Raw genomic sequence first — 57,671 nt, 5'->3', positions numbered from 1 at the left:
CGATCGCGAAAGCGGCGAACACGAAACGTTCCGCCGCTGGCGCGTCGTGCCGGACGAGGCGGGCTTGCAGGAGCCGGACCAGGAAATCCTGCTGTTCGAAGCGCGCGAGCAAGACCCGGAAGCGCAGATCGACGGCTTCGTCGAGCAGCCGGTAGCTTCGGTCGAGTTCGGCCGTATCGGCGCACAGGCCGCCAAGCAGGTCATCCTGCAGAAGGTGCGCGACGCCGAGCGCGAACAGATTCTGAACGACTTCCTCGAGCGCGGCGAAAGCATCATGACCGGTACGGTCAAGCGCATGGACAAGGGCAACTTCATCGTCGAATCCGGTCGTGTGGAAGCGCTGCTGCGCCGCGACCAGCTGATTCCGAAGGAAAACCTGCGCGTGGGCGACCGCGTGCGCGCCTGGATCGGCAAGGTCGACCGCACCGCGCGCGGCCCGCAGATCGAACTCTCGCGCACGGCGCCCGAGTTCCTGATGAAGCTGTTCGAAATGGAAGTGCCCGAAATCGAACAGGGCCTTCTCGAGATCAAGGCGGCGGCGCGCGATCCGGGTGTACGCGCCAAGATCGGCGTGGTGGCTTATGACAAGCGCATCGATCCGATCGGCACCTGCGTGGGCATCCGCGGTTCGCGCGTGCAGGCCGTGCGCAACGAGCTCGGTGGCGAAAACGTCGACATCGTGCTATGGTCGGAAGATCCCGCCCAGTTCGTGATCGGCGCGCTCGCGCCGGCTGCCGTGCAGTCGATCGTCGTCGACGAGGAAAAGCACTCGATGGACGTCGTGGTCGACGAGAGCGAACTCGCAGTCGCGATCGGCCGTAGCGGCCAGAACGTGCGTCTCGCCAGTGAACTGACCGGCTGGCAAATCAATATCATGACGCCGGACGAATCTGCGCAAAAGCAGAATCAGGAGCGCACGGTGCTGCGCGACCTGTTCATGGCGCGTCTCGACGTGGATGAGGAAGTCGCCGACATCCTGATCGACGAAGGCTTCACGAGCCTCGAAGAGATCGCCTACGTGCCGCTCAACGAAATGCTGGAAATCGAGGCGTTCGACGAGGACACCGTGCACGAGTTGCGCAACCGCGCTCGCGATGCGCTGCTCACGCAGGCGATCGCGAACGAGGAGAAGGTGGAAAGCGCCGCGCTGGACCTCAAGAGTCTGGACGGTATCGACCCGGACCTGCTCGCGAAACTGGCGCAGCATGAAGTTCACACCCGCGACGAGCTCGCCGAGCTGGCCGTGGACGAGCTGGTCGAAATGACGGGAATGGAAGAGGACGCCGCCAAGGCGTTGATCATGAAGGCACGTGAGCACTGGTTCCAGTAACCCGCCGACGGGAAACTGCATCAGGGCGCGACGAGCAGGAAGCGACCATGACCCACTGAACTGAACGCGGCGGAGCCTTGCAGAACGCGAGGCACCGAAGGCCGCATGACCCGATGTCAACCGCAAGGAATCGGTCCTTGCATTAAGAGGAATGAATGGCGAGTAACAACGTAGCCCAATTTGCCGCGGAACTGAAGATGCCTGCCGGCGTGCTGCTCGAGCAGCTGCAGGCGGCGGGCGTCACGAAAGCGAGCGAGAGCGATGCCTTGTCGGAAACCGACAAGGCGCGTCTGCTCGATCACTTGCGCAAGTCTCACGGCTCGACTGATGCAGACAAGCGCAAGATCACGCTGACGAAACGGCATACGTCGGAGATCAAGCAGTCCGATTCGACGGGTAAGGCACGCACCATTCAGGTCGAGGTGCGCAAGAAGCGCACGTTCGTCCGCCGCGACGAGTCCGCCGGTGAAGCGGATGCATCGAATCATGCAGCCGACGCAGCCGCTGCCGCCGAAGAGGCGGAGCTGCAGCGCCGCGAGGAAGAAGCGCGCCGCGAGGCAGAACTGCTCGAGCGTCAGGCCCTGGAGCTCAAGGAGCGCCAGGAACTGCTCGCGCGTGAAGAGTCGGAGCGCCGTTCGCGCGAAGAGGCCGCCGAGGCCGAGCGCCGCCGTGCCGAAGAAGAAGCTGCAAAGAAGAAGGCTTCGGCCGATGCCGCCGCTCGCGAGCTGGCCGCTCAGGCCGTGGCTGCGCAGCGCAATGCCGAAGCGGAAGCGAAAGAAGTGAAGCAAGCGCAGGATCAGCAAGAAGAACAGCGCGCCGCAGCCGAGCGCGCCGCGCAGCGCGAAGCGGCCCAGAAGGCCGAAGCCGCCGCACGCGAAGCCGCCGAAAAGGCGCAGAAGGAACAGGACGAGATCGCCCGCCGCCGTGCGGCTGCCGAAGCCGAAGCGCGCGCGATCCGCGAAATGATGAACACGCCGCGCAAGGCGCAGGTGAAGGCGCCCGAGCCGCCCAAGCCCGTCGAGCCGCCGGCCAAGCCCGCCGAAGCCAAGGGCACGCTGCACAAGCCGGCCCGTCCGGAAGGTGCTCCGGCCCGTCCGGCCGGTGCAGGCGCCGCGGCGAAGAAGCCGGCCACGACGGCCGCGCCTTCGACGAGCGCGCCGGGTGCCGGCGCGGGCGACCGCAACAAGAAGCCGGGCGCAGGCAAGGGCGGCTGGCAGGACGACGCGGCCAAGCGCCGTGGCATCAAGACGCGCGGCGACTCGTCGGGCGGCGTGGACCGCGGCTGGCGCGGCGGCCCGAAGGGCCGTGGCCGTCACCAGGACGCTTCGACGTTCCAGGCGCCGACCGAGCCGATCGTGCGTGAAGTGCACGTGCCGGAAACCATCACGGTGGCCGACCTCGCGCACAAGATGTCCGTGAAGGCATCGGAAGTCATCAAGGTGATGATGAAGATGGGCCAGATGGTCACCATCAACCAGATGCTCGACCAGGAAACGGCGATGATCATCGTCGAGGAACTCGGCCACCGTGCGGTTGCCGCGAAGCTCGACGATCCGGAAGCGCTGCTGGTCGAAGGTCAGGGCACGGCTACGGACGCCGAGCAGCTGCCGCGTCCGCCGGTCGTCACGGTCATGGGTCACGTCGACCACGGCAAGACGTCGCTGCTCGACTACATCCGCCGCGCCAAGGTTGCCGCGGGCGAAGCGGGCGGCATTACGCAGCACATCGGCGCTTACCACGTCGAAACGCCGCGTGGCGTCATCACGTTCCTCGACACGCCGGGTCACGAGGCCTTTACGGCCATGCGTGCTCGCGGTGCGAAGGCAACCGACATCGTTATTCTGGTGGTCGCAGCCGACGACGGCGTGATGCCGCAAACGAAGGAAGCGATCTCGCACGCCAAGGCTGCGGGTGTGCCGCTCGTCGTGGCGATCAACAAGATCGACAAGCCGGACGCGAACCTCGAGCGCGTGAAGCAGGAGCTCGTCGCAGAAGGCGTCGTGCCGGAAGAGTACGGCGGCGACTCGCCGTTCGTGCCGGTGTCGGCGAAAACCGGCGCGGGCATCGACGATCTGCTCGAAAACGTGCTGCTGCAGGCCGAAGTGCTGGAACTGACTGCACCGGTCACAGCGCCGGCCAAGGGTCTCGTGATCGAAGCGAAGCTCGACAAGGGTAAGGGTCCGGTTGCAACGATCCTCGTCCAGTCCGGCACCCTGAACCGTGGCGACGTCGTGCTCGCTGGCAGCGCCTACGGCCGCGTGCGCGCGATGCTCGACGAAACCGGCAAGCCCACGAAGGAAGCGGGCCCGTCGATTCCGGTCGAGATCCAGGGTCTGTCGGAAGTGCCGGGCGCGGGCGAAGAAGTCATCGTGCTGCCGGACGATCGCAAGGCGCGTGAAATCGCCATGTTCCGTCAAGGCAAGTTCCGCGACGTCAAGCTGGCGAAGCAGCAGGCCGCGAAGCTCGAAAACATGCTCGAGCAGATGGGCGAAGGCGAAGTGCAGAACCTGCCGCTCATCGTCAAGGCGGACGTGCAGGGTTCGCAGGAAGCGCTGGTGCAATCGCTGCTCAAACTGTCGACCAGCGAAGTGCGCGTGCAGATCGTGCACAGCGCGGTCGGTGCGATCAGCGAGTCGGACGTCAACCTGGCAACGGCTTCGAAGGCGGTCATCATCGGCTTCAATACGCGTGCAGATGCGCAGGCGCGTAAGGTTGCCGAGGCGAATGGCATCGACATCCGCTACTACAACATCATCTATGACGCAGTGGATGAGGTGAAGGCGGCGATGTCGGGCATGCTGGCGCCGGAGAAGCGCGAGACGGTCACGGGCATGGCCGAGGTGCGTCAGGTGATTCGCGTGCCGAAGGTCGGCCTGATTGCGGGTTGTATGGTCACGGACGGTTTCGTCAAGCGTTCGTCGTCGGTGCGCGTGATCCGCAACAACGTAGTCATCCATACCGGCGAACTCGACTCGCTCAAGCGCTTCAAGGACGACGTCAAGGAAGTCAAGCAAGGCTTCGAGTGCGGTATGTCGATCAAGAACTTCAGCGACATCGTCGAAGGCGACCAGTTCGAAGTGTTCGAGATCACCGAAGTCGCGCGTACGCTGTAATACAGCGGCGCCCGCGGGCAGACCTTCAGGGTCGCCCGCTTGGCCGCGGGTTTGCCGCGGGTTTGCCGATAACGGGCGGGGCAGGCGCTGGCCAGCCCCGCCCGTTTTGTTTTTTGCGCGGCCGTTTGCCCCTGCATGGACGCAACGCCGCCTGAATGCCTCGCAGATAAAGAGGTGGAACCATCATGCCGAAAAAACGTACTTCCCCGAATCGCAACGTGCAGATCGCGGATCAGATCCAGCGCGATCTGTCTGAGCTGATGCGCGAAGTGAAGGACCCGCGAATCGGGCTCGTGACGATCCAGAGCGTCGAACTCACACCCGACTACGCGCACGCCAAGGTCTACTTCACGACCCTCACGGGCGACCCGAAGACCACGCAGGAAGCGCTCAATCACGCCGCAGGCCATCTGCACAACCAGCTCTTCAAGCGCCTGCATATTCACACGGTGCCGACGCTGCATTTTCACTATGACCAGTCGGTCGAAAAGGGTGTCGAGATGTCGCGCCTGATCGACGAGGCGAACGCCACGCGCGCGAAGGACGACTGACGCGGGCAATGACTGCATCATCGAAACAGAATCAGGGCGGGGCGCGACCGAAAGTCCCGCGTCGCCTGCTCGACGGCGTGCTGCTGCTGGACAAGCCCGTTGGCCTGTCCAGCAACGACGCGTTGATTCGTGCGAAGCGTCTGTACCGCGTGAAGAAGGCCGGCCACACTGGCACGCTCGATCCGCTCGCGTCGGGCCTGCTGCCGCTGTGCTTTGGCGAGGCGACCAAGTTTTCGCAGGATCTGCTCGAAGCCGACAAGACCTATGAGGCGACCATGCGCCTCGGCATTCGCACGGCCACCGGCGACGCCGAAGGCGAGGCGATCGAAACGCGCGAGGTCAGCTGCGATGAAGCCGCCGTGCGTGAGGCGATGACGCGCTTCCTCGGCGACATCGTGCAGGTACCGCCGATGTATTCGGCGCTCAAGCGCGACGGCAAGCCGCTCTATGAATATGCGCGTGCGGGCCAGACGGTCGAGCGCGAGGGGCGCGAGGTGAAGATCCTTGCGCTGGAGATGATCGCCTGTGCGCTTCCCGAGGTTCCCGAGGTGACGTTTCGCGTGACCTGCAGCAAGGGCACGTACGTCCGCACGCTTGCCGAAGATATCGGCGAGGCGCTTGGCTGCGGCGCGCATCTCGTGATGCTGCGGCGTACGGGTGTGGGGGCGCTCACGCTCGAGCATGCGGTGACGCTCGACGCACTCACGGCCGCCGACGAGCCCGTGCGCGACACCTGGCTGCAACCCGTCGATGCGCTGCTCTCCACGTTCCCCGCCGTCACGCTCGACGCGGAAGCGGCGCGCCGCTTCACGCATGGCCAGCGCTTGCCGCTCAACGAGCTGCTGCTCGATCGCGCGATTTGCGAAGCGGCCGAGCGCGTGCGCGTGTACGCGGAAGATGGGCGCTTGCTCGGCGTCGCGAAGGCCGCGAACGGCGTGCTTGCGCCGGAGCGGCTAGTGGTCAGCGGCGCGGCCTGAGCGTACTCGCACCGCGCCAGGAGCGCAAAAACAAAAACGGCACGCCGGTGAACAACCGGACGTGCCGTTTTGCTATGGGCACCCGCAAGCGCTAACGCATCAACTTCAGTGCGCTGCCGAAGCCGCTGCACCCGCGTCCGCACCGCCGGCACGCTCGGGCCGCGTGATCCAGATGAGCGCGATCAGCACGATGAAGATCATCGAGGAAATCCAGAACAGGTCGTTCACACCGAGCTGCGCGGCCTGCTGCGAGAGCATCCGGTCGAAGAGCCCATGCGCCTGCGAAGGATCGAGACCCGCGCCCTGGAATTGCTGCATCGACTGGTTGAAGACCGGGTTGGTCGGCGTGGCCACTTCGTTCAGGCGCGCGTGGTGAAACGTCGTGCGGTGATCCCACGCCGTCTCGAAGATCGACGTGCCGATACCGCCGCACATGATCCGCACGAAGTTCGACAGGCCGGACGCCGCGGGGATACGGCTGCCCGGCAGCCCCGATAGTGTGATGGACACGAGTGGAATGAACAGACCCGCCATGCCGATGCCCTGAATGAGCGTAGGCAGCGTGAGCGCCCACGTGTCCACGCCGGTCGTGTATTGCGAGCGCATCCAGAAGCATAGTGCGAACACAATGAAGGCTGTCGTCGCGATATAGCGCGGGTCGGTGCGCGGCAAGATCTTGCCCGTGATGGGTGAGAGCAGGATGGCGAAGAAGCCCACCGGCGCCATCACGAGGCCCGCGTCCGTTGCGGTGTAGCCGAGCGTGGTTTGCAGCCACAGGGGCAGCAGCACGAGATTGCCGAAATACAGCCCGTAGCCCACCGAAAGCGCGATCGTGCCGCCCGTGAAATTGCGCCGCGCGAAGAGCGACAGGTCCACAACCGGATGAGCGGCAGTCAGCTCCCACACCACGAAGAACGCGAATGAGATCACTGCGGTGAGCGCGAGCACGACAACCGTGGTGGACGAAAACCAGTCGAGATCCTTGCCCTTGTCGAGCATCACCTGCAGCGAGCCCACCCAGATGATGAGGAGCGCAAGACCCACGCCGTCGATCGGCGCCTTCTTCACGACCGAATCACGATTGCGGAAGATCATCCACGTGGCGAGCGCCGCGATAATGCCAACGGGGATGTTCACGTAGAAAATCCACGGCCACGAAATGTTGTCCGAGATCCAGCCGCCAAGAATCGGGCCGGCTACCGGCGCGATCAGTGTGGTCATCGACCACATCGAGAGCGCCATGGGCGCCTTCGCGCGCGGATAGCTCGCGAGCAGCAGCGTTTGCGAAAGCGGGATCATCGGGCCGGCCACGGCGCCTTGCAGCACGCGCGAGGCGAGCAGAATGGGCAGCGTGGGCGCGAGGCCGCACATCCACGATGAGATCACGAACAGGATGATCGACGCCATGAAGAGGCGCACCTGGCCGATGCGGTCGGTGAGCCAGCCCGTGAGCGGCACCGAAATCGCGTTGGCCACCGCGAACGAGGTGATGACCCACGTGCCCTGGTCGGACGACACGCCGAGGTCGCCCGAGATCGACGGGATCGACACGTTCGCGATCGAGGTGTCGAGCACGTTCATGAACACCGCGAGCGACACCGCGATGGTGCCGATCACGAGTTGCGCGCCCTGTAGCGGCGGATGCGCGACGGGTTGTTGTGCTGCTGCCATTGCGTCCTTTCTTGTTGACCTGTTTGAGGCAACACGAAGCAAAGCGGCGCGGGCTGAGGATCAGCCCGCGCCGGCGCTTGCGAGTGCTTTTATCAGGGCTTCGATCAGCCTTACGCGCCCGGCTTCGCCGCGTGAGCGGACGACACCTGCGCCTTGGCGGCTGTGTTGCTGGTCGCGCTGCTGGCGTTGTTACTAGCAGCCTTGTGCGCATTCGGACCGGCGTTTTCGGCGATGATGCGCGCGATTTCCGCATCGGCTTCTGCGCCGTACTTGGCGAACACATCGGTCTCGTAGACGGTGTTCTGCGCATTGCCGAGCTGCGTGCCCGAATCGTTGCGGATGCTCACGTCCACTTGCATCGAGAGGCCGATACGCAGCGGGTGCTTCTGCAGGTCTTCGGGATCGAGCGAGATACGCACCGGCAGGCGCTGCACCACCTTGATCCAGTTACCCGTCGCGTTCTGCGCAGGCAGCAGCGAGAAGGCCGAGCCCGTGCCCGCCGAGAAGCCCACCACCTTGCCGTGGTAGACGACCGACGAGCCATACACGTCGGCTGTCATCTCGACCGGCTGGCCGATGCGCATGTGCTTGAGCTGCACTTCCTTGAAGTTGGCGTCGACCCACAGCGAGCTCAGCGGCACCACCGACATCAGCGGATTGCCCGGCGAGACGCGCTGGCCCACCTGCACCGAGCGCTTGGCCACGTAGCCGGTAACGGGCGCTGGCAGCGTGTTGCGCGCGTTCGCGAGATAGGCGTCGCGCACCTTGGCTGCGGCGGCCTCGACGTTCGGGTGATTGGCGATGGTCGTGTTCGCGGTCAACGCGCGGTTCGCGGCGAGCTGCTGCTGCGCGGCTTCGAGTGCGGCTTCGGCGCTGCGCACGGCGTCGCGGGCGTGCGAAATCTCTTCCTGCGAGACGGCGCCCGTCTGCGCGACCTGCATACGGCGACGCAGGTCGTCCTGCGCACGCGAGAGGTCGGACTGACGCTGCGCAACTTGCGCTTCGTACTGGCTGTCGTCGGCGAACAGGCCGCGCACTTGACGCACCGTCTGCGCGAGCTGCGCTTCGGTTTGCTCGAGCGTGACGCGCGCGTCGGCCGGATCGAGCAGCACGAGCGGGTCGCCGACGTTCACGGTTTGCGTGTCGTCCGCTTTCAGTGCGATCACGGTGCCGGTGACCTGCGGCGTGATCTGCACGACGTTGCCGTTCACGTAGGCGTCGTCCGTGCTTTCGGTAAAGCGCGCGACGAGGAAGTAGTACAGGCCGTAGGCAACGGCTGCAATCACGATCACGAGGACAAGCAGCGTCATCATGCGCTTGCGCTTGCCGCTGTTCGCGTTCGGCTGCGGATTGGCCGCCGGCTGCTGGGGGGTGCTCATGGAAGGATCTCCGGATGCTTGCGTGCTGTTCGTTCAGTTTTTGATGTTCGTGTGCTGCTCGGCGCTCAATTCGACGCAGGCGTAGCGTTGGCCGCGTTCGTCGCTGCCGCCGCGTTCTGCGGCGAGCGCGTACCGCGCCACGGGGCACCGTTCACGTCGCTCTGGCCCCGCGCTTCGCTGCCGACTTCGGCGGGCGGCGTGAGACCCGCGCCTTGCGCTTCAAAGCCGCCGCCAAGCGACTTGATGAGCGCCATCTGCTGGTCGCGGCGCTGCGCCTTCAGGTTCGACACCGTCTGCTCCGCGGCTAGGCGGTTCTGGTCGGCGTTGAGCACCTGAAGCTGCTCGGAGAGCCCCGCCTTGTAGCGGATCACCGCGAGCTGCCAGGCCTTGGTCGACGCGTCGAGCGCGCGATCGGCGTCCACGAGCTGCTTGTCCGCCGAGCGGATCGTCGATACGTTGGTCGCCACGTCCTGGAACGCGCCGATGAGCGTCTGGTTGTAGTTCGCCACGTCGAGCTCGAAGTCGGCGTAGCGGCCCTTCAACTGCGCACGCAACGCGCCCGCGTCGAAGAGCGGCAAATGCACGGCCGGCCCGATGTTCGCCTGGCGGCTCGTGAAGTTCAGGAATTTGCCCCAGCCGAACGCGTCGAAGCCGAAGCCGGCCGCGAGGTTCACGTCGGGATAGAACTCGGCCTTGGCTTCCTTTACGTCGTGCATCGCGGCTTCCACCTGCCAGCGCGCGGCGACGATGTCGGGGCGGCGCGCGAGCAGGTCGGCGGGCAGATTGTCAGGCAGGGCGACGTTGGCGACCGGGTTGAGCACCGGTTGCGCGATTTGCAGGCCACGGTCGGGGCCCTTGCCGAGCAGCGCGCCGAGCTGATAGCGCACGGATTCGATCTGGCCGTCGATCTGCGAGAGGTTCGCCTGGCTCGTCGCGATGTTGCCGTTCGCGGTCTGTTTCTCGACGTTGGTGTCGAGGCCCGCCACCACGCGGCCGTTCGTGATCGTGCCGATGGTCTTGCGGTTGTCGATCTCATGCACGGCGATGTCGCGCAGCTCGTAGAGCTGGGCGAGCTGGTTGTACGTGCGCGCAACCGAAGAGGCGAGCGCGACGCGCGCCTGCTGCATGTCCGCCTCGGCGGCACGTTGTGCGGAAACGGCTTGCGCGAGGCGCTGGCGGTTCTTGCCCCAGAGGTCCAGATCCCACGAGGCGCTGGCGAGCACGTTGTTCTCGCTATACCACGTGCCGCCGTACGGGGGCGGAAAAAGGGCGTTGGCCGAGTACAGCTCGCGGGTCCACGAATAGCTCAGGTTGGCCTTCGGGAAGAGCGCCGAGCGCGAGGTTTCGATGTACGACGACGCCTTGGCAATGCGCGCCTGCGCTTGAGCGATGGTCGGGCTGCCTTCGAGCGCCTCATCGATCAGCTTCGGCAACTGCGGGTCGCCGAACTGGTTCGCCCAGTCGAGCGTGGGCCACTGGCCGCCTTGCGCCGGAATGCTCTGCGAGCTTTCGAACTGTTGCGGCTGATCGATGGTCTTGTCGCTCTTGATGCCGATATAGTTCGCGCAACCCGCAAGGGCGAGCGCCGCGACCGCGGCGGCGGCCGCCGCCCGGCAGGACAGTGCCCGCACGGCCGGAACAGGCGCAAACTCGGTTTGGGATTTCATTGCTCGTCTCGATGCGTGAGAGTGTGTGGTGATACTGGACGATGCAGCTATTTTCTTGTTCGGCAATTTCAAATTTGCTTGCCCCGTCATCAATTCTCGGACGGATTCGGGTTCGAACTCTGGCTAGCTTCGCAGCTATTCGAAAGAATCCGCCGCAACATGCTCTTCAGGAAGCCGACTTCCTCAGGCGTGAATCCGGCGGAGAGATGCTCCGTGACGCTGCGGAAAATCGCCGGCATGCGCGCGGCGATGGCAAGGCCCTCGGGTGTGAGCGCGAGGCGTACCGCGCGGCGGTCTTCGGAGCTGCGCACGCGCTTCAGGAGCCCGCGCTTCTCCAGCCGGTCGACGAGGCGTGTGACGGCGCTCGCGTCGATGCCGTACTCGCGGGCGAGTTCGGCCGCGAGTGTGCATTTGCCGGTTGCCACCATGAAGAGGATGCTGGCCTGCTGGCTCGTGACGCCGAGTTCGGCAACGGCGCGCTGGGTGACCATGTTCGACATGGTCGATTTCACCCGCGAGATCAGGTAGCCGACGCTTTCGCCGAGGTCGTAGTCGCGGACTTCGGGCGGGGGCGTGGGAGTCAAATCCGTCATGATTCTGCTGCGACTGCAATGGTTGACCAGGCAGGGATTATAGGGGCGGTTAGTTGACGCGGCAAGGTTTATTCTGCCTTTGCCGAGAAACCTTTGTAGTAGGGGCTTAATCCGGCCCCATGGGCATGAGAAAATGCGGCGTGGGCGGCGCGCCGCGGCGCCCGTTACATCTTTGCCCGCGTTGCGCCGTTGCGACGCCGGCCACCCCGATCCAGGGTGCCCCCTTATATGCGCAAGATCAATTCATCTGCGCGTGCTACAATTTCAGGTTCCCAAAAGTGCGTCATCGCAGCGATGCTGAATTGACCCGCCGGCAGTAAACCGGGGCGGATCGAAGCGGCGGCCGCGCGCCCTCGCCGGGCCTGCCAGCAGGCATGCGCGGCGCACTCAACTGTACCCAGGTTCCTATGTCCCGCGCTCTTCGCAACATCGCCATCATTGCCCACGTCGACCACGGCAAGACCACGCTCGTCGACCAACTGCTGCGCCAGTCCGGCACCTTCCGCGACAACCAGCAGATCGCCGAACGCGTCATGGACTCGAACGACATCGAAAAAGAGCGCGGGATCACGATTCTCGCGAAGAACTGCGCGGTCGAGTACGAAGGCACCCACATCAACATCGTCGACACCCCGGGCCACGCCGACTTCGGCGGCGAAGTGGAGCGCGTGCTCTCGATGGTCGACTCGGTGCTGCTGCTCGTCGACGCCGTGGAAGGCCCGATGCCGCAAACGCGCTTCGTCACCAAGAAGGCGCTCGCGCTCGGCCTGAAGCCGATCGTCGTCGTCAACAAGATCGACCGTCCGGGCGCCCGTATCGACTGGGTGATCAACCAGACCTTCGACCTGTTCGACAAGCTCGGCGCGACCGAAGAACAGCTCGACTTCCCGGTGGTGTACGCTTCGGGCCTGAACGGCTACGCGTCGCTCTCCGACGACGCGCGCGAAGGCGACATGCGTCCGCTGTTCGAGGCGATCCTCGAACACGTGCCGGTGCGCGACGCCGATCCGGAAGGTCCGCTCCAGCTGCAGATCACGTCGCTCGACTATTCGACCTACGTCGGTCGTATCGGCGTGGGCCGTATCAAGCGCGGCCGCATCAAGCCGGGTCAGCCGGTGGCGCTGCGCTTCGGTCCGGACGGCGAGGTGATGAACCGCAAGATCAACCAGGTGCTGTCGTTCAGCGGCCTGGAGCGCGTGCAGGTCGAATCGGCTGAAGCCGGCGACATCGTGCTGATCAACGGCATCGAAGACATCGGCATCGGCGCGACGATCTGCGCGGTCGACACCCCCGAAGCCCTGCCGATGATCACGGTGGACGAGCCGACGCTCACGATGAACTTCCTCGTGAACTCGTCGCCGCTCGCCGGCCGCGAAGGCAAGTTCGTGACGAGCCGCCAGATCCGCGACCGTCTCACGAAGGAGCTGAACCACAACGTCGCGCTGCGCGTGAAGGACACCGGCGACGAAACCACGTTCGAAGTGTCGGGCCGTGGCGAACTGCACCTCACGATCCTGATCGAAAACATGCGCCGCGAAGGCTACGAGCTGGCCGTGTCGCGTCCGCGCGTGGTGTTGCACGAAGTCGACGGCGTGAAACAGGAGCCGTACGAAATGCTGACCGTGGACGTCGAAGACGCCCACCAGGGCGGCGTGATGGAAGAACTGGGCCGCCGCAAGGGCGAAATGCTCGACATGGCGTCGGACAGCCGCGGCCGCACGCGTCTCGAGTACCGTATTCCGGCTCGTGGCCTGATCGGCTTCCAGGGCGAGTTCATGACGCTCACGCGCGGCACGGGTCTCATGAGCCACGTGTTCGACGCCTACGGCCCGATCAAGGAAGGCACGCTCGGCGAGCGCCGCAACGGCGTGCTGATCTCGCAGGACGACGGCGCTGCTGTCGCCTACGCACTGTGGAAGCTGCAGGACCGCGGCCGCATGTTCGTGAAGCCGGGCGACGCGCTGTACGAAGGCATGATCATCGGCATTCACAGCCGCGACAACGACCTCGTCGTGAACCCGATCAAGGGCAAGCAGCTCACCAACGTGCGCGCCTCGGGCACCGACGAAGCCGTGCGCCTCGTGCCGCCGATCCAGATGTCGCTCGAATACGCCGTGGAATTCATCGACGACGACGAACTCGTGGAAGTCACGCCGCAGTCGATCCGTCTGCGCAAGCGTCACCTCAAAGAGCACGAGCGTCGCCGCGCGAGCCGCGAAGGCGCTGCCGAGTAATTTGCAGTCACCGCTTTTTTCCGCACTGCAATGCAAACAGAAATACAGGAAAGCCGCCGCTTTACGGGCGGCTTTTTTGCGTCTGGCGGGGATTGCATTGCGGTGCAGGAAGAGAGCATTGCGAACGCCGCAAAAGCCCATATAAAAAGGGTTTGCGCGTGATGTTCGGTCGCATTGCATCCTGTGGCGAGATGCGCATATGCGCTATACTCCGCGGATGCATGATTTAGGTCCTTCCAAGCAGACTTGATTCGCAATCCGCTAAACGGTCAGGCCGTGGCGCGGAAGGTTGAGTAACCCGCTATTTCTCGAGAAACTCGAAGAAAGGTGAGCGTAAATGTCGGAAACGATGAAGCAATTCCAGCTGAACTCCTATTTGTTCGGCGGCAATGCTCCGTATGTCGAAGAGCTATACGAAGCATATCTTGACAACCCTGCGTCCGTTCCGGACACCTGGCGTGAATACTTCGACGCACTGCAAAACGTGCCGTCGTCGAGTGGCACGGCCGACAACGACATCGCCCACGGGCCGATCGTCGAATCCTTCGCTCAACGCGCGAAGGCCAACGCATTTGTTGCGCGTGGCGGCGGCGAAGATCTCGCCACGGCACGCAAGCAAGTCTACGTTCAGTCCCTGATTGGCGCTTATCGATTCCTGGGCTCGCAATGGGCCAATCTCGATCCGCTCAAGCGCCGCGAACGTCCGAACATTCCCGAACTCGAGCCTGCGTTCTACGACTTCACCGAAGCCGACATGGACCAGACGTTCAGCGCCACGAACCTCTATTTCGGGTTCGAGCGCGCGACGCTGCGCGAGATCGTCAAGGCGCTGCGCGATACGTACTGCGGTACGCTCGGCGCCGAGTACATGTACATCAGCGATCCTGAACAGAAGCGCTGGTGGAAGGAGCGTCTCGAGTCGATCCGCTCGACGCCGAACTTCTCGAACGACAAGAAGAAACACATCCTGCAGCGCCTGACGGCCTCCGAAGGTCTCGAGCGCTTCCTGCACACCAAGTACGTCGGGCAGAAGCGCTTCTCGCTCGAAGGCGGCGAGTCCTTCATCGCCGCGATGGACGAAACCGTCCGTCACGCAGGCGCGAAGGGCGTGCAGGAAATCGTCATCGGCATGGCTCACCGTGGCCGTCTGAACGTGCTGGTCAACACGCTGGGCAAGATGCCGGCTGACCTCTTCGCCGAATTCGAAGGCAAGCACGTCGACGACCTGCCGGCAGGCGACGTGAAGTACCACAAGGGCTTCTCGTCGGACGTCTCGACCGAAGGCGGTCCGGTTCACCTGTCGCTCGCGTTCAACCCGTCGCACCTCGAAATCGTCAACCCGGTGGTTGAAGGTTCGGCCAAGGCCCGTATGGACCGACGCGGCGACGCGGACGGCCTGCAGGTGCTGCCGGTGCAGATCCACGGCGACGCGGCTTTCGCAGGCCAGGGCGTCGTGATGGAAACGCTGAACCTCGCGCAAACGCGCGGTTACGGCACGCACGGCACGCTGCACATCGTCATCAACAACCAGATCGGTTTCACGACGTCCGACCCGCGCGATGCGCGTTCGACGCTCTACTGTACCGACGTGGTCAAGATGATCGAAGCGCCGGTGCTGCACGTGAATGGCGACGATCCGGAAGCGGTCGTGCTGGCTATCCAGCTCGCGGTCGATTTCCGTATGCAGTTCCACAAGGATGTCGTCGTCGACATCATCTGCTTCCGCAAGCTCGGCCACAACGAGCAGGACACCCCGGCTGTCACGCAGCCGCTGATGTACAAGACGATCGCGAAGCACCCGGGCACCCGTGCGCTGTACGCCGAGAAGCTCGTGCAGCAGGGCGTCATCACGGCTGAAGACGCAGACAACTACGTCAAGGCCTACCGCGCCGCGATGGACGAAGGCCACCACACGGTCGACCCGGTGCTCTCGAACTACAAGAGCAAGTACGCGGTGGACTGGGTTCCGTTCCTGAACCGCAAGTGGACCGACGCCGCCGATACGGCTGTGCCGCTGGCAGAACTGAAGCGCCTCGCTGAGCGCATCACCACGATCCCGGAGAACTTCAAGGTTCACCCGCTGGTCGAGCGCGTCATCAACGACCGCCGCGCGATGGGCAAGGGCGAAGCGAAGCTCGACTGGGGCATGGGCGAGCATCTCGCGTTCGCGTCGCTGTGCGCGTCGGGCTACGCAGTTCGCCTGACGGGCCAGGACTCGGGCCGCGGTACGTTCACGCACCGCCACGCCGTTCTGCACGATCAGAACCGCGAGCGCTGGGACGACGGCACGTACGTGCCGCTGCAGAACATCGGCGAGAACCAGGCGCAGTTCACGGTGATCGACTCGGTGCTCTCGGAAGAGGCAGTGCTGGGCTTCGAATACGGCTACTCGACCGCCGAGCCGAACACGCTCGTCGCGTGGGAAGGCCAGTTCGGCGACTTCGTCAACGGTGCGCAGGTCGTGATCGACCAGTTCATCTCGTCGGGCGAAGTGAAGTGGGGCCGCGTTTCGGGTCTCACGATGCTGCTGCCGCACGGCTACGAAGGCCAGGGTCCGGAGCACTCGTCGGCGCGTATCGAACGTTTCCTGCAGCTGTGCGCCGAGCACAACATGCAGGTCGTTCAGCCGACCACGCCGGCCCAGATTTTCCACGTGCTGCGCCGCCAGATGATCCGCCTGTTCCGCAAGCCGCTCATCATCTTCACGCCGAAGTCGCTGCTGCGTCACAAGGAAGCCGTGTCGGATCTGTCCGAACTCGCGAAGGGCACGTTCCAGCCGGTCATCGGCGAAGTGGACGAAGCCATCGACGCGAAGAAGGTCAAGCGCGTGGTCGCCTGCTCGGGCCGTGTGTACTTCGACCTCGTCGCGCATCGCCGCGAAGCGAAGGCGAACGACGTCGCGATCATCCGTATCGAACAGCTCTATCCGTTTGCTCACAAGCAATTCGAAGCGGAGCTGAAGAAGTACGACAACGCGACCGAAGTGGTCTGGGTGCAGGACGAGCCGCAGAATCAAGGCCCGTGGTTCTACATCGAGCACCACCTGAAGGAAGGCATGAAGGAAGGCATGAAGCTCGCGTACAGCGGCCGTCCTGCTTCCGCCTCGCCGGCTGTTGGCTACTACGCGAAGCACTACGAGCAGCAGAAGGCGCTGATCGAAGGTGCATTCGGCCGCCTGAAGGGCGCGCAGGTCGCGAAGTAAGCACTAGAGCAACCGAACCGGGAAAGCGTCGCGCTTTCCCGCGCTCATGTGCGCGACCGGTTCGTCATACGGGGATGTCCCCGATAAAGTATTCAGGAAAATCACATGGCTATCGTAGAAGTGAAGGTCCCGCAGTTTTCGGAGTCGGTGTCGGAAGGCACGATGCTGCAGTGGAAGAAGAAGCCGGGCGAAGCGGTTGCCCAGGACGAAGTCGTCATCGAGATCGAAACCGATAAGGTCGTGCTCGAGGTGCCCGCGCCGGCAGCCGGCGTGCTGGCCGAGATCCTGGTGGGCGACGGCGCAACCGTCGAGAGCGAACAGTTGATCGCGAAGATCGACACGGAAGCCAAGGCTGGCGCCGCTGCGGCTCCCGCTGCCGCTGCCGCTCCGGCGGCTGCCGCAGCTCCCGCAGCTGCACCGGCTGCTGCTGCCGCAACGACGGCAAGCAGCACGGTTGCCTCGCCCGCAGCTTCGAAACTGATGGCAGAGAAGGGTCTCGCTGGCGGCGACGTCGCCGGCACGGGCCGTGACGGCCGCATCACGAAGCAGGACGTGCTCGGTGCTGGCGCACCGAAGGCCGCTCCGGCTGCCGCACCGGCTGGCAAGCCGGCTGCCGCCAAGCCGTCGCTGCCGCAAGTCAGCGCACCGGCGTCGGCGACGAACTGGCTCAACGACCGTCCGGAACAGCGCGTGCCGATGTCGCGTCTGCGTGCGCGTATCGCAGAGCGTCTGCTCGAGTCGCAGCAAACCAACGCCATCCTCACGACGTTCAACGAAGTGAACATGGCGCCGGTCATGGACCTGCGCAACAAGTACAAGGACAAGTTCGAGAAGGAACACGGCGTGAAGCTCGGCTTCATGTCGTTCTTCGTGAAGGCGGCAGTTCACGCCCTCAAGAAGTTCCCGCTCGTCAACGCGTCGATCGACGGCAACGACATCGTCTACCACGGCTACTTCGACATCGGTATCGCCGTCGGCTCGCCGCGCGGTCTGGTGGTGCCCATCCTGCGCAACGCAGACCAGATGAGCCTCGCCGACATCGAGAAGAAGATCGCCGAATTCGGCCAGAAGGCCAAGGACGGCAAGCTTTCGATCGAAGAAATGACGGGTGGCACGTTCTCGATCTCGAACGGTGGTGTGTTCGGCTCGATGCTCTCGACGCCGATCATCAACCCGCCGCAGTCGGCGATCCTCGGCGTGCATGCCACCAAGGAACGCGCCGTGGTGGAGAACGGCCAGATCGTGATCCGCCCGATGAACTACCTCGCGATGTCGTACGACCACCGCATCATCGACGGCCGCGAAGCCGTCCTGTCGCTGGTCGCGATGAAGGACGCGCTGGAAGATCCGGCTCGCCTGCTGCTCGACCTGTAATTGCATGACGCGCGACGGCAGCGTGCGGCTTGAAACCGGGCGCCGCCGTCGCGACGCGATGTCAACTTAGGCAGCAAGTCTCTCGCATTTCCGCAGTACTGAAGCCACGCGCGCCGCGAAACGCGGCCGCGCTGGCTCGCCATCAAAAGGATAGTCATGTCCAAAGAATTTGACGTCGTCGTGATCGGCGCCGGCCCCGGCGGCTATATCGCGGCAATCCGCGCCGCGCAGCTCGGCAAGTCGGTTGCGTGTATCGAAAAGTGGAAGAACCCGGCCGGCGCGCTGAAGCTTGGCGGCACCTGCCTGAACGTCGGCTGCATTCCGTCGAAGGCGTTGCTCGCCTCGTCGGAAGAGTTCGAAAACGCCGCGTATCATCTCGTTGACCACGGCATCAACGTGGGCGAGGTGAAGATCGACGTCGCGAAGATGATCGAGCGCAAGGAAGGCATCGTCGAGAAGATGACGAAGGGTATCGAGTTCCTGTTCCGCAAGAACAAGATCACGTGGCTCAAGGGCCACGGCAAGTTCACCGGCAAGAACGAAGCCGGTGTGCAGATCGAAGTGAGCGGCGAAGGCGAAACCGAAGTCGTCACCGCGAAGAACGTCATCATCGCGACGGGTTCGAAGGCGCGCCATCTGCCGGGCATTCCGGTCGACAACAAGATCGTCTCCGACAACGAAGGCGCGCTCACGTTCGACTCCGTGCCGAAGAAGCTGGCCGTGATCGGCGCAGGCGTGATCGGTCTGGAGCTGGGCTCGGTGTGGCGCCGTCTCGGTGCCGACGTGACGATCCTCGAAGCGCTGCCGGAATTCCTCGGCGCGACCGACCAGGCGCTCGCGAAGGAAGCCGCCAAGCTCTTCAAGAAGCAAGGCCTCGACATTCACGTTGGCGTGAAGGTCGGCGAAGTGACGACGACCGACAAGAGCGTCACGATCAACTACGCGGACAAGGACGGCAACGCGCAGGTGCTCGAAGCCGACCGCCTGATCGTGTCGGTTGGCCGCGTGCCGAACACCGACAACCTTGGTCTCGAAGCGATTGGCCTGAAGGCCAACGAGCGTGGTTTCATCGACGTGGACGACCACTGCGCAACGAGCGTGCCGAATGTGTACGCGATCGGCGACGTGGTGCGTGGCCCGATGCTCGCGCACAAGGCCGAAGACGAAGGCGTGCTGGTGGCCGAGATCATCGACGGCCAGAAGCCGCACATCGACTACAACTGCATTCCGTGGGTGATCTATACCGAGCCGGAAATCGCATGGGTCGGCAAGACGGAGCAGCAACTCAAGGCAGAAGGCCGCGACATCAAGACGGGCCAGTTCCCGTTCATGGCGAACGGTCGCGCACTGGGCATCAACAAGTCGGACGGCTTCGTGAAGATGATCGCCGACGCCAAGACCGACGAGCTGCTCGGCGTGCATATCATCTCGGCCAACGCATCGGACCTGATCGCGGAAGCCGTGGTGGCGATGGAATTCAAGGCTGCCGCCGAAGACATCGGCCGCATCTGCCATCCGCACCCGTCGCTGTCCGAAGTCATGCGCGAAGCTGCACTCGCCACTGACAAGCGCGCGCTCAACATGTAAGCGCCAAGGGCAGGGCGGCCGACTTTTTGGCCGCGCTGCCCCGCAGTACCCAGCATCACGTACGGAGGCGGGTGGGCTTTTGCTCTCCCGCCTTTCCTCATTTGCGGCCCAGAAAATGAACGTCACCGAATACTACGAAAACGAACTGCAGAAGCGGGGATACAAGCCCGATACGGCGCAACGCGCCGCGATCGACCGGCTGCAGCGGTGCTACGACGAGTGGGCGCAGTACAAGTCGCGGCGTTCGAACGCGTTCAAGAAGTTTCTCATTCACCCCGACCTGCCGCGCGGCGTGTACATGTGGGGCGGGGTTGGGCGCGGCAAGAGCTTCCTGATGGACAGCTTCTATGCCGTCGTGCCGCTGCAGCGCAAGACGCGTCTGCACTTTCACGAATTCATGCGCGAGGTGCACCGTGAGCTCGAAGAGCTCAAGGGCCAGGCCGATCCGCTCGACGAACTCGCGCGCCGCATTGCGAAGCGTTATCGCCTGATCTGCTTCGACGAATTCCACGTCTCGGACATCGCCGACGCGATGATCCTCTACCGTCTGCTCGACCGTCTCTTCGAGAACGGCGTGCAGTTCGTGATGACATCCAACTACGATCCCGATCTGCTGTATCCCGATGGCCTGCATCGCGACCGCATGCTGCCTGCGATCGAGTTGATCAAGAGCAAGCTCGATGTGCTCAATGTCGACGCGGGCGTCGACTATCGCCAGCGCACGCTCGCGCAGGTCGAGGTCTATCACACGCCGCTCGGCGCGGCCGCGGACAAGGCGTTGCGCCACTCGTTCGCGGAGCTTGCCGCCGTCCCCGACGAAAGCCCGCTGCTGCGCATCGAGAAGCGCGAACTGAAGGCGCTGCGCAAGGCCGACGGCGTGGTGTGGTTCGATTTCGCGACGCTGTGCGGCGGTCCGCGCTCGCAGAACGACTATCTGGAGCTGGCGAGCCGCTTTCACGCTGTGATCCTTTCCGACGTGCCGCAGATGACGCCTCGTATGCAGTCCGAAGCACGCCGCTTCACCTGGCTCATCGACGTGTTCTACGACCACAAGGTCAAGCTGCTGATGTCGGCCGCGGTGCCCCCCGAGGAACTCTACGTGGAAGGCCCGATGGCCAACGAGTTCACGCGCACGGTGTCGCGCATCGTCGAAATGCAGTCCAGGGAATATCTCGAAACGCCGCGCCGCATCGTCGATACGGCGCTGACCTGAGCGCGCGGCACCCGCACCGCAAGCGCGGGCCGTGGGCGCATCTGCGGCGACGCACCGGTCAAGCGTGGTGCCACGCAGGTGCCAGGCGAGTCTCAAAATAGCGCGGGGGCACCTTTTTCAAGATTCGGACTCGTCTGATTTGGGCGGCGGGGGCGAGTGGATATCGTTTGTCAGCACACCCTCTGACAAAGGACCCTCCATGACCCCGCATCGCGATATTACCGACGAAGAATGGCAGCGCGTGATGCTGCTCCTGCCCGAACTGCGCCCGCGCACCGAGTTGCGCGGCCGGCCGCTCGCCAATACGCGCTCGGTGCTCAACGGCGTGCTGTGGGTCATGTACAGCGGGGCGAACTGGTCGGCCATGCCGCGCCGCTACCCTTCGTATCAAACCTGCCATCGGCGCTTCAAGACCTGGCATTACAACGGCGCGCTCAAGTGCGTGATGGGCGAGTTGTTCGGCGAAGACGGCGTGAGGTTGTGCGACACCATCGAAACGCGTATGCGCAAACACGTGAGCCGCGCAGAAAAAGCCGCGCGCAAGCAGGAAGCGGCGCGCAACACGCCGCGCAATTTGCCGTTCGTGTCGGTGGCGAGCGCGTCCGCGCAATCGCAGCCTTTGAACTATCGCTCCGTGTATCGCCACACGGCGTAATACCGGCGCTTACGAAGTCCGGCCGAAGCGGCTCATGCGTGCGCTGCGGCCGGTTTCGTTTCTCAGGTCCCCTTGCCGGTTTGCGTACCGGTCCTCAGGTCGATCCACTCACTGCTGACGCACCCACGTCTGCGAGCGGCCAAGCAGCGAAATGCCCATATAGCCGCGCACGACGAGTTTCTGGCCGCCGTCTTCCGTATGCATCTTGCAGCGGTACACCTTGCCGTTCTCAGGGTCGAGAATGTGGCCGCCGTCGTACCCCTCACCGGTTTTCTTCATGCTGTCGATGATCGTCATGCCGAGGATCGGCTGATCCTTGCGTGAATCGGAGCAGGCCGTGCAGCGCCGGTCGGGCTGGTCATTCGCGGCGAGTCCCTTGATGACCTTGCCGCTCAGATCGCCGTTGGCGTCGGCGCTGATCTGCACGAGCGCTTTCGGCTGGCCGGTGTGGTCGTCGATGGTCTGCCAGACGCCGACTGGCGTATCGGTTTGAGCGTGCGCGACGAGGGCGCCGCACAGCAGTGCACTGGCAAGCGCGACATGGCGCGCCGCGCGTCCCATGACTCGGTTCATGTCTTCCTCCACTGATGTTGTTTGTCATGTCGATGCTGACCGTGCGTCGCGCCTGGCACGCCGCAAGGTCAGGGCAGGATACTGGAAAGCACTGCGCGCGTTTGAGAGAAGGAACTCTAGTTTGGTCGGCCCCTTCGCCGCGCTGGACCAAAACGGCTGGCGATGCAAGGACACGGCGCAATTCCCAGGAAATTCTTGCTGTGTGTTGTGGGAAAAGATACGTAATCGGCAAATTTTCTACGAGGGGCCCGAAACACGTGAAAGTGAGTAATAATTGTGCCGATTTGTAAAAATTAGAACTGTTCAAAGCAGGTACTACATGGACTACAAGTGGAGAGTTCGTCGCACCGCCCTGGCGGCGCTGGTATTAATCGGGGGAATCGGTACGGGCTGCGCACAGACGCCGCCTGACAATTCAGCAGCAGCGAATGCAGCAGCAGCGGCGCCCGTAGCACAGACCACCGCCGCACCCGCAGTGCAGGACGAGCAGGCCGCGACCCCTGCGCTGCCTTTGGCAGCGAGCCAGCCGAGCGTGCTCACGCCGGATGAAGCGAAGCAGAACGCCGCGGGCAACGTCGCCGAGCTGCAGCAGATGCTGCGAGGCTCGGAGCTCGCCGAGTTGCGCACGACCTACAACGGCTCGTATGGTGCGAGCTTGCTGTTTTACGGCAAGGAAATGACGTACTACGTCACGCTGTTCCAGAACAAGACGTTCTGGCGCGTGATCAAGACGAGCGACGAGACGCGCGCCGAAGCCATCTATCGCGACTTTGCGGTGAAGTCGGGACAGCTCGCCGAAGTGGAAATCCGCCGCACGCGCCTCGAAGCGCAGAAGGCGTTCACGGACCGCATGATCGCGCTCACGCAAGACCACGCGAACCGGCTCCAGGCGGATCTGGCTATCGCGCGCGAGCAACAGGCGCTCGTCGCGGACCAGCAGAAGCAGGGCCGCGATCAGGCGACCGCATTGCAGGCGCAGAAGACAGCCGCCCAGGCGCAACTGCGCACGGTTCAGCGTCAGGTGCGCGAACTGCAGCAACAAGTGGAAGGCGGTCTGCCGATCCGCTGATCGCCGGTACGCGGTGTGGCACGCGCCTCGCCGTGCGACAGGTTGTGCGACAGGTTGTGCGAAATACGCAGATGCGGCACGCAAAAGGCGGAGCGTCATGGGCGCTCCGCCTTTCTTCATTGGGCGATCGTTCAGGGCGCGCTCAGTGCTTGCCGTGGCGATGCGTGTCGCGGCCCTTGCGGCTTTCGTCTGCGGAACGGGGCTTCTGTTGAGACCCGGTGGGCGAGGGGGCCACGGCGATCGGATCGCTCGCGGGGAAGGTTTCGTCGAGCGCTTCGTCGAGCGGGTCTTCCTGCGAGGGTTGAGGGGCTTTCGGCTTGGATGCGCTCATGGCGGTCTCCGTGGCGATATGCGTCACGCCCAGAATAACGCAAAGCCAGAATCGTGACTGCGAGCCACGGCTTCCAGAGCGCTTCGGAAGACAGTGGAACGAAACTGAAGGCAACTGCACCGCAGTTGTACAAAACTACGCGCGCAAACAAGCGGGCGCGCCAAGGCGCGCCCGTACTGTACTGAAGATCGGCGTGACCGGCGTACCGTGCAGCGAGTGCGCCAGGCAGCAGCGGGTTAGCTGTTGCCCGAGCCTTCGCCGCCGTTGCCGCCGTTGCCGCCGTTGTTCACCGCGCCGTAAAGGCGGCGGCGGCGCGTGACGACGACCGGGCCGTCCTGGGCGCCACGGTCGTTGCCGGGGGCGCCCGATGCGCCCGATGGCGCGCCGGACGGCGCCGACCAGTTCTCGCGCGATTCACGCGGTTCTCGTTGTTCACGCGGGCCATGGCCGCCGTGACTGCCGTGCGGGCCGCGGCTCGTATGCTCGCCGTGCGAGCTGCGAGCGCCGCCCGGGCGCGGACCGGGACGGGTGCCGGTGTCGAGCTGGATGGTCGAAATGGCGCGCTTGTAGATGCCTTGCAGGCCGACGGGCGTGCGCAGCATCACCAGGTACTGATCGAACGACTCGATGCATCCGGTCAGGCGAATGCCGTTGACCAGATAGATTTCGACGCGCTTTCTTTCCTTACGCGCGGCGTTCATGAAGTCGTTTTGCGGGTGCGATTCTGCGGAAGGCATGGACTAGATTTGGCCAGGCGGCGCAATGCCGCAATCAGTTGGAAACGTTTGCTCGCCGCGATTCTACCTTGTGTCGGCGAAGCGCGCGTGCGGGAAAGTAAGCTTACTGCAGAACTATACCGGCTCGCGGCCGCGACCGCAGATTGACGAAAAATGCATCGCTGCGTCCCTTGTCGTCGGCTGCCGGGAAGCGGCGCGTCCGGATGACAGGTTGCGATGGGCAGCGACAGCGGTTTTCGGAAAGAGGCCTGCTGACGATACGACCGCGGATTGTCAGACCCGCGCGACCTTTCGACGCGCATGCACTCACTCACACAGCGTAGTCCATGACGACGGCCCATGCTCGACCGATTCGAGGCCGAATCACACCCTTACACGAGGTATTTCGATCCGCTTGCGACGATTCTCGCGGTGCCAGAGGGCTTCGTTCCGTGCGGCGGCACACGAAAGGCGAAATCGCCGCTTGTGCGGAATAAGCGCACCGGCTGCAACGTTTAACGCGATATCGGGGATAAACCTCAACGGAGGTGATCATGGCGCGGTTTCGGAAAGTTCTCGCGTGTCTCGTTTGTGCGGCGCTGGCCGGCGTCGCCGGGGCCGGCCTCACGGCCTGCAGCGACATGAATTCAGGCGGGGCGTCGTCGACCAGTTCGGGCGGCTCCTCGGGTGGCGGCTACTGAGCGGCGTGCGGCGTGTTGCGTCATCCGTCGCCGGAGTTCGAAGCGCAGGTCGTGGCACAGCTCGGGCCCATGCGCCGCTATGCGCGCGCCTTGACCGGCGACGCCGCGTGGGCTGACGACCTCGTGCAGGACGCCGCGGAGCGCGCGCTCTCGCGCTGGACTTCGTTTCGCCCGCAGAGCAATCTGCGCGCGTGGCTGCTCACGATCCTGCGCCACCTCTACATCGATCAGTTGCGCGGCCGGCGCGAGATCGCCGTCGACGACGAAGCCGCGCCGTGGCGCACGCTCGAAGCGCCGCACGGCGAGGTGGACGGTCTCGTGCTGCGCGATCTGCAGCGCGCGCTCTATGCGTTGCCGGCGGCGCAGCGCGAGGTGCTGTTGCTCGTGTGCGTGGAGGAGTTGAGCTACAGCGAAGCGTCGGCGGTGCTCGGGGTGCCGGCTGGCACGGTGATGTCGCGCCTGTCGCGCGCGCGCGAGCATCTGCGAACGCTGCTCGACACGGGGCCGGTGCAGGATCCGGGGCGCGATCCGGCGCAACGCACCGCGCCGCTCAGGGTGGTGGGGACGCTACGATGAACGACAACGATCTCGGGCCCGAACGCGATGGCGGAGGCGAAGGCGTGCCGCCTGCTTCGCCTGAAGAGGACCTCACGATGCTGGGTGCTTTCGTCGACGGCGAACTGCCCGCGGGCGAGAGCGAGGCGTTGCGGGCGCGCCTCGCCGACGATCCGCGCGCCGCGGCGCGCGTCGCGGCCTATCGCGCGCAGAAGGCCGCGCTGCAGGCGTTGTGCGAAGGCGCGCGCGTGTCGGGCGAGGACGCAGCGCCCGGCGCCGCCGAAGCGGCAGGCAGCGCGCCCGCCGTGCTCGTTCTGCGTCCGGGCGTGCCGTGGTGGTGGCGCGCCGGCATCGCGGCGGCATGGGTGGCGGTGGGTGCGGGGCTCGCGGTGGCGGCCACGGCGCTCGTGCCGCGACTCGCGCCGGGCCTGGCTCCGGAACTGGCAGCCGTCTCGGCGCCGGCGGCCGCGCGCAGCGAAACGCCCGAAGCGTTCGCGCGCCGCGCTGACATCGCCTACGCGGTGTATTCGCCGGAGCAGCGGCATCCCGTGGAGGTGGGCGCGGCCGACGAGGCGCATCTCGTCGCGTGGCTCTCCAAGCGGCTCGGCAAGCCGCTCTCGGTGCCGTCGCTGGCCGAGTACGGCTACACGCTCGTGGGCGGGCGTCTCTTGCCCGGCAACACCGGGCCGGCCGCGCAATTCATGTACGAGAACGATGCGGGCGAGCGCCTCACGCTCTACGTGGGCAGTTCGGCCAGGGAGCGGGACCCCGTGCGCCTCTTGCGCGACGGCAACCGCCGCACGTTCTACTGGAGCACCGAACGTACCGGCTATGCGCTCTCCGGTCCGCAGACAGAGCCGAAGCTGCGCGAGATCGCGCTGGACGTGTGCGGCGCGCTGGGCGGCAAGCCCGGGCAGTGGTGATGCGCGGCGCCTCTAGAGCGGACTCATGAGCGACGCCGCGCGCCATGCCGCGCCTACCTTGCCTCCCGGCATCGACGAGACCCGTTTCGCGCGTGCGCTCGCCGCGTTCGAAGGCATCGTGGGCGCGCCGAACGTCTGCCGGGGCGGCGCGTCGCTCGAACCGTATTTCGATCCGTTCGTGCCGCTTGCGGATGCGCATGCCTTCGCACCTTCTGCTGCGATCCTCCCCGCGAGTGTCGAAGAGATCCGCGCGATCCTGCGCGTCGCGAACGAAACGCGCGTGCCGCTGTGGACCGTTTCCACGGGGCGCAACTTCGCCTACGGCGGCGCCGCGCCGCGTCTGGCGGGCTCGGTCGTGCTCGACCTGCAGCGCCTGAACCGTATCCTCGAGGTGGACGAGCGCCTCGCCTGGGCGCGCGTCGAGCCAGGCGTGAGCTACTTCGATTTGCACGCGCATCTGCGCGAGCAGCATCTGCGTCTGTGGGTCGATCCGCCCGCGGCGGGCTGGGGCAGCGTCGTCGGCAACACGCTCGAGCGCGGCTTCGGTACGACCGCCTACGGCGACCACGCCGCGTCGCAGTGCGGCATGGAGATCGTGCTCGCCAACGGCGACGTGGTGCGCACCGGCATGGGCGCGATTGAAAACGGCACGGCGTGGCAACTCTACCGGGCGGGCTATGGGCCTTCGTTCGATGCGCTCTTTACGCAGTCGAACTACGGCGTCGTCACGAAGATGGGGCTCTGGCTCATGCCCGCGCCGCAGGCCTTCGTGATCGGCGAGATCCAGTTCGCGCGCGAGGACGACCTCGGCGTGCTCGTCGATACGCTGCGCGCGCTGCAACTCGGCGGCACGATACGCCAGCACGCAGCGATCGAAGGCGCGATCCGCCGCGCCGCGAGCCTCGCGCCGCGCGCGCGCTGGTACGAAGGCGAGGGCGCGATGCCCGAGGCCGCCGTCGCCGCGATGCAGCGCGATCTGGGCGTGGGCCGCTGGAATCTGCACTATGCGCTCTATGGCGCGCCCGAGGTGATCGACGTGGAGCGGCGCATCGTCGAGCGTGCGTTTGCCGGCGTGCCGGGTGTGCGCTTCTCGGCGCGGCGCTACGCCGAGGGCGACGAACCGCAGGGCGGCGCCGACCGCAATCTCGCCGGCATTCCGGCGATGAGCGCGTTTCGCATGCTCGACTGGCGCGGCGGCGAGGGGGCGCACGTGGACTTCTCGCCGCTGTGTCCCGCCGACGGCCGCGACGCGTTACGCCAGTACGCGCTCGTCAAGGCGCGCGCGGCCGAGTACGGTTTCGATTACTACGGCGGCTTTACCGCGGCGGGGCGCTATCTGCATCATGTATTCGCGGCGATCTTCGCGCGCGAGCGCCGTGACGATGCCGCGCGCGCAGGGGATTTGCTACGCGCGCTGATGAGCGACGCGGGTGCAGCCGGCTACGGCGTGTACCGCTCGCATCTGCTCTACATGGATTACGCAGCGGCGCAGTACGCCTTCAACGACGGCGCGCTGTTGCGTCTCGCGCAAACCGTGAAAGACGCACTCGATCCGCAGGGCGTGCTCTCGCCGGGCAAGCAGGGCATCTGGCCCGAGGCGTGGCGTGCGGAGCGCGGTTATACGTGATCGAGTTAATCAAGACTGCGTAGCGTTTGGCAGCAAGGATTGGCAGGAAGGATTTGCAGGAAGGCCGCACGGAGGACTCGATGGACAGGCGGGCTTTTCTCTACGATGCCGGTGCCGTGGTGCTAGGCGCGGCATGCCAGGCGCATCCGCTCAGCGTTGCGTTTGGCGAACGCGTGCCTCGTGCGGGCGCAGTGCTGGATGTGCCTGGCGCCGCGGTGTTCGACCCGGCGCTCGCCCAGGGCCGCGTGCTCGCGAACGTAGCGGCGCGCGCGGGATGCGTTGCGTGGGCCATCGGCGACGGCTGCGCCGATATGGCCAATAGCGACATCGGCACCCTGTGGCACGCGCACATCGCGCGGCGGCTCGAGCCAGGCGCGGCCTTGATCGGCGCGTTGCGTCCCTCGGACCGTTTCGTGCTCGCGCGCCTCGCAAGCGCGCGCGGGGTGATGCTGCGCGACTTCGCTTAGGTAACCTTAGCGAAAGTGCATCGACGTCTCACGTCTGCGGCTTCTTCGCCGCTTTCGCGATTTCCTCGTCGCGCAGCTGGCGCCGCAGGATCTTGCCGATGGTCGACTGCGGCAGGGACTCACGGAATTCCACGATGCGCGGCACCTTGTAGCCCGTGAGCTGCTGACGGCAGAACTGGATCAACGCGGCCTCCGTGAGCGCGGGATCGCGCTTCACGATGAATACCTTCACGCGCTCGCCCTGCACCGGATCGGGCACGCCGATCGCCGCTACCTCGCGCACGCCGGGGTGCATCGCCACCACGTCCTCGATCTCGTTCGGATACACATTGAATCCCGACACGAGAATCATGTCCTTCTTGCGATCGACGAGGCGGATATAGCCGCGCTCATCCATCACGCCGATGTCGCCGGTCGTGAGCCATCCATCGGCGAACACCTTTGCCGTTTCGTCCGGGCGATTCCAGTAGCCCTTCATCACTTGCGGGCCCTTGACACAGAGCTCGCCGGCTTCGCCGATGCCGGCCCAGGTGCCGTCGTCCCTGCGAAAGCGCACCTGTGTGGAAGGCGCGGGCAGCCCGATCGAGCCTTCCGGGTGCGCCTGGCCCGCGTTCCCACGCGCGAGATCGACGGGATTCATCGAAACGATCGGCGAGCATTCGGTGAGACCGTAGCCTTCCACGACCGGCTTGCCCGTGACCGCCCGGAACCGGTCGGCGACGGCCTTCTGCATGGCCATGCCGCCCGCCATCGCGAGCTTGAGGCCCGAGAAGTCGCGCTGGCGGAACGCCGCGTTATCGAGCAGCGCGCTATAGAGTGTGTTGACCGCGCTGATACAACTGAACGTTTCGTGCTGCAGCACCTTCATCACGCGCTTCATGTCGCGCGGATTGGCGATCAGGATGTTGCGTCCGCCAAGGGCGAGGAAGATCAGCGCATTGATGGTGAGCGAATAGATGTGATAGAGCGGCAACGGCGTGAGCACCGTCTCGGCCCGGGCGTCGAGCTGGTTGCCAACCCAGGCCTTGGCCTGCTGCACGTTCGCGAGCACGTTGCCGTGCGTGAGCATCGCGCCCTTCGCGACACCCGTGGTGCCGCCCGTGTACTGGAGGAACGCGAGATCGTCGGCGTGGGTCGCCACCGGCGCGTGTGGCGCGCGCGCGCCTTGCGCGAGTGCATCGAGCAGGCGCACTGCACGCGGCAGGTGGTAGGGCGGCACCATCTTCTTCACGTGGCGCAGCATGACGTTGACGAAGCGGCCCTTGAGGTTCAGCCCTTCGCCCAGCAAGTCGCCGAGCGCCGTCACGACGATGCGTTGCACCTGCGTGCCGGGCAGCGCCGCTTCGAGCGTGGCGGCGAAATTCTCGAACACGACGATGGTCTGCGCGCCGCTGTCCTGCAGCTGATGCGCAAGCTCGCGCACGGTGTAGAGCGGGTTGACGTTGACGACCACGGCGCCGGCCTTGAGCGCCCCGAAGAGGGCAACCGGATACTGCAGGGTGTTGGGCAGCATGATCGCAACGCGCTCGCCTGGCTGCACGCCCGCGCCTTGCAGCCAGGACGCGAACGCCGTGGCCCTGCGGGCGAGCGCGGCGTAGGTCATAGGCGAGCCGGCGCTCACGTAGGCGACGCGCTCGCTGAAGCGCGCGGTGCAGTCGTCGAAGAAATGGGTGAGCGAGGCGTACTGGCTTGCGGGGATTTCGCGCGGCACGCCGGGCGGGTACGAGGCATACCAGATGCCGTCGGTGTTGGGAGGGGCCGCCTGAGGTGCGGCCGGCTGAGGTGGGGCCGCCTGAGGTGGGGCCGCCTGAGGTGCGGATGCTGCCACAGGGCTCGCCGGATCGGGCTGGGGCGTTTCGCTCATAGTGGATCTCCGGACGGTAGGGCAACCGAGTGCCTTTCATCTTTCATCATGCAACGCCGCGCGCCGTGCGGCCAGGAGGTCTTACCCGGTGTGCGGGCGCGGGCGCTCGGCGATCGTCAAAACCAGCAAAAAGGCCGTGCGGGCGAACCCGGCACGGCCTTTCATCGTGTTGGTGCGGCGCGGCGTTACGGGGCCGCCGCGTGCGGCACGTCAGACGCCCGACACCTCTTTCGCGGTCTGCGTCATGTCGATGCCTCGACGTTCGCGGCTGAACGGGATCAGTACGGCGATCACCACAGCCACTGTGCCGGCGACGATCGCCATGGCCATCGAGTAGTTCTGGTTGTGCGTTTCGGCGAGCGACGCTTGCAGCGTGGCGTTCACCGAAGCGAACAGGTTACCGAGCTGATAGACGAGGCCCGGGAAGGTCGCACGCACTTCGTCAGGCGAAATTTCGTTGAGGTGAACCGGGATCACGCCCCAGGCGCCCTGCACCGAAATCTGCATGAGGAACGCGCCGAGCGCGAGGAGCACCGGGCCTTGCGAGAATGCCCAAAGCGGCAGCACGGGCAGCGCGATCAGCGCGGCGATGAAGATTGCCTTGCGGCGGCCGATTTTTTCGGACATCTGACCGAAGAAGAGGCCGCCCACGATGGCGCCGATATTGAGCACGATGGTGATGATCGACACGGTGTGCGGGTCGAAGTGATGCTGTTCGCGCAGGAAGGTCGGATACAGATCCTGCGTGCCGTGCGAGAAGAAGTTGAACGCGGTCATCAGCACGATGGCGTACAGGGACAGCTTCCAGTTGTGCTTGAGCGTGGTGAGCAGGGTCGGGCGCACACGCTTTTGCATCTCCTTGAAGGCTGGCGACTCGGGCACGTGCATGCGCACATAGACCACCAGCAGCGCGGGCAGCACGCCGACGAAGAACATGCCACGCCAGCCAATGTACTGATAGAGCACGCCGAACACGATCGAGGCGAGCAGAAAGCCGCTCGGATAACCCGCCTGCAGCAGGCCGGAAACGATGCCGCGCGACTTGGGCGGAATGGTTTCCATGGTGAGCGCAGAGCCCACGCCCCATTCGCCGCCCATCGCGACGCCGAAGAGGGCACGCAGGACGATGAAGGTCGCGAGGTTGGGCGAGAAACCCGTGAGCAGTTCGAGTATCGAATAGCACGCGATGTTGACCATCAGCGTGGGACGGCGGCCGTATTTGTCGGCGAGACGGCCGAATATCAGCGCGCCGAGCGGGCGCATGGCGAGTGTCAGCGTAATGGCAAAAGCCACTGCCGGGATTTTGGTGTTGAATTCGGTGGCGATGTCTTTCAGAACGAAAACCATCAGAAAGAAATCGAATGCATCGAGCGTCCATCCCAGGTACGCAGCGATCGTGACGTTCTTCTGTTCACGCGTCCAGCTCATGTTGATTGTTCTCCTGTGATACTGGGGGCAATGCCATGTCTCCTGTCGATCGCAATGGGCGCTTGTGCGCCCCGCGCGATCTCATGCACGTGTCGGCATTGCCTTGTGTGGCTTGGTTGTCTGCCTTGGTGCGGCCCCCCCGCAACGGGCCACGCGCGAGCAGTGTACGCCCGGCATTAAACATTTGCATGCATCTTGACTGGAACCCGTAGTAATCCCTGGGGAATTCAGCTAGAGGCGAAAGCTTTTTGTTTTAATAGTAATTTAAATGTAATTAAGTTGAAGGTAATTAAATGAACGAGTGGGTGAGTCGATACGCAGGAACAAATGCAAACGAGCGGGCATTTGCCCGCACGTTTGCATTGAAAGTGACGCGTTGACAATCGTGTGGTCTAGCCGCGAAACAACCAGCCGATGGCGCGCGAAATGACGTCGTCCCATTCGCCCATTCGCGTCTGGCGCAGGACCGTCGCCGCGCTCATCCACAGCGTGCGCGCGCCAGTCTGGCCCCAGCGCTATTCGCCAGTCGGGTTGACGAGCACGGCGGTTGGCTAGTCCACCATGGTGCTCAGGTTGGCGGCGACGGCGTCAACGCTCAGTACGGCGTCGAGTTGCTCCATGCATGCCGCCGTGTCGGCAAAGCTTGCGATGCCGGGCCCATAGTGGCTCACTGCGCCTCGGGGTGTGCCGTTCGCCAGCTCGGCAACGGGGTGGTGCAGGCTCACGAACTGGACTTCGCGCGTGAGCGCGGGGTGGGTAGTGAAGCGCTCGACTTGCGCGAGCGGCACGCTGCGCAAGCCGGCCCAGCAACGTTCCTTGCTGCCGATATCCGTGGCGTGTCGCTGCGCGCAGTCCCAGAAGAGGCCGACGAGCCGTTTGCCCGGTTCGCGCGCGCGCAGCGTTTGCGACCACGTGGACGCGCGTTCGCGCGCCGCCGCGGGCGCACGCAGACAAGCGTCGAAATACGGTTGGGGCCGCGGTGAATCATCGGCTGCGAGCAGCGGCAGATGGAGCAGCGTGGCCTGCAGGGTCGGCGCGAAGCTTTTGATCGTCTCCTGCGCTTCGGTCGGCAAGGGCGCGCTCACCGCGAGCGGGTGCGCAGCGGCAAGCACGGTGCACCCCGGCAAGGAAGCCTGAATGAGGCCATGAATCGCGTGGTCGCAGGTGAGCATGATGTCGGCGCCTGCGTCACGCCACTGGCGCACGGTGGCGAACAACAGGAACTGATCGCCAAAGCCTGTCTGGTGAGTCACGAGCACGCGCTCGCCGCGCAGGTCGCGTTGGCCGTTCCACATAGGCGCCTCGGCGTAGCGATAGTTGCCGCTGTCGCCATGATTGCGGTCTCGAGGTGTTCGATGGCGCGCTGTGTTTCGCCGCTCAGGTAGAGGTCGCGTCCGATCCGCGCTTCGCAGAACAGCGGGCTCCACGACGACGACGCGCGCGCGCGTGGGCCTCGAAGGCTTCGAGAAGTTGTTGCTGGACGGATTGGGACATGGCGCGGGCTGACGTTGAATGTTTCCGGGAGCCGGAAACATTCTATCGACGCCATCCCGCGGGGGAATCGGACAAATCTGAGATATCGCGTGGACTGGCGCTGTCGGCGCGTCGCAAAGAAAAACGGCGGCGCCGCGCTGGAAGCGCCGCGCCGCCGTTGTGCCGGCCATCAGACCCGGCGATGCAACCCGCTATCAGAAGATGTTGCGAAAGCCGACGGCGACGCCGGTCTGGTTGTTGCGACCCGGGAAGTCGGCCGTTGCCGAGCCGGTGCCGCGCATGAAGTCGACCGTGCCGTACACTTCGGTGCGCTTGGACAGCGAGTACTCGGCCAGCAGCACTGCCGAGTAGCGCACGCCGGTGCTGAGCGTCACGCCGTCTCCATTCAGGCCGTTCTTTGCGTGGTCGTAGTAGTACGCTGCAGTCAGCTGCAGCGGCGAGCTAACCTGCCACGTTGCGCCGGCGTAGAGACCGTTGTCGATACGGTTGGTTTTCGTCACCGGCGTCACGAAGTTGATCGCTGCAGGCGAGTTCGCGGCTGCCATGTACTGGTCAACCACGCCCGTATTGTCCTGGCCCCACAGCCAGCCGCCGTACAGGTGGACCGGACCGAGCGCATAGACTGCGCCGAGGTTGGCCACGCGGTACTTGTTGTTGTGTGCGTCGCTATTCTGCTGATAGCCCGCGAGCAGCGAGACCGGGCCGGCTGCGTAAGTGGCCGTGAAGCCATACATGTTGCTCGCGCCGACGCTGCCCGCCACGCCGCCGAAACTGTACATGCCTTCGACTTCGAGGCCGCCGAACTTGCCATCGTACTTGACCGAGTTGTTCTCACGCAGACCGTAGCCGAGTGCGCCCGGCAGCCAGCCGTCCTGGTCGAAGTTGCCAACGGTCAGCGGGTCGAAGGTGTTACCCAGTTGATCGAACAGGGGCGTGTTCTGACGGCCCATCGTGACCGTGCCGTACTTGTTGCTCGATATCCCCACGTACGCCATCCGGTTGAACAGCGTGTTCGAGCTCGCCAGTTGGCCGTTCCAGAGGTTGAACCCGTTCTCGAGGCGGAACACGGCTGAGAGGCCGCCGCCCAGATCCTCGGAGCCCTTCAGGCCCCAGCGGCTGCCGGTGATCGGGCCTTGCGTCATCTGCAGCTCGTTGTCGTTGTGCGCGTTGGCGTTCGTGAGGTAGCGGATGCTGGTGTCGACGATGCCGTACAGCGTGACCGAACTTTGCGCGAAGCTGTGCTGGCAAGCGAGTGCGAGGGCGAGGCCGCCGATGGCCGATGCGATCTGGGTGTGTCTCACGGTGGGATCCTTTTTCTGCTGCGTGTTGTTAGTGTCTCGGACCGCCGGGGTACCAGGGTCCGTATTTCTTGTATGCCGAGCCAGTGGGTGCTGGCTGGGAGGCGATCATAGACGCTACGGCGGTCGGGTGAAAACGCTGGCGTCGCGCGATTGCAACAGTTGCGCGCTCAAGGAACGCCTCGCGTGCTTTCATTTTTCAGCCTACCCAGCCCGCATACGCCCGGCCGCAAAAGCACAAATACCGTTTAATGAACGGTCGTGCTTTTCCCTGGTTGCCAAGCTGGCGGGCCTCGCTAGAATCGTTGGCATCTCATCGCGTTCCGCAATGCGGAGCGACGGCCGGTCGACAGACATCAAGGAGACGAAAGCATGCGGGTCAGGGAAATGTTCGAGCTGGGCGGTCAGGTCGCACTCATCACCGGCGGCTCGCGCGGGCTGGGTTTGCAGATGGCGCAGGCGCTCGGCGAGATGGGCTGCCACGTGGTGATCACGGCGCGCAAGGCCGACGAACTGGCCCAGGCTGCGAGCCATCTGCAGGCGCTCGGCATCAAGGCGACCACGATCGTGAGCGACCTGCAGCGCGCCGAGGCCGTGAAGCCGCTCGTGGACGAGACGCTGGCGGCCGGCGGTCAGATCGACATTCTCGTGAACAATGCGGGCGCCACGTGGGGCGCCCCCGCGGAGGATTATCCCGACGAGGCGTGGCACAAGGTCATGAACCTGAACGTGACCGCGCCCTTCTTCCTCGCGCGCGAAGTGGGCAAGCGCAGCATGATCCCGCGCCAGCGTGGCAAGATCATCAACGTGGCTTCGATTGCCGGCCTGAAGGGGTCCCTTGGGGCCATGCAGACCATCGCGTACAACACCTCGAAGGCGGCGGCCATCAACTTCACGCGTGCGCTGGCTGCCGAATGGGGCAAGTACAACATCAACGTGAATGCGATTTGCCCGGGCTTCTTTCCCTCGAAGATGTCGGCGGGCCTGCTCGACAAGCTGGGGCAGGTGGTGATCGACCATACGCCGCTGCACCGTCTCGGCGACGACGACGATCTCAAGGGCGCCGTGGTGTTTCTCGCGAGCCAGGCGTCGCGGCATATGACGGGCCAATATCTCGCCGTGGATGGCGGCGCGAGCATCGTCTGATTACGCATGGTACGTGGCGCCAGCCCTCAGCGAGCGGTTGGCGTCCGCGTTCTTCACAAGTCTTGCCTGACGGAGCCCGCCATGTCCACGTCCGCCCCGACGCTATCCGCAGATTCGCCGTCATCGCCGCAGCCGGCCTCGCCGCATTGGCCCGCGCATTTGTCGCCGCATCTGAGCATTCCGCAAACGAACCTCTTCTATAACGCGGAGGTCTCGGCGGCGCGCTATCCCGACAAGCCGTTCATCGTCTTCTACGACACGCCCGTTACGTTCGCGCAGTTCAAGGACGAGGCCGAGCGCGTAGCCGGCTATTTGCAGCAGGAATGCGGCGTGAAGGCCGGCGACCGCGTGCTGCTCTACATGCAGAACAGCCCGCAGTGGGTCATCGCTTACTACGGCATCCTGCGCGCCAACGCCGTGGTCGTGCCGGTCAACCCGATGAATCTCACCGAGGAACTCGCGCATTACGTAGAAGACAGCGGCGCGACCACGGCTTTCATCGCGCAGGATCTCTACCCGCGTATTGCGCCGCTCGTGCAGGAAGGCGAGGGTCTGAAGCATCTGCTCGTTGCGACGTATAGCGATTATCTGAAGTGCGAGCCCTTTTCGCCGCCGCCCGAATTCGTGGGCGCGCCGCGCTCCGTGAGCGGTCCGGGCGTCGCGCACTGGGCCGACGTGCTCGAGGCGCGTTGCGTGCCCGGAGCGCTAACCGCCGGCCCCGACGATCTCTGCGTGATGCCATACACCTCGGGCACGACGGGCAAGCCCAAAGGCTGTATGCACACGCATCGCAGCGTGATGGCGACGGCCGTGGGCGGCTGCAACTGGTTTGGAAGTAATCAGGATGCCGTACAACTTTCGGTGCTGCCGCTTTTTCACGTAACCGGCATGCAGGGCGGCATGAACAGCCCGATCTACAACGGCTCGACCGTGGTGTTGCTGCCGCGCTGGGATCGCGACGCCGCGGCGCGCGCGATCGAGCATTACCGCATCAACGGCTGGCAGGCGATCTCGACGATGGTGGTGGACTTCATCTCGAACCCGCGCATTCACGAGTACGACCTGTCGAGCCTCGCCTGGATGCGCGGCGGCGGCGCGACGATGCCCGACGCGGTCGTGAAGAAGCTCAAGGACCTCACCGGGCTCGACTTCGTCGAGGGCTACGGCATGTCGGAAACCATGGCGGGCACCCATATCAATCCGCCGCAGCGTCCCAAGCCGCAGTGTCTCGGCATTCCGGTATTCGACGTCGACTCGCGTGTGATCGATCCGATCACGCTGGAGGAGGTGACGCCAGGCGAGTCGGGCGAGCTGATCATGCATGCGCCGCAGGTGATGCAGGGCTACTGGCGTAACCCCAAGGCGACGAGCGAAGCGTTCATCGAACGCGACGGCAAGCGCTTCCTGCGCACGGGCGACCTCGTACGGCGCGACGACGAAGGCTATTACTTCATGACCGACCGCCTCAAACGCATGATCAACGCGTCGGGCTACAAGGTCTGGCCGGCCGAGGTCGAGGCGCTGATGTACCGGCACCCGGCGATCAACGAGGTGTGCATCATCGGCACCCAGGACGCGCGCCGTGGCGAGACCGTGAAGGCCGTGGTCGTGCTCGATCCGAAGCAGGTCGGCCGCGTGAACGAAGACGACATCATCGCCTGGGCGCATGACAACATGGCCGCGTACAAAGCGCCGCGCATCGTGCAGTTCGTGGACGCGCTGCCGAAGTCGGGCAGCGGCAAAATTCTGTGGCGCAAGCTGCAGGAAGAAGAGGCAGAGGCGCGCGGCAACGCCTGAGCGCACAGGCCTGCGCAGTTCTCCTTCGTTATCCTTCAGTATCGAGCCCGTCTGGATAGCGCGCAAGTGCGCGCCAATCCAGACGGGTTTTGTTCTTATTGGCCTGGCACGTTCGTGCTTACGCATCAGGCGCCGGCAAGCGCGGGCAAACCGCCTTCGCGCCAATCCTGCTCCATGGCGGCTGCCTTGCTCCATTCCTGTGAACCGCGTTGAGCGGGCGCGGTCAGCGGCCATTCGCCCGGCGCCTGCGCGTTCTTGCGAGCCAGGATCGCCTCGCACAGAAATTCCATGCTGTACGCCTTCAGCAGATGCGGGTGATTCGTCTCGATATAGGCGGCGACGCGCGCATGTTCACCGGCGATCGATGCGAGCGAGTAGAGCGTGCGCGCGTCCCAGCGAAAACGCAGGCCCAGTTCGGCAAATGCCGTATTGAATGCGCACAGCTGCGCGTCCAGTTGACGATCGTAGCGGGTGTCCAGGTGGCTCATGGCTGTCTCCTCAAGTCGAGTGGCGTGAAGCAAGAGTAGAAGCGCCAATGAATAAACGATAGTTAAAGTTTTTTTCGAAAAATATAAGTGAAACTGTATGGATTGCGGGTAAGCCCGCGAATCGAGCGCGATACGCGCCCGGTCCGCGTAAACCCCCTTAGCCATGAGCGTCTCTCTGATATATTGTATTGGAAATATGAAATTCCCCGCTAGCGCCGGCTAAACAGAACGTTGGAGACAAACGACCGATGTCCGCCGAAAGAGAACTCGTCACCGGGATGCCCCCGGTCACCCTGACGCTGGAGCCGATCAACGCAACCGCTTCGCTGCGCGATCAGGCTTACGCGAAGCTCAAGCAGGCCATTGCCGAAACCGACATCTACCGCTCGCGAGACGAGATCCGGCTAGACGAGAAGGAATTGACCGAGAAGCTCGGCGTGAGCCGAACGCCGGTTCGCGAGGCGATGACGCTGCTGGAACAGGAGGGCTTCCTGCGCACGGTGCCGCGACGCGGTGTTTACATCCTGCGCAAGACGCGCAAGGAGATCGTGGAGATGATCTATATGTGGGCTGCGCTAGAAAGCATTGCCGCGCGTCTCGCCACGCAGCGCGCTTCGGACGGCGACATCGCGAGTCTGCGGCGCATGTTCGCGACCTTCGGCGATTCGACGCCCTCGGACCATATAGAGGAGTACTCGGAAGCGAACATCATGTTTCACCAGTCGCTGGTGGAGCTTTCGAAGTCGCCCATCATCGTCGACACCATCAAGAACATCTTCATGCATGTGCGCGCGATCCGGCGCATGACGATCGCGCAAAGCGATCGCGCGTCGCGCTCGATCGTCGAGCACATGCGCATTATCGAGGCGCTCGAGGCCCGCGACACCGAGCGCGTCGAGCAGCTCGTGCGGCAGCACTCGATCGAACTCGCGCTGTTCGTGGAAGCCAACTGCGATTTTCTGGACTGAAACGTAGGGCGCGCCGCGTCGAGCCGCCGGTTCATATCGGCTCGACGCATGAGTCAGCGGCATCGATACGCAGATCGTCTGAATGAGCGTCGCGATACTGAAAGAAAGATATGGAGTCCGTAACAAGGTCGTCAGGATGTTTGGGCCGATTGAAAGTGCTTGCCCATGGTGTGCCGCATCAGAGCTTGTCGCTGTGCGAGCGATCGCACGAGAGGGCAACGGTGCAGCGCGGCGCGACGCAGTGCGGCAAACGCGGCATGGGTAAAAAAACGTCTTGACTAATATTGTGTGTGGAATATTGTATATCACGAGTCACACAACGCCCCGCCAAAGAGGAGACGTCATGGCAGAAGCAGGCATCAACGAGGTACAGCAGAACCCTGTGCCCGAAGCGCAGCAAACGACCGATGGTTTTCATCTCGTCATTGACGCGCTGAAACTCAACGATATCGACACGATCTTCGGTCTCGTCGGTATTCCGATCACCGATCTCGCCCGTCTCGCTCAGGCCGAGGGCATGCGCTTCATCGGCTTCCGGCATGAGCAGAACGCCGGCAACGCCGCGGCCGTGGCGGGCTACATGACGAAGAAGCCGGGCATCTGCCTGACGGTCTCCGCGCCGGGTTTCCTGAACGGCCTCACGGCACTGGCCAACGCGACCACGAACTGCTTCCCGATGATCCTCATCAGCGGTTCGAGCGAACGCGAGATCGTCGACCTGCAGCAGGGCGACTATGAAGAGATGGACCAGCTCAACGCGGCGAAGCCTTATGCCAAGGCGGCGTATCGCGTGCTGCACGCCGAGGACATCGGCGTCGGCGTGGCGCGCGCGATTCGCGCGGCCGTTTCGGGCCGTCCCGGTGGCGTGTATCTCGACCTGCCGGCCAAGCTGCTTGCCCAGACCATCGACGCTGTGAAGGGCCAGCAGTCGCTCATCAAGGTCGTCGACGCGGCGCCGCGCCAGATTCCCGCACCGGATGCGGTGCAGCGCGCTATCGACGTGCTCAGGAATGCGAAGCGTCCACTGATCCTGCTCGGCAAGGGCGCCGCCTACGCCCAGGCCGACGCGCAGATCCGCGAACTGGTCGAGAAGAGCGGCATTCCGTATCTGCCGATGTCGATGGCCAAGGGTCTCTTGCCCGACACGCACGAGCAGTCGGCATCGGCTGCGCGCTCGTTCGTGCTGGCCGAGTCGGACGCTGTGGTGCTGATCGGCGCGCGCCTGAACTGGCTGCTCTCGCATGGCAAGGGCAAGACGTGGGGCGCGGGCGCCGGACCGAAGCAGTTCGTGCAGATCGACATTGCGCCGACCGAAATCGACAGCAACGTCGCCATCGAAGCGCCGGTGATCGGCGACATCGGTTCATGCGTGGAAGCGCTCGTTGCCGGCCTCGGCAATGACTTCCCGAAGCCGCCGGCAGAGTGGCTCGATGCCGTGGCCGAACGCAAGAACAAGAACCTGGAAAAGATGGCCGCGACGCTCGCGAAGAACCCGTCGCCGATGAATTTCCACAGCGCGCTGCGCGCCATCCGCGACGTGCTCAAGACGCGTCCCGACATCAACGTGGTCAACGAAGGCGCGAACACGCTCGACTACGCGCGCAGCATCATCGACATGTACCAGCCGCGCAAGCGCTTCGACTCGGGCACGTGGGGGATCATGGGCATCGGCATGGGCTTCGCGGTCGGCGCGGCCGTGACGAGCGGCACCCAGGTCGTGGCGATCGAGGGTGACAGCGCGTTCGGCTTCTCGGGCATGGAGCTGGAGACCATCTGCCGCTACAACCTGCCGGTCTGCACCATCGTGTTCAACAACAATGGCGTGTATCGCGGCACGGACGTCAACCCGAGCGGCGGCTGCGACGTCGCGCCGACGGTGTTCGTGAAGAACGCTCGCTACGACAAGATGATCGAGGCCTTCGGCGGCATCGGCCATCAGGCGACCACGCCCGAAGAACTCACGAGCGCACTGCTCGAAGCGATCGCGTCGGGCAAGCCCACGTTGATCAACGCAGTCATCGACGAATCGGCCGGGACCGAAAGCGGCCGCCTCACGAATCTGAATCCGCAAAGCGCGGCCATGAAGAAATAAGACCCCATAGATCAGGTAGATCAGGAGATACGAGAAATGAGCAAACCCCTCGACGGTATCAAGATCATCGACTTCACGCACGTACAGGCCGGTCCCGCCTGCACGCAGATGCTCGCGTGGTTCGGTGCGGACGTGATCAAGGTGGAGCGCCCGGGCGCCGGCGACGTGACGCGCTCGCAGTTGCGCGACATTCCCGAAGTCGATGCGCTGTACTTCACCATGCTCAACAGCAACAAGCGCTCGCTCACGCTCGACACGAAGAAGCCCGAAGGCAAGGAAGTGCTGGAAAAGCTGATTCGCGAATCGGACGTGATGGTCGAAAACTTCGGCCCCGGCGCGCTGGATCGCATGGGCTTCACGTGGGAGCGCATCAAGGAACTCAACCCGAAGATGATCGTCGCTTCGGTGAAGGGGTTCAGCGAAGGCCACCACTACGACGACCTCAAGGTCTATGAGAACGTCGCACAGTGCGCGGGCGGTGCGGCCTCGACCACGGGCTTCTGGGACGGTCCGCCCACGGTGAGCGCGGCTGCGCTCGGCGACAGCAATACGGGCATGCACCTCGCCATCGGCATTCTCACGGCGCTGATCGGCCGCGACAAGACCGGCAAGGGCCAGAAGGTGGCCGTGTCGATGCAGGACAGCGTGGTCAACCTGTGCCGCGTGAAACTGCGCGACCAACAGCGCCTGGACCGCCAGGGTTTCCTCGAGGAATACCCGCAATATCCGCACGGCACGTTCAGCGACGTCGTGCCGCGCGGCGGCAACGCGGGCGGCGGCGGCCAGCCGGGCTGGGTGCTCAAGTGCAAGGGCTGGGAGACGGACCCGAACGCGTACATCTACTTCACGGTGCAGGGCCACGCGTGGGAGCCGATCTGCCACGCTCTGGGCAAACCCGAATGGATCAACGACCCGAACTACGCTACGGCGCAGGCGCGTCAGCCGCATATCTTCGACATCTTCGCGACGATCGAAGCGTGGCTCGCCGACAAGACCAAGTTCGAAGCGGTCGACATCCTGCGCAAGTTCGACATTCCGTGCGCACCGGTGCTCAGCATGAAGGAAATTGCTAATGACCCGTCGCTGCGCGCTAGCGGTACTATCGTCGAAGTGCCGCACAAGGAGCGCGGCGCGTACCTCACGGTGGGCAGCCCGATCAAGTTCTCGGACCTGAAGCCGGAGATCACGGGCTCGCCGCTGCTCGGCGAGCACACCGACCAGGTGCTGGCCGACCTCGGCTACACGGCGCAGCAGATCGCGGCGCTGCACGAGGTGCGCGCGGTTTGAGTTCCGCCTCGAGTTCCATCAGCTGAACGCAGCACGCAGGAAGCCGGCGCGGCCAACGGTGCGCCCGCGCAGCACCGCAATACCAGACTGGCAGGCAGGACGCCGCGCGGCATGTGCAATGCGTGCCGCGCGACGACGATAAACGATCACTCACCCCACATAGTCATCGCCATGCAATCCGCCATCGATTTCGAGCAGCTCGCAAACGCCATCGGGGACGCCATCGTCATCTCGGACGCAGCCGGCGACATCACGTTCTGGAATCCGGCGGCCACGCGCATGTTCGGCTATACGCCGGAAGAAGCGCTCGGCAAGACGCTCGACCTGATCATTCCCGAGCGGCTGCGCGGCCGTCACTGGGAGGGCTATCACAAGACGATGGCGACCGGCCAGACGCGCTATGGCAACGACGTGCTGCGCGTGCCGGCCGTGGACAAGGCGGGCAAGGCGCTTTCCATTGCCTTCAGCGTGGCGCTTCTGCACTCGCCGCAGGGCGAACTCGACGGCATCGTCGCCGTGATCCGCGACGAGACGGTGCGCTTCCAGGAGGAGCGCACGCTCAAGAAACGCATCACCGAACTCGAAGCACAGGCCCAGCAATCCTGAAACCTCGGGAGCTCTTCGATGCACACCGAAAGACTCGGACATTTCGAGGTCGAACTCTCGGCCCGGCAAATGATTCACAACGGCGGCTGGGCCGCGTTCGCCGCGATCCACGCGGTCGAGCCCGCAGCCGACGCAATGGCGGCGGCCGTATTGCCCCGTCAATGGGTGGTCGACGAAACCGTATTCGAAAGCGAGGCTGCCGCCATTGCCGGTGCGCGCGAGGCGGCGCTCGCTTTTCTCAAGAGCGGCAATTCGCCGAGCCTGGGCGTGTCATAGGGCAAAGCCCTCATCGAGCCGCGGCATATAAAGCATTCCAACATGGGGCCGGAGTAAGGCGCTCAAGCGCCAACTCCGGCCGACACAGGAGACGTTTCATGAAGTCGTGGCTACGCTTTCGGCGCGCCAGATGCACTGGCGCGCCGCCGATTCCGTTTGTTCCCGCCGCAGCGCGCTCTGATGTGAAGCTCGGAGGCGCATCATGGCGTTGACGATCGCGGTCCCCCGAGAGACATACGAAGGCGAACGACGCGTCGCCGCGACGCCGGAAAGTGTGGCGCAACTAATTAAACTCGGTTACGCCGTCGAAGTGGAAACGACGGCGGGCGCGAGTGCTTCCTACCCGGACGACGCCTACCGCGCGGCAGGCGCGCGCGTCGTGGACGACGCGCAAGCGCTCCTGAGCGGCGCAGATATCGTCGTCAAGGTGCGTCCGCCTTCGAGCCAGGAAGTGCAGCGCCTGAAACCCGGCGCGACGCTGATCGGGTTCATCTGGCCTGCGCAAAACACTGCACTGCTCGAACAACTCGCCGCGCGCGAGGTAACGGTGCTCGCGATGGACTGCGTGCCGCGCATCTCGCGCGCGCAGAAGCTCGACGCGCTGAGTTCGATGGCGAACATGGCCGGCTATCGCGCGGTCGTCGAGGCGGCCCAGCATTTCGGCCGCGTTTTCACGGGGCAGATCACGGCGGCCGGCAAGATGCCGCCCGCCAAGGTGCTCGTGATCGGCGCGGGCGTGGCCGGACTCGCGGCGATCGGCGCCGCGCGCGGTCTTGGCGCCATCGTGCGCGCGTTCGATACGCGCCCTGAAGTCGGCCAGCAGGTCGAAAGCATGGGCGCGGAGTTCCTGAGCATCGATATCGAGGAGGAGGGCGGCGGCGCGGGCGGGTACGCCAAACAGATGAGCGCGAAGTTCATCGAAGCGGAGATGGCGCTTTTCGAGGCCCAGGCGCGCGAGGTCGACATCATCATCACGACGGCGCTGATTCCCGGCAAACCGGCGCCGCGCCTCATCGACGCGAAGACGGCGGCGTGCATGCGCGCGGGCAGCGTGATCGTCGACATGGCGGCCGAGCAGGGCGGCAACTGCGAACTCACTCGCCCGCGTGAGGTCGTGAATGCGAACGGCGTGACCGTGATCGGTTACACGGATCTGCCAAGCCGCATGGCGAACCAGTCGAGCCAGCTGTACGCGACCAACATCCGCCATCTGCTGACCGATCTCACACCTGCGAAAGACGGCGAGTTGAAGCTCGACATGGACGACGTCGTGCAGCGCGGCACCACGGTGATGCAGCTCGGCCGGGTGTGCTGGCCGCCGCCGCCGGTGCAGGTCTCGGCAGCGCCGCAAACGGCTGCGCAGGCGAAGCCCGTTGCCGTCGCTAATGGCGACGCGAAAGAAGCCACCGCGCAGTCCGCGCGCCGCAACGGCGTCTGGTCGCTGGCGGCGCTCGTCATTGCCGCGTTGCTGCTGCTTGCGCTCGGCGCCGTCGCGCCGCCCGCATTCGTCGCGCACTTTACGGTGTTCGTGCTGGCGGTGTTCGTCGGCTATCAGGTGGTCTGGAACGTCACGCCCTCGTTGCATACGCCGCTCATGAGCGTGACGAATGCGATCAGCGGGATCATCGTGATCGGCGCGTTGCTGCATCCGGGCAACGCCAGCACGATCGTGACCGTGCTGGCGGGCATTGCGCTCGTCGTCGCGACCATCAACATCGCGGGCGGCTTTCTCGTCACCCAGCGCATGCTGAAGATGTTCCAACGGACCTGAGGAGACGTCATGCTCAACGGAATCGGCAACATGGCGTGGCTCGGTGCGGCGACGCTCTTCATCCTCAGCCTGCGCGGGCTGAGTCATCCCGCAAGTGCGCGGCGCGGCAACCTGTATGGCGTGACCGGCATGCTGATCGCCGTGCTCGCCACGCTGCTCGTCACCGGCGGTGCGGGCCTGCAAATCGCGCTCATCGCCGCGCTGGTGGGGGGCGGGCTCGGCGCGATGCTCGCGCGGCGCGTGGAGATGACGCAGATGCCGCAACTCGTCGCAGTGCTGCACAGCTTCGTCGGTCTGGCGGCCACGCTCATCGCCTTTGCCAACTTTCTTTCGCCGCAGACCCCGATAAGCGGCGTCGAGCGAGCGATTCACGACACCGAGATCTATGTCGGTGCCTTCATCGGCACGGTCACGTTCAGCGGTTCGATTGTCGCGTTCCTGAAGCTGCAGGGCACGGTGAGCGGCAAGCCGCTCGTGCTGCCCGCGCGACATCTGCTCAACGCGGTCGTGCTGGGCGCGTGCATCGCGCTCGGCTATCGCTTCGTCAGTGCTCCTGATGGCGGCGACGCACTCTACGCGCTCATCGTGATGTGCGTGCTGGCGGCGGCGCTCGGCGTGCACCTCGTGATGGCGATCGGCGGCGCGGACATGCCCGTGGTGGTCTCGATGCTCAATAGCTACTCGGGCTGGGCAGCGGCGGCAACGGGCTTCATGCTCGACAACGATCTGCTCGTCACGACGGGGGCGCTGGTTGGATCGAGTGGCGCGATTCTCAGCTACATCATGTGCCGCGCGATGAATCGCAGCTTCGTTTCGGTGATCCTGGGCGGCTTCGGTACGGTGAGTTCCACGGCAAGCGAGGCACCGCAAGGGGAAGTTGTGGCGACCAGCGTGGACGAAGTGGGCTCGCTGTTGCGCGACGCGCAGGAGGTCGTGATCGTGCCGGGCTATGGCATGGCCGTCGCGCAGGCACAAGGCACCATCAGCGAGATCACGCGGCGGCTGCGCGCGTTGGGCATTCGCGTGCGGTTCGGCATTCACCCCGTTGCGGGGCGCTTGCCTGGCCACATGAACGTGCTGCTCGCGGAAGCGAAGGTGCCCTACGACATCGTGCTCGAAATGGACGAAATCAACGAAGACTTCACGAGCACCGACGTCGTGCTCGTGATCGGCGCGAACGATATCGTCAATCCGGGCGCACAGGAGGATGCGGGCAGCCCGATCGCCGGCATGCCGGTGCTGGAGGTGTGGAAGGCGCGCACCGTGGTCGTCTCCAAGCGCAGCATGGCGACTGGCTATGCGGGCGTGGACAATCCGCTCTTCTATAAGGACAACACACGAATGCTGTTTGGCGACGCGAAGGGAAGCGTCGACGCGCTGCTGCGGCAACTCGAAGCGGCTTGACGTTCGAAGCAAGGCGCGGCGGACGCACGTCTGCCGCGCTGGCGGTAACGCGGTAAATGGCGCACGCACCGGCGTCGAGGCGATGCGAAACAAGCCCGCGCGCAATCACAACGGATGGAGACAGACAACGTGGCATATACCGATCGTATCGATGGCGGCTACACGGCCCGGCGGCACAACCGCTGGGTGCAGCTCGTCGCCGGCATTCTCTGCATGGGGCTCGTGGCGAACCTGCAGTACGCGTGGACGCTCTTCGTCGTGCCGATGGACGCACGGCATCACTGGGGGCAGGCCGCGATCCAGCTCGCCTTCACCATTTTTATCGTGACGGAAACCTGGCTCGTGCCCGTGGAGGGCTGGCTGGTCGACCGCTTCGGCCCGCGCCCCGTGGTCATGGGCGGAGCGTGCTGCGTGGCGCTCGGCTGGGTGCTCGACGCGTGGGCGCCCGCGCTGCCGGTGCTCTACGTCGCGGCAGTGATTTCGGGCATCGGCGCGGGGTGCGTGTACGGCACGTGCGTCGGCACCGCGCTCAAATGGTTTCCCGACCGGCGCGGTCTCGCCGCCGGCATGACGGCGGCCGGCTTCGGCGCGGGCGCGGCGCTCACGGTCATCCCGATCTCGAACATGATCCAGCAATCGGGCTATGAGCGCGCGTTCGTGTTCTTCGGACTCCTGCAGGGTGCCTGCATCATGGCGCTCGCGCTGGTGATGGTGCGGCCGAAGCCTCCCGCACACGTGGCGGGCATGAAGCGCATCGTGGCGACGAAGACCGACTATACGACGAAGCAAATGGTTCGCGCGCCCGTCTTCTGGGTGATGTACGCGATGTTCGTCTGCGTGGCGGCGGGCGGCATCATCGCGACGGCGCAGATCGGCCCGATCGCGAAGAGCTACGGCTTCGCCTCGATGCCGGTCACGCTCGTAGCGGCAACGCTGCCGCTGCTCACCATGACGCTCTCGATCAACAATCTCTGCAACGGCTTCACGCGGCCGTTGTGCGGGCTCATTTCAGATCGCATCGGCCGCGAGAATACGATGTTCATCACGTTTCTCGGCGAGGGACTCGCGCTGCTGGGCTTGCGCGCGTTCGGCCACGACCCGTATCTCTTCATGCTGTTCTCGGGGCTCGTGTTTTTGTTCTACGGCGATATCTTTTCGAACTTTCCGGCAACCTGCGCCGATACGTTCGGCGCGAAATACGCGGCCGGCAACGCGGGCACGCTCTATACCGCGAAGGGGACCGCGGCGATGCTCGTGCCTGTCGCTACGCTGCTGGCGCTTCATGGTGGCTGGAACATGGTGTTCGACATGGTCGCCTGCGTGGCGATGATGGCTGGCGTGAGCGCAAAGGTGATCTTGCAGCCCATGCGCCGGCGCTGGATCTTTCGGTCGGGCGAGGAGGCGAAGATTGCCGATTCGGCGTTCGGTCCTTCGCCGCTGCGGTCGCATGAGTGAGCGCGTTTTTGATGGGCGCCCCCAAGCGCTACGGGCGGGCAGTGCGGTCGTGATCGCGGCGAGCGGATGGGGGGCGCAATGCCCGCATCACCCGCGCGGCGCCCTGTATTCTTGCGCGCACGCGTGAGCGCCGTACGCGTCGCGTATCGATGCGGGCCTGCTCGCGACGCGGGTCCGCTTCGGCGGCGCGCTCGTTTTCCAGCCCGAGATGAGCATAACGGCCCTCGCCGGCGCTTTTCTCGAGCCGGCGCTCGGGCAGCCGGGTTGCGAGCAGCCAGGTCGCGGCGGCGCCAAAGCTGACGGCGGCGATCGCTGCGACGACAACGAATTCCATTCGGCCTTCCTCAATCGACTTGTCATGGGTTTGCACGCACGCGCCGTGCCGTGCCGTGTGGCAATGTATACCATGAAACATAACGAGTGCGTGGCCGCATCGTTCGCTGCGATAGCCTTGCGATTCCAGCATCGGCGTGTGTGGAAGGAGAGTGGAGGCGGGGAGAGACAAGCGGATACCGGCCGCAAAACGAAAAAGCCCGCAGATTTGCGGGCTTTTTCGATGAATCCTGTGTGCTGCTAGTTCTGCTTGATGAGACGTGGTGCCCAAGAGAGGACTCGAACCTCCACAGTGTTGCCACCGCCAGGACCTGAACCTGGTGCGTCTACCAATTCCGCCACCTGGGCACGTCTTCAAGCTAGAACGAGATTTTGACGCGATTTCGCGCGCCTGTCAATAGTTCCTTTCAAAAAATCTTCATCTCGGGAACGCGGTTGCTGCGTTTTGCGCGATAGCAGGGCAGTTGTGCTCGTTGCCACTGCCGGAAATGAAAAAGGCCGGCATGAAGCCGGCCTTTTGAATCTGGTGCCCAAGAGAGGACTCGAACCTCCACAGTGTTGCCACCGCCAGGACCTGAACCTGGTGCGTCTACCAATTCCGCCACCTGGGCAAGGTGTCGTTTGCTGTTCAACGTGTTGTGCAGCAAAGACCGAGATTATAGCGGGCACAGAATGACTGTCAAGCGTTTTGTGGGGGGCGATAAAGCGCGGCTGCCGAAGCGTTGCAGACCGCGTCGAGCGGCCGTCTCGTCACGCTGCGAGGCCGCTCCCACGGCTCGTAGGGTGCGATGCGGGTGTTAGAATGCCTCGCAGAAGTTCCGCCGGCAAAAGTCCGTGATTCAGGTGCTGCGTGCAGCGTGGCGCACGCAGTGCAAGCGGTCAGGCAATCCACGTTACGGGCCGGCAGATTGCAGCACTCGAAGACCGGGCGCCGCCCGCATGTATCGCACATCAGGCCGCGCGAAATCCGACGTCCACGCAACGAGAACAACCATCGACAAGCCCTTGAGCAAATATCCGTATCCGATTCCCAGCCGCGAAGAGATTCTCGGCGTGCTGCGGACCAGCGACTCGCCGTGCACCGCGAACGATATCGCCGAGGCGCTCGCTATCAAGCGCCAGGAGCGTGAAGGGTTCTTCCGGCGGCTCGCCGCCATGGAGCGCGACGGGCAGATCCGGCTCGACCCGCGCGGCCACTACCAGCTTGCCCATCCTTCGAATTTCGTCGCGGGACGCGTGCAGGGGCATCGCGACGGCTACGGCTTCCTCGTGCGCGACGACGGGCAGGACGATCTGTTCCTGCCGCAAGGCGAAATGCAGAAGGTCATGCACAACGACCGCGTGCTCGCGCGCATCGTCGGCTACGACCGGCGCGGGCGGCCGGAAGGGCATATCGTCGAAGTCACCGACCGTGCGAACCGCAGTGTCATCGGGCGCCTGCTCAACGAGAACGGCGCGCTGATCGTCGCGCCGGAAGACAAGCGCATCGGCCACGATATCCTCGTCACGCAGAATCCCAAGAAGGCCAAGGTCGGCCAGGTCGTGGTCGTCGAACTCACCGATTTCCCCAGCCGCCATTCGCAGCCGCTCGGCCGCGTGATGGAAGTGCTCGGCGACATCGACGATCCGGGCATGGAGATCGAGATCGCCGTGCGCAAGTACGGCGTGCCGCACGAGTTCAGCAAGCCCGCGCTCGATGAAGCCGCGAAGCTGCCCGACGCCGTGCGTCCCACCGACATTCGTTATCGCGTGGACTTGCGCGACGTGCCGCTCGTCACCATCGACGGCGAAGATGCGCGTGACTTCGACGACGCCGTGTATTGCGAGCCGATGCAGGTCGGCCGCGGCGAGGGCTTCCGTCTGATCGTCGCCATCGCCGACGTCTCGCATTACGTGCTGCCGGGCAGCGGTCTCGATGTGGACGCGATCGAGCGCAGCACCTCGGTGTACTTCCCCCGCCGCGTGATTCCGATGTTGCCCGAGAAGCTCTCGAACGGGCTCTGTTCGCTCAATCCGCATGTCGACCGCTGTGTGCTCGTTTGCGATATGGTGATCACTGCGCGCGGCGAGATCAAGGGGTACCAGTTCTATCCGGGCGTCATGCACTCGGCGGCGCGGCTCACCTATACCGAAGTCGCCGCGGTCCTCACTAACACCAAGGGCCCCGAGGCGACGCGCCGCGCGGCACTGTTGCCGCAACTGCAGAATCTCTATGGCGTGTACAAGTCGCTCTTCGCCGCGCGCCAGAAGCGCGGCGCGATCGATTTCGACACGACCGAGACGTATATCGTCTGCAATGCGCAAGGCAAGATCGAGCAGATCGTGCCGCGCCAGCGCAACGACGCGCACAAGCTGATCGAAGAGTGCATGCTCGCGGCCAACGTGTGCGCGGCGGACTTCATGAAGCGCCACAAGCACCCGGGCCTGTACCGCGTGCACGCGGGGCCGACCGCTGAAAAGCTCGAAAACCTGCGCACCTTCCTGCGCGGCATGGGCCTTTCGCTCGGCGGCGGCGACACGCCGCACGCGAGCGACTACGCTGCGCTGATGGCGCACATCCGCGACCGGCCCGACGCGCAGATGCTGCAGACCATGCTGCTGCGCTCGATGCAGCAGGCCGTGTACAGCCCGGACAATATCGGCCACTTCGGGCTTGCCTACGAGGCTTACGCGCACTTCACGAGCCCGATTCGCCGCTATCCCGACCTGCTTACGCACCGCGCGATCTACGCGATTCTGCAGGGCAAGAAGTACCAGCCGCAGGCGCCCGAGGGCGTCGAGCTCAATACCGCGCTCTCGCCGCGCGCTCGCGCCATGCAGGCCGAGGACGAGGAAAAGCGCGGCAAGCGCGCCCGGGGCGCCAACACGGCGATCTGGGAAGAACTGGGCCTGCACTGCTCGGCGAACGAGCGTCGCGCCGACGAAGCCTCGCGCGACGTCGAGGCCTGGCTCAAGTGCTACTTCATGCGCGACAAGCTCGGCGAAGAGTACGGCGGGATGGTGAGCGGCGTGACGTCGTTCGGCATTTTCGTGCAGCTTGACGCGCTCTTCATCGAAGGTCTCGTGCACGTGACGGAACTGGGCTCGGATTACTTCCAGTACGACGAGATCAAGAACGAACTGCGTGGCGAGCGCACTGGCATTCGCTATCGCCTGTCGGACCGCGTACGCGTGCAGGTGAGCCGCGTGGATCTCGACGCGCGCAAGATCGACTTCCGCCTCGTGCGCGATACGCCCGTAAAGCCGGGCGGCAACCGGCCGATGCCGGTCGACAAGAGTGGCATGGACGGTGGCCCGCGTGTGCGCGCGCTGCCGGGCGGCGACATGGCGCGCCAGAAGAAGGCCGCGCCGGCGCCGAGCGTCGCGGTGAAGGAGGCGCGCGCGGCGCGCGGCGCCGCCAAGACCGCGAAGAAGCGCTCCGCCGTGAAGCCGACGCCCAAGAAGCAGGCGCCGCGCAAGAAACGCTGAGCGCCATGCATGCGGAGCGCCAAACGCGCTCCGCAGCCGTTTCCTATCCGGGCCGCGCCACTGTGCGCGTGCCCGGTTTTTTCACTTGCGTGCCGCGTCGGGTTTTGCCACATGGGCGCGGCTTGCATACGCCGGACCGCACAACGCGGCCGGCGACCATCGTTGTTGGCGGCGCTGTGTCTGCGCCGCAAAACGTTCATCAGGGGTTGTCTCAGTCATGTCACGTCTCAAGGTTCTTTACGGGTTTCATGCGGTGATCGCACGCTTGCGGCACGACGCGTCCACGGTCGAGGATGTCTACTACGATCCGACGCGTCGCGACCGCCGCATGCAGGACTTCCTGCACACCGCGAAGGAAGCCGGCGCGCGCGTGATCGCAGCCGACGAAACGCGCCTCTGGGGTCTCGCGCACACGGAGCGCCACCAGGGCGTGGTGGCCCGCGTGCACGATCTGGCGCTCGCGCAGAATCTCGCGGAACTGCTCGACGGCATCCAGGGCTCGCCGCTCCTGCTCGTGCTCGACGGCGTGACCGATCCGCACAATCTCGGCGCGTGCCTGCGCGTGGCCGACGCCGCCGGCGCGCACGCCGTGATCGCCCCGCGCGACCGCGCCGTGGGTCTGAACGCGACGGCCGCAAAGGTGGCGAGCGGCGCGGCGGACACTGTTCCCTACATCACCGTGACGAATCTCGCGCGTGCGCTGCGCGAACTCAAGGACGCGGGCGTGTGGGTGGTGGGCACCGCCGGCGACGCGAGCGCGAGCCTCTACCAGACGAAGCTTGACGGCCCCGTGGCGCTCGTGCTGGGCGCCGAAGGCGAGGGCATGCGCCGCCTCACGCGCGAAACCTGCGACGAAGTCATGCAGATTCCGATGGCAGGCACGGTCGAGAGTCTCAATGTTTCCGTGGCTTCGGGCGTGTGCCTGTTCGAAGCGGTGCGCCAGCGCTCGGCTGCGCGCTGATCTCCCAGCGATCGCCCGCCGGATAACCTGTCGCGCGATCCTGCGAGATGCGGGCAGCCCGTGCCCGCATCTCCGGTAAACTATGCGGATTCCGCGTTTTTCTCCTCCTCGGGCTGTACTCCCATGACTCAAGACGAACTCAAGCAACTGGTCGGCCAGGCCGCCGCCGACTATGTCAACGCGAACGTGCCGGAAGGCGCCGTGATCGGCGTCGGCACGGGCTCCACCGCGAACTGCTTCATCGACGCGCTGGCGGCGAGCAAGGGCCGCTACCGCGGCGCCGTGTCGAGCTCGGTCGCGACCACCGCGCGCCTCGAAGCGCACGGCTTCAAGATCTTCGATCTCAACGAGATCGAATCGCTGCCCGTGTACGTGGACGGCGCCGATGAAATCGACGGCGCCGGCGCCATGATCAAGGGCGGCGGCGGCGCGCTCACGCGCGAGAAGATCGTCGCTTCGGTGTCGGACGTGTTTGTCTGCATCGCCGATGCGAGCAAGCGCGTCGACGTGCTTGGCCAGTTCCCGCTGCCCATCGAAGTCGTGCCGATGGCGCGCACGGCCATTGGCCGCCGCGTGACGGCGCTCGGCGGCGTGCCGGTGCTGCGCGTGCAAAAGGACGGCTCGCCCTTTATCACCGACAACGGCAACGAGATCCTCGACGTCAAGGGTCTGCGCATCAGCGACCCGCACACGCTCGAGGCGCATGTCAATGCATGGCCGGGCGTGGTGACGGTGGGTCTGTTCGCCGCCCGCGGCGCGGACTTCTGCCTGCTCGGCGGCGAAACCGGCGTCGAACGCATCGAATACCGCAAGACCTGAGCGGCCTCGCGCGAGCGGCACGTGCAACAGGCTTCTGCCTGATTTTGCCTGTGCGCTGCCGCTCTTTATTCCGGCAGGCCTGCGTGGCCTGCCGAACCGAACGTCGCGATTAATCATTAAAAGAACGCGATTCGATTTCTGGTTGTCTGCGCATCTATCCGAAACTTCAATTCGCCTTTCGATTATTTTTGAAAGGAAATCCCCGAATTCAAGGTCTTCGCAATTCGCTACGTTGAGAACCGCACACAAAAATGCGAATGGCGTAGCAATAGTCTGACTGTCTGAGATATAAATTCACCGTCCGGCGACGTTATGCAAACGGTTCGCTAAAAGAGACGTCGAAACGACCGGGTAGGGGAAGGGCGGCGCGCAAAAATGCGCAGCGGCTCGAGGGTTTCTGTCAGGCAGTGCGTGAGAGTTCGTGGCGTACGCCGTGCGGTACACGGGGAAATAATGACAACAGCGGGTGTCGGACGATTTGTATCGGACTACTATTCAACGTGGTCCGCCAAACGTACAGGGTTTTACGGGGCATTCCTTTCTGTTCTCCGGATTTTCAATTCTGCATGACCGCCTGATTTACGCGAATGCGTAAAGCTTAATGGTGCTCTGCGCGCGAGTTTTAATCTGGTCACTCCGTTAAACGGTCTTCCCGATATCGGGTTGGTCCGCGGGATATTCGCGCGTTTTAAATGCAGTGATTTTATCGGCATTGCAATCGAAGTCGTGTTAAATGCGCCCGCGCTATCAGGGGGAGTGCGCGCGCATTCATCCAACGTTCCCCTGTTTTATCAGGAAGACCACAATCATGAAGAAGATTCAGGCCATTTCGCTCGCCGCCATGCTCTCTTTCGGTTCGGCTGCCGCATTCGCAGGCGGCGCCGGCGGCATGGGCGCGCCGTCTTCCTCCACCACGTCGGCGGTGGGCGCAGCGGGCGTCGGCTTTGGCGCTACGGCACTCACGTCGAACTCGACCTCGTCGGTCAACGGCAGCTTCACGTCGGCGCTGACGGTGCCGGGCCATATCGACGCCACCGTGTCGCAAGGCAACCAGTCGTTCTCGAACGCCAGCCTCACGTTCGGTTCGAGCTACACGACGCAAAACGGCAACTCGCAGACCTACGGCCAGACGGCTAACGGCTACGTCGGCCAGACCGGCACGACGACCACGAACCAGAATTCGTCGACGCTCGGCTTCACGAGCGCCACGCAGTCGGGTTCGCAGAACTTCAACTCGTCGGTGATCAACACGTCGTTCGACGGTTCGAGCGGCAGCTACGGTGGCTCGGGCTTCACGTCGAACGCAACCGCGAACGGCACCAGCACCGCCAATGCGGACGGCGGCGTCGGCATCGTCGCAGCGGGCGGTTCGGGTTCGCTCACGGGCGGCATGCACTGGTAATCCGAACGGGTCAGCCGTTCACTAGCGCGTCGGAAAGGGGGCGTTGCCCCCTTTCCGTTCACGGAGAGAAGAATGAGCAAGCTGAAACAAAAAATTGCCGTTGCCGGGGTGTTGCTGTTTGCAGGCGCCGCGTGGGCGCAAACCACGCCGACGATGACATCGGGGACCACGTCCACGTCGAGCCAGACGAGCACTGTCTCCAATACCGTCGTATTGCCGAGCGGCGGTACGTCGGACGTCACGTATCACGGCGGCTACGATGTGCGCACGACGCCCACGGTCTACGCGCCGGCCTTGACGGCTTCGGTGACCGAGACCTGCTGGGGCAGCATTTCCGCCGCAGTGTCGGTGGTGGGCGTGGGCGCGACGGCCGCGGGCACCATCAAGGATATGGACTGCAACAAGCGCCTGAATGCGGCCGTGGCCTGGCGCATGGACCGCAAGGACATTGCGTTCAACATCATGTGTCAGGAAGACGACTTCCGCGAGGCTGCCGCGCTGACCGATCATCCATGCGGCGACAAGCGCAAGGTCGCGAACAACGATGGCGCGCCCGTGCAATTGCGCAATGCCGAGACGACCCCGGATCCGAAGCTTCAGGAGCCGACCGACCCGTTCGTGCGCGAACGCGAGCACTTGCCCGCGTTGCCGCTTGCACAGGCTCTTGTGTCTTCGGCCCATTGAGTCCCGCAAGGCTGAAGAGAAGAGGGGGCGCTCCTGTTCTCTCCAGCTAACCCGGCGAGATACGATCGATTCGGTATCCTATGTTCCCGTTTCCTTCGACCTTGCCTGACTGATCGCGCGATGGCGCAGGCAAAGTGAGCGGGCGCGCAAAAGCGTACCGCCTCGGGCACGCTTTGTTCTGGGACGACGCAGCGGCGAACTCGCGGCGCGAAACACGCGCGCGCGATTACGCGCTCACGCGACCGTTTCCGCCTGGTGCAGGCGCGGCAGCAGCCGGTCGAATTCGCGGCGCACGAGCCCGTAGCACTCGCAGGCGCGGGCTTCGAGGCCCTCGCGATCGAGCACGCGGATATGGCCGCGGCTGTGATGGATCAGGCCTTCGTCGTGCAGCTTGCCAGCGGCTTCGGTAATGCCTTCGCGGCGCACGCCGAGCATGTCGGCGATCAGCTGCTGCGTGACGCTGAGATCGTTGGAAGCCACGCGGTCCACTTCGATCAGAAGCCAGCGGCACAGCTGCTTGCTGAGCGAGTGGTGACGATTGCACGCAGCGGTCTGTGCGACCTGCGTGAGCAGCGCGTGCATATAGAGCAGCATGAGGCGGCGCAGGAAGTCCGAGCGCGCGAATTGCTGCTTGAGAGCTTGCGCGCTCATGCGATAGGCGAAGCCCGCGCATTGCACCTGCACGCGGTTCGGCATCGTTTCGCCGCCCGTGAGCACGGGCACGCCTGTCATGCCTTCGCGGCCGACCGCCGCGATTTCGACCGAGCTGCCGTCTTCCATCGTCGAGAGCAGCGAGACGATCGCGGTAGTCGGAAAGTACACGTGATGAATGCGCTGGCCGGAATCGCAGATCAACTGTTCGGTGCGCAGATGAACAAGTTCGAGGTGCGGGGCGAGAGCCTGCCATTCATGCGACGGGAGGGCGCCCAGCAAATGGTTGCCGTGAAGATCGGATTGAAGGGTTAACATGACTGGTCCTCGTGCGAGGCGGCGCGTGCCGCCTCCTGTTTTTTGATTCCGTTCGCCGAACTCGTTGTTGTCTGCCGTTTCCCGTGCGGCTTTTGTGTTCGTCGTGCCGGCCCCATAGTCCCGCTTGTTCGTGCTCATTCCTGCTTGTTCTTGCCTGGTCCCACTCTTGCGCTTGCGTGCGCGGCATCGTTCGTCCGCGTCTGCGTTCGTGTGGCGATCTCTCTTTAGCAGGGTGTGTGCCAGTCGGTGCGAAACCACGCATTGAAGCGGCTGAGCGCGAACCGGCGATGCGGCAGCGCGGCGAAACGCCGCGTTTTTGTTTCAGTTTTGTACGGCGACTTTGCGGGCCGCTGCGCTGCGCATTACCCTTTTGAAAGTCGCAAGCCAATGATTTGATTGGATTATTTCCACTGGTAGCAGGGGTAATCAGAAATGGCTCCTCGTTGAAACATGGATCCCGGGCGATTCGGGCGGCGACCAGAAAAACAAGCGGTTTTGATTCAGTTCTGTTGCAACGCAGACGTAGCCGGCGAAAAAACGTTCGACGCTGAAACATCGCGCGTGAGCGGCTTGGCGGTGCGCACGCGGTCAGTGTGGGTATGCGTACAGATTGGCATGCCGAGGTTTGCTCCAATGAGGTCCGTAAAAAGCCTCGGGGCTTTGTGAGGCTTGAGAGGTCCGGGAGGCGCGTGACGCTTCGCGCGAGCCCGCCGGCAGGCAGGCGCGGCGTTCGTCGACGCGACCCGACATATTTCAACGGGGAGCTCACTGCATGAATCAGCTCGTGACGCCTGCCGGCTTGATCGCGGCAGCCAATGAACCCGAAGTCGCGCTCATCGTTCAGCCTGTGGTGCTGGCCGGGGGCTCGGGCACGCGGCTGTGGCCGCTCTCGCGCGAGCATTGCCCGAAACAGCTGATCGATCTGCTCGACGGCGAGTCGCTGCTCGAAGCCACGGTGCGGCGGCTCGACGGGGTGTATGCCCAGCCGGGCGCGGCGATCCGCAAGGCCGCGCCTGTCGTCGTGAGCAGCGAGGAACTGCGGCTGATGACCGTCGACCGGCTTGGCCGCAGCGGCACGCCCGCTCGCGTCGTGCTCGAACCGGTTGCGCGCAACACCGCGCCGGCACTCACTGTCGCAGCGCTGGCGGCGCGC

The 57,671-nt window shown here is 64.5% G+C and carries 45 protein-coding genes and 2 tRNA genes (2 of these 47 running past the window's edge); 31 read left to right on the top strand and 16 right to left on the bottom strand.

Annotated features, from left to right (window positions below; translation table 11 throughout):
* The 4 genes from nusA to truB all read left to right on the top strand — a co-directional run.
* Positions 1–1,330, top strand: partial view of a transcription termination factor NusA gene (gene nusA, locus M3A49_RS12800; RefSeq protein WP_254355101.1) — the 3' portion only. Its footprint begins 146 nt before the window's first position; the window shows 1,330 of its 1,476 coding nt (coding positions 147–1,476); its start codon lies off the left edge, out of view; the stop codon is at positions 1,328–1,330.
* 155 nt (positions 1,331–1,485) lie between these two features.
* The gene (gene infB, locus M3A49_RS12795; protein ID WP_254355102.1) at positions 1,486–4,443 is read left to right on the top strand and encodes a translation initiation factor IF-2; all 2,958 of its coding nucleotides are present in this window, start codon (positions 1,486–1,488) and stop codon (positions 4,441–4,443) included.
* Between the two features lie 185 nt (positions 4,444–4,628).
* A complete protein-coding gene (gene rbfA / locus M3A49_RS12790) occupies positions 4,629–4,994 on the top strand; it encodes a 30S ribosome-binding factor RbfA (RefSeq protein WP_042272510.1) in 366 nt (121 codons plus the stop codon).
* A gap of 8 nt (positions 4,995–5,002) precedes the next feature.
* Positions 5,003–5,971 carry a tRNA pseudouridine(55) synthase TruB gene (gene truB, locus M3A49_RS12785; RefSeq protein WP_266228985.1) on the top strand — a complete coding sequence of 323 codons (969 nt, stop codon included), beginning with the start codon at positions 5,003–5,005 and terminating at the stop codon, positions 5,969–5,971.
* A 105-nt stretch (positions 5,972–6,076) separates the two neighbouring features.
* On the opposite strand, the gene M3A49_RS12780 is transcribed toward truB, so the two are convergent.
* The 4 genes from M3A49_RS12780 to M3A49_RS12765 form a co-directional block, all read right to left on the bottom strand.
* Positions 6,077–7,642 (bottom strand): DHA2 family efflux MFS transporter permease subunit, encoded by a 1,566-nt coding sequence (locus M3A49_RS12780; RefSeq protein WP_266228984.1) that lies wholly within the window; start codon positions 7,640–7,642, stop codon positions 6,077–6,079.
* A gap of 110 nt (positions 7,643–7,752) precedes the next feature.
* Positions 7,753–9,021, bottom strand: coding sequence for an EmrA/EmrK family multidrug efflux transporter periplasmic adaptor subunit (locus tag M3A49_RS12775; RefSeq protein WP_254355105.1), 1,269 nt, complete (start codon positions 9,019–9,021; stop codon positions 7,753–7,755).
* Positions 9,022–9,086: 65 nt separating this feature from the next.
* Positions 9,087–10,688: an efflux transporter outer membrane subunit gene (locus tag M3A49_RS12770; protein ID WP_266228983.1), complete on the bottom strand. Its 1,602-nt coding sequence runs from the start codon at positions 10,686–10,688 to the stop codon at positions 9,087–9,089.
* Positions 10,689–10,777: 89 nt separating this feature from the next.
* On the bottom strand, positions 10,778–11,281 hold the full coding sequence (locus M3A49_RS12765; RefSeq protein WP_266228982.1) for a MarR family winged helix-turn-helix transcriptional regulator: 504 nt from the start codon (positions 11,279–11,281) through the stop codon (positions 10,778–10,780).
* A 407-nt stretch (positions 11,282–11,688) separates the two neighbouring features.
* On the opposite strand from M3A49_RS12765, the gene typA reads away from it, so the two are divergent.
* The 6 genes from typA to M3A49_RS12735 all read left to right on the top strand — a co-directional run bounded on the left by typA (position 11,689) and on the right by M3A49_RS12735 (position 21,546).
* The gene (gene typA, locus M3A49_RS12760) at positions 11,689–13,515 is read left to right on the top strand and encodes a translational GTPase TypA (RefSeq protein WP_266228981.1); all 1,827 of its coding nucleotides are present in this window, start codon (positions 11,689–11,691) and stop codon (positions 13,513–13,515) included.
* Positions 13,516–13,852: 337 nt separating this feature from the next.
* A complete protein-coding gene (locus tag M3A49_RS12755) occupies positions 13,853–16,717 on the top strand; it encodes a 2-oxoglutarate dehydrogenase E1 component (protein ID WP_028204822.1) in 2,865 nt (954 codons plus the stop codon).
* A gap of 105 nt (positions 16,718–16,822) precedes the next feature.
* A complete protein-coding gene (odhB, locus tag M3A49_RS12750) occupies positions 16,823–18,091 on the top strand; it encodes a 2-oxoglutarate dehydrogenase complex dihydrolipoyllysine-residue succinyltransferase (RefSeq protein WP_266228980.1) in 1,269 nt (422 codons plus the stop codon).
* Positions 18,092–18,247: 156 nt separating this feature from the next.
* Positions 18,248–19,678, top strand: a complete 1,431-nt coding sequence (gene lpdA / locus M3A49_RS12745; protein ID WP_266228979.1) for a dihydrolipoyl dehydrogenase — start codon at positions 18,248–18,250, stop codon at positions 19,676–19,678.
* 115 nt (positions 19,679–19,793) lie between these two features.
* A complete protein-coding gene (gene zapE, locus M3A49_RS12740) occupies positions 19,794–20,891 on the top strand; it encodes a cell division protein ZapE (protein ID WP_266228978.1) in 1,098 nt (365 codons plus the stop codon).
* A gap of 199 nt (positions 20,892–21,090) precedes the next feature.
* Positions 21,091–21,546 carry a transposase gene (locus M3A49_RS12735; protein WP_266228977.1) on the top strand — a complete coding sequence of 152 codons (456 nt, stop codon included), beginning with the start codon at positions 21,091–21,093 and terminating at the stop codon, positions 21,544–21,546.
* A 108-nt stretch (positions 21,547–21,654) separates the two neighbouring features.
* Here M3A49_RS12735 and M3A49_RS12730 read toward each other — a convergent pair whose 3' ends face one another.
* Positions 21,655–22,119 carry a DUF2147 domain-containing protein gene (locus M3A49_RS12730; RefSeq protein ID WP_266228976.1) on the bottom strand — a complete coding sequence of 155 codons (465 nt, stop codon included), beginning with the start codon at positions 22,117–22,119 and terminating at the stop codon, positions 21,655–21,657.
* Positions 22,120–22,438: 319 nt separating this feature from the next.
* On the opposite strand from M3A49_RS12730, the gene M3A49_RS12720 reads away from it, so the two are divergent.
* Positions 22,439–23,188 (top strand): DUF2968 domain-containing protein, encoded by a 750-nt coding sequence (locus tag M3A49_RS12720; protein WP_028204828.1) that lies wholly within the window; start codon positions 22,439–22,441, stop codon positions 23,186–23,188.
* 142 nt (positions 23,189–23,330) lie between these two features.
* On the opposite strand, the gene M3A49_RS12715 is transcribed toward M3A49_RS12720, so the two are convergent.
* Together M3A49_RS12715 and hfq are read right to left on the bottom strand one after the other, a co-directional pair.
* The gene (locus M3A49_RS12715; RefSeq protein WP_266228975.1) at positions 23,331–23,519 is read right to left on the bottom strand and encodes a hypothetical protein; all 189 of its coding nucleotides are present in this window, start codon (positions 23,517–23,519) and stop codon (positions 23,331–23,333) included.
* Positions 23,520–23,755: 236 nt separating this feature from the next.
* The gene (hfq, locus tag M3A49_RS12710) at positions 23,756–24,256 is read right to left on the bottom strand and encodes an RNA chaperone Hfq (RefSeq protein WP_266228974.1); all 501 of its coding nucleotides are present in this window, start codon (positions 24,254–24,256) and stop codon (positions 23,756–23,758) included.
* A gap of 692 nt (positions 24,257–24,948) precedes the next feature.
* On the opposite strand from hfq, the gene M3A49_RS12705 reads away from it, so the two are divergent.
* From M3A49_RS12705 to M3A49_RS12690, 4 genes are all read left to right on the top strand, one after another.
* Positions 24,949–25,512 (top strand): sigma-70 family RNA polymerase sigma factor, encoded by a 564-nt coding sequence (locus tag M3A49_RS12705; RefSeq protein ID WP_416338950.1) that lies wholly within the window; start codon positions 24,949–24,951, stop codon positions 25,510–25,512.
* 77 nt (positions 25,513–25,589) lie between these two features.
* Positions 25,590–26,414 carry an anti-sigma factor family protein gene (locus tag M3A49_RS12700; RefSeq protein WP_266229035.1) on the top strand — a complete coding sequence of 275 codons (825 nt, stop codon included), beginning with the start codon at positions 25,590–25,592 and terminating at the stop codon, positions 26,412–26,414.
* Between the two features lie 25 nt (positions 26,415–26,439).
* Positions 26,440–28,041 (top strand): FAD-binding oxidoreductase, encoded by a 1,602-nt coding sequence (locus tag M3A49_RS12695; RefSeq protein WP_266228973.1) that lies wholly within the window; start codon positions 26,440–26,442, stop codon positions 28,039–28,041.
* A gap of 80 nt (positions 28,042–28,121) precedes the next feature.
* Positions 28,122–28,508, top strand: coding sequence for a hypothetical protein (locus tag M3A49_RS12690; protein WP_266228972.1), 387 nt, complete (start codon positions 28,122–28,124; stop codon positions 28,506–28,508).
* A gap of 28 nt (positions 28,509–28,536) precedes the next feature.
* Here the strand turns inward: M3A49_RS12690 and M3A49_RS12685 are convergent, their stop codons facing one another.
* The 4 genes from M3A49_RS12685 to M3A49_RS12670 all read right to left on the bottom strand — a co-directional run bounded on the left by M3A49_RS12685 (position 28,537) and on the right by M3A49_RS12670 (position 34,595).
* Complete coding sequence (locus M3A49_RS12685) at positions 28,537–30,372, bottom strand: AMP-binding protein (protein WP_266228971.1); 1,836 nt, start codon at positions 30,370–30,372, stop codon at positions 28,537–28,539.
* Positions 30,373–30,582: 210 nt separating this feature from the next.
* Positions 30,583–31,800 (bottom strand): MFS transporter, encoded by a 1,218-nt coding sequence (locus tag M3A49_RS12680; RefSeq protein ID WP_028204835.1) that lies wholly within the window; start codon positions 31,798–31,800, stop codon positions 30,583–30,585.
* A 551-nt stretch (positions 31,801–32,351) separates the two neighbouring features.
* Positions 32,352–33,095, bottom strand: coding sequence for a hypothetical protein (locus tag M3A49_RS12675; protein ID WP_266228970.1), 744 nt, complete (start codon positions 33,093–33,095; stop codon positions 32,352–32,354).
* 393 nt (positions 33,096–33,488) lie between these two features.
* Positions 33,489–34,595: a porin gene (locus M3A49_RS12670; protein WP_266228969.1), complete on the bottom strand. Its 1,107-nt coding sequence runs from the start codon at positions 34,593–34,595 to the stop codon at positions 33,489–33,491.
* A 369-nt stretch (positions 34,596–34,964) separates the two neighbouring features.
* On the opposite strand from M3A49_RS12670, the gene M3A49_RS12665 reads away from it, so the two are divergent.
* Positions 34,965–35,738: an SDR family oxidoreductase gene (locus M3A49_RS12665; RefSeq protein WP_028204838.1), complete on the top strand. Its 774-nt coding sequence runs from the start codon at positions 34,965–34,967 to the stop codon at positions 35,736–35,738.
* Between the two features lie 81 nt (positions 35,739–35,819).
* Positions 35,820–37,535: a long-chain fatty acid--CoA ligase gene (locus M3A49_RS12660; protein ID WP_266228968.1), complete on the top strand. Its 1,716-nt coding sequence runs from the start codon at positions 35,820–35,822 to the stop codon at positions 37,533–37,535.
* 125 nt (positions 37,536–37,660) lie between these two features.
* Here the strand turns inward: M3A49_RS12660 and M3A49_RS12655 are convergent, their stop codons facing one another.
* Positions 37,661–38,023, bottom strand: coding sequence for a hypothetical protein (locus M3A49_RS12655; RefSeq protein ID WP_266228967.1), 363 nt, complete (start codon positions 38,021–38,023; stop codon positions 37,661–37,663).
* 248 nt (positions 38,024–38,271) lie between these two features.
* On the opposite strand from M3A49_RS12655, the gene M3A49_RS12650 reads away from it, so the two are divergent.
* From M3A49_RS12650 to oxlT, 8 genes are all read left to right on the top strand, one after another.
* On the top strand, positions 38,272–38,991 hold the full coding sequence (locus M3A49_RS12650; RefSeq protein WP_266228966.1) for a GntR family transcriptional regulator: 720 nt from the start codon (positions 38,272–38,274) through the stop codon (positions 38,989–38,991).
* A gap of 343 nt (positions 38,992–39,334) precedes the next feature.
* The gene (gene oxc, locus M3A49_RS12645) at positions 39,335–41,083 is read left to right on the top strand and encodes an oxalyl-CoA decarboxylase (protein ID WP_254355125.1); all 1,749 of its coding nucleotides are present in this window, start codon (positions 39,335–39,337) and stop codon (positions 41,081–41,083) included.
* 36 nt (positions 41,084–41,119) lie between these two features.
* Positions 41,120–42,370: a formyl-CoA transferase gene (gene frc / locus M3A49_RS12640; protein WP_266228965.1), complete on the top strand. Its 1,251-nt coding sequence runs from the start codon at positions 41,120–41,122 to the stop codon at positions 42,368–42,370.
* Positions 42,371–42,541: 171 nt separating this feature from the next.
* Positions 42,542–42,976, top strand: a complete 435-nt coding sequence (locus M3A49_RS12635) for a PAS domain-containing protein (RefSeq protein WP_266228964.1) — start codon at positions 42,542–42,544, stop codon at positions 42,974–42,976.
* Between the two features lie 18 nt (positions 42,977–42,994).
* Positions 42,995–43,252 carry a hypothetical protein gene (locus M3A49_RS12630; RefSeq protein WP_266228963.1) on the top strand — a complete coding sequence of 86 codons (258 nt, stop codon included), beginning with the start codon at positions 42,995–42,997 and terminating at the stop codon, positions 43,250–43,252.
* 202 nt (positions 43,253–43,454) lie between these two features.
* A complete protein-coding gene (locus M3A49_RS12625; protein WP_266228962.1) occupies positions 43,455–45,023 on the top strand; it encodes a Re/Si-specific NAD(P)(+) transhydrogenase subunit alpha in 1,569 nt (522 codons plus the stop codon).
* Between the two features lie 9 nt (positions 45,024–45,032).
* Complete coding sequence (locus M3A49_RS12620; protein WP_266228961.1) at positions 45,033–46,427, top strand: NAD(P)(+) transhydrogenase (Re/Si-specific) subunit beta; 1,395 nt, start codon at positions 45,033–45,035, stop codon at positions 46,425–46,427.
* Between the two features lie 114 nt (positions 46,428–46,541).
* Entirely contained in the window at positions 46,542–47,882 is a 1,341-nt protein-coding gene (gene oxlT, locus M3A49_RS12615) for an oxalate/formate MFS antiporter (RefSeq protein WP_416338949.1), read from the top strand.
* Positions 47,883–47,910: 28 nt separating this feature from the next.
* Here oxlT and M3A49_RS12610 read toward each other — a convergent pair whose 3' ends face one another.
* The 3 genes from M3A49_RS12610 to M3A49_RS12600 all read right to left on the bottom strand — a co-directional run bounded on the left by M3A49_RS12610 (position 47,911) and on the right by M3A49_RS12600 (position 48,826).
* Positions 47,911–48,216: a hypothetical protein gene (locus tag M3A49_RS12610; RefSeq protein ID WP_266228959.1), complete on the bottom strand. Its 306-nt coding sequence runs from the start codon at positions 48,214–48,216 to the stop codon at positions 47,911–47,913.
* 260 nt (positions 48,217–48,476) lie between these two features.
* Positions 48,477–48,563 (bottom strand) — tRNA-Leu (locus M3A49_RS12605).
* Between the two features lie 176 nt (positions 48,564–48,739).
* A tRNA-Leu gene (locus tag M3A49_RS12600) sits at positions 48,740–48,826 on the bottom strand.
* 394 nt (positions 48,827–49,220) lie between these two features.
* Here M3A49_RS12600 and rnr point away from each other — a divergent pair.
* The 5 genes from rnr (at position 49,221) to M3A49_RS12575 (ending at position 55,549) form a co-directional block, all read left to right on the top strand.
* Positions 49,221–51,683 carry a ribonuclease R gene (gene rnr, locus M3A49_RS12595; RefSeq protein ID WP_266228958.1) on the top strand — a complete coding sequence of 821 codons (2,463 nt, stop codon included), beginning with the start codon at positions 49,221–49,223 and terminating at the stop codon, positions 51,681–51,683.
* A gap of 217 nt (positions 51,684–51,900) precedes the next feature.
* The gene (rlmB, locus tag M3A49_RS12590) at positions 51,901–52,644 is read left to right on the top strand and encodes a 23S rRNA (guanosine(2251)-2'-O)-methyltransferase RlmB (protein ID WP_028204851.1); all 744 of its coding nucleotides are present in this window, start codon (positions 51,901–51,903) and stop codon (positions 52,642–52,644) included.
* A 123-nt stretch (positions 52,645–52,767) separates the two neighbouring features.
* A complete protein-coding gene (gene rpiA / locus M3A49_RS12585; protein ID WP_266228957.1) occupies positions 52,768–53,463 on the top strand; it encodes a ribose-5-phosphate isomerase RpiA in 696 nt (231 codons plus the stop codon).
* Between the two features lie 808 nt (positions 53,464–54,271).
* A complete protein-coding gene (locus tag M3A49_RS12580) occupies positions 54,272–54,865 on the top strand; it encodes a hypothetical protein (protein ID WP_266228956.1) in 594 nt (197 codons plus the stop codon).
* A gap of 72 nt (positions 54,866–54,937) precedes the next feature.
* Positions 54,938–55,549: a hypothetical protein gene (locus M3A49_RS12575; protein ID WP_266228955.1), complete on the top strand. Its 612-nt coding sequence runs from the start codon at positions 54,938–54,940 to the stop codon at positions 55,547–55,549.
* 234 nt (positions 55,550–55,783) lie between these two features.
* Here the strand turns inward: M3A49_RS12575 and M3A49_RS12570 are convergent, their stop codons facing one another.
* Positions 55,784–56,518: a Crp/Fnr family transcriptional regulator gene (locus M3A49_RS12570; RefSeq protein ID WP_028204855.1), complete on the bottom strand. Its 735-nt coding sequence runs from the start codon at positions 56,516–56,518 to the stop codon at positions 55,784–55,786.
* A gap of 772 nt (positions 56,519–57,290) precedes the next feature.
* On the opposite strand from M3A49_RS12570, the gene M3A49_RS12565 reads away from it, so the two are divergent.
* Positions 57,291–57,671, top strand: partial view of a mannose-1-phosphate guanylyltransferase/mannose-6-phosphate isomerase gene (locus M3A49_RS12565; protein WP_266228954.1) — the start only. It continues 1,179 nt past the right edge of the window; 381 of the gene's 1,560 nt are visible here — the first part of the coding sequence; the start codon lies at positions 57,291–57,293; the stop codon falls past the right edge of the window.

Source organism: Paraburkholderia sp. CNPSo 3076, from assembly GCF_026343935.1.
Lineage (GTDB): Bacteria > Pseudomonadota > Gammaproteobacteria > Burkholderiales > Burkholderiaceae > Paraburkholderia > Paraburkholderia nodosa.
The sequence above is the reverse complement of the archived record's forward strand: the minus strand, read 5'-3'. Positions and strand labels throughout refer to the sequence as shown.

Coding starts and splice junctions, on each gene's coding strand:
- infB (WP_254355102.1), top strand. CDS start 1,486: ATGGCGAGTAACAACGTAGCCCAATTTGCCGCGGAACTGAAGATGCCT.
- rbfA (WP_042272510.1), top strand. CDS start 4,629: ATGCCGAAAAAACGTACTTCCCCGAATCGCAACGTGCAGATCGCGGAT.
- truB (WP_266228985.1), top strand. CDS start 5,003: ATGACTGCATCATCGAAACAGAATCAGGGCGGGGCGCGACCGAAAGTC.
- M3A49_RS12780 (WP_266228984.1), bottom strand. CDS start 7,642: ATGGCAGCAGCACAACAACCCGTCGCGCATCCGCCGCTACAGGGCGCG.
- M3A49_RS12775 (WP_254355105.1), bottom strand. CDS start 9,021: ATGAGCACCCCCCAGCAGCCGGCGGCCAATCCGCAGCCGAACGCGAAC.
- M3A49_RS12770 (WP_266228983.1), bottom strand. CDS start 10,688: ATGAAATCCCAAACCGAGTTTGCGCCTGTTCCGGCCGTGCGGGCACTG.
- M3A49_RS12765 (WP_266228982.1), bottom strand. CDS start 11,281: ATGACGGATTTGACTCCCACGCCCCCGCCCGAAGTCCGCGACTACGAC.
- typA (WP_266228981.1), top strand. CDS start 11,689: ATGTCCCGCGCTCTTCGCAACATCGCCATCATTGCCCACGTCGACCAC.
- M3A49_RS12755 (WP_028204822.1), top strand. CDS start 13,853: ATGTCGGAAACGATGAAGCAATTCCAGCTGAACTCCTATTTGTTCGGC.
- odhB (WP_266228980.1), top strand. CDS start 16,823: ATGGCTATCGTAGAAGTGAAGGTCCCGCAGTTTTCGGAGTCGGTGTCG.
- lpdA (WP_266228979.1), top strand. CDS start 18,248: ATGTCCAAAGAATTTGACGTCGTCGTGATCGGCGCCGGCCCCGGCGGC.
- zapE (WP_266228978.1), top strand. CDS start 19,794: ATGAACGTCACCGAATACTACGAAAACGAACTGCAGAAGCGGGGATAC.
- M3A49_RS12735 (WP_266228977.1), top strand. CDS start 21,091: ATGACCCCGCATCGCGATATTACCGACGAAGAATGGCAGCGCGTGATG.
- M3A49_RS12730 (WP_266228976.1), bottom strand. CDS start 22,119: ATGAACCGAGTCATGGGACGCGCGGCGCGCCATGTCGCGCTTGCCAGT.
- M3A49_RS12720 (WP_028204828.1), top strand. CDS start 22,439: ATGGACTACAAGTGGAGAGTTCGTCGCACCGCCCTGGCGGCGCTGGTA.
- M3A49_RS12715 (WP_266228975.1), bottom strand. CDS start 23,519: ATGAGCGCATCCAAGCCGAAAGCCCCTCAACCCTCGCAGGAAGACCCG.
- hfq (WP_266228974.1), bottom strand. CDS start 24,256: ATGCCTTCCGCAGAATCGCACCCGCAAAACGACTTCATGAACGCCGCG.
- M3A49_RS12700 (WP_266229035.1), top strand. CDS start 25,590: ATGCTGGGTGCTTTCGTCGACGGCGAACTGCCCGCGGGCGAGAGCGAG.
- M3A49_RS12695 (WP_266228973.1), top strand. CDS start 26,440: ATGAGCGACGCCGCGCGCCATGCCGCGCCTACCTTGCCTCCCGGCATC.
- M3A49_RS12690 (WP_266228972.1), top strand. CDS start 28,122: ATGGACAGGCGGGCTTTTCTCTACGATGCCGGTGCCGTGGTGCTAGGC.
- M3A49_RS12685 (WP_266228971.1), bottom strand. CDS start 30,372: ATGAGCGAAACGCCCCAGCCCGATCCGGCGAGCCCTGTGGCAGCATCC.
- M3A49_RS12680 (WP_028204835.1), bottom strand. CDS start 31,800: ATGAGCTGGACGCGTGAACAGAAGAACGTCACGATCGCTGCGTACCTG.
- M3A49_RS12675 (WP_266228970.1), bottom strand. CDS start 33,095: ATGTGGAACGGCCAACGCGACCTGCGCGGCGAGCGCGTGCTCGTGACT.
- M3A49_RS12665 (WP_028204838.1), top strand. CDS start 34,965: ATGCGGGTCAGGGAAATGTTCGAGCTGGGCGGTCAGGTCGCACTCATC.
- M3A49_RS12660 (WP_266228968.1), top strand. CDS start 35,820: ATGTCCACGTCCGCCCCGACGCTATCCGCAGATTCGCCGTCATCGCCG.
- M3A49_RS12655 (WP_266228967.1), bottom strand. CDS start 38,023: ATGAGCCACCTGGACACCCGCTACGATCGTCAACTGGACGCGCAGCTG.
- M3A49_RS12650 (WP_266228966.1), top strand. CDS start 38,272: ATGTCCGCCGAAAGAGAACTCGTCACCGGGATGCCCCCGGTCACCCTG.
- oxc (WP_254355125.1), top strand. CDS start 39,335: ATGGCAGAAGCAGGCATCAACGAGGTACAGCAGAACCCTGTGCCCGAA.
- frc (WP_266228965.1), top strand. CDS start 41,120: ATGAGCAAACCCCTCGACGGTATCAAGATCATCGACTTCACGCACGTA.
- M3A49_RS12635 (WP_266228964.1), top strand. CDS start 42,542: ATGCAATCCGCCATCGATTTCGAGCAGCTCGCAAACGCCATCGGGGAC.
- M3A49_RS12630 (WP_266228963.1), top strand. CDS start 42,995: ATGCACACCGAAAGACTCGGACATTTCGAGGTCGAACTCTCGGCCCGG.
- M3A49_RS12625 (WP_266228962.1), top strand. CDS start 43,455: ATGGCGTTGACGATCGCGGTCCCCCGAGAGACATACGAAGGCGAACGA.
- M3A49_RS12620 (WP_266228961.1), top strand. CDS start 45,033: ATGCTCAACGGAATCGGCAACATGGCGTGGCTCGGTGCGGCGACGCTC.
- oxlT (WP_416338949.1), top strand. CDS start 46,542: ATGGAGACAGACAACGTGGCATATACCGATCGTATCGATGGCGGCTAC.
- M3A49_RS12610 (WP_266228959.1), bottom strand. CDS start 48,216: ATGGAATTCGTTGTCGTCGCAGCGATCGCCGCCGTCAGCTTTGGCGCC.
- rlmB (WP_028204851.1), top strand. CDS start 51,901: ATGTCACGTCTCAAGGTTCTTTACGGGTTTCATGCGGTGATCGCACGC.
- rpiA (WP_266228957.1), top strand. CDS start 52,768: ATGACTCAAGACGAACTCAAGCAACTGGTCGGCCAGGCCGCCGCCGAC.
- M3A49_RS12580 (WP_266228956.1), top strand. CDS start 54,272: ATGAAGAAGATTCAGGCCATTTCGCTCGCCGCCATGCTCTCTTTCGGT.
- M3A49_RS12575 (WP_266228955.1), top strand. CDS start 54,938: ATGAGCAAGCTGAAACAAAAAATTGCCGTTGCCGGGGTGTTGCTGTTT.
- M3A49_RS12570 (WP_028204855.1), bottom strand. CDS start 56,518: ATGTTAACCCTTCAATCCGATCTTCACGGCAACCATTTGCTGGGCGCC.